General features: G+C 69.0%; 55 protein-coding genes and 1 pseudogene (1 of these 56 cut by a window edge). 21 read left to right on the forward strand and 35 right to left on the reverse strand.

Translation table 11 applies throughout. The features are described from left to right. Positions 1–26 precede the first annotated feature (26 nt). From MVF96_RS16470 to MVF96_RS16505, 8 genes are all read right to left on the reverse strand, one after another. Complete coding sequence (locus MVF96_RS16470) at positions 27–425, reverse strand: DivIVA domain-containing protein (protein WP_137809031.1); 399 nt, start codon at positions 423–425, stop codon at positions 27–29. A 138-nt stretch (positions 426–563) separates the two neighbouring features. Beyond that, complete coding sequence (locus MVF96_RS16475; RefSeq protein ID WP_247449717.1) at positions 564–1,592, reverse strand: glucosyl-3-phosphoglycerate synthase; 1,029 nt, start codon at positions 1,590–1,592, stop codon at positions 564–566. Then, on the reverse strand, positions 1,589–2,413 hold the full coding sequence (gene folP, locus MVF96_RS16480; protein ID WP_247452126.1) for a dihydropteroate synthase: 825 nt from the start codon (positions 2,411–2,413) through the stop codon (positions 1,589–1,591). Before folP ends, MVF96_RS16475 begins: the two co-directional genes overlap by 4 nt. A gap of 71 nt (positions 2,414–2,484) precedes the next feature. Beyond that, a complete protein-coding gene (locus MVF96_RS16485) occupies positions 2,485–4,290 on the reverse strand; it encodes a long-chain-acyl-CoA synthetase (RefSeq protein ID WP_205334086.1) in 1,806 nt (601 codons plus the stop codon). 55 nt (positions 4,291–4,345) lie between these two features. Further along, a complete protein-coding gene (locus tag MVF96_RS16490; protein ID WP_137809034.1) occupies positions 4,346–4,903 on the reverse strand; it encodes an LOG family protein in 558 nt (185 codons plus the stop codon). A gap of 43 nt (positions 4,904–4,946) precedes the next feature. Next, the gene (locus MVF96_RS16495) at positions 4,947–5,726 is read right to left on the reverse strand and encodes an LOG family protein (RefSeq protein ID WP_058252572.1); all 780 of its coding nucleotides are present in this window, start codon (positions 5,724–5,726) and stop codon (positions 4,947–4,949) included. A gap of 46 nt (positions 5,727–5,772) precedes the next feature. Continuing rightward, positions 5,773–6,870, reverse strand: coding sequence for a succinyl-diaminopimelate desuccinylase (gene dapE / locus MVF96_RS16500; RefSeq protein WP_137809036.1), 1,098 nt, complete (start codon positions 6,868–6,870; stop codon positions 5,773–5,775). 4 nt (positions 6,871–6,874) lie between these two features. After that, positions 6,875–7,390 (reverse strand): DM13 domain-containing protein, encoded by a 516-nt coding sequence (locus MVF96_RS16505; protein WP_137809066.1) that lies wholly within the window; start codon positions 7,388–7,390, stop codon positions 6,875–6,877. Between the two features lie 178 nt (positions 7,391–7,568). Between MVF96_RS16505 and dapD the strand changes: the two genes are divergently transcribed. Then, entirely contained in the window at positions 7,569–8,534 is a 966-nt protein-coding gene (dapD, locus tag MVF96_RS16510) for a 2,3,4,5-tetrahydropyridine-2,6-dicarboxylate N-succinyltransferase (protein ID WP_247449718.1), read from the forward strand. A 48-nt stretch (positions 8,535–8,582) separates the two neighbouring features. Continuing rightward, positions 8,583–8,825, forward strand: coding sequence for a DUF3072 domain-containing protein (locus MVF96_RS16515; protein ID WP_137809038.1), 243 nt, complete (start codon positions 8,583–8,585; stop codon positions 8,823–8,825). Positions 8,826–8,837: 12 nt separating this feature from the next. Here the strand turns inward: MVF96_RS16515 and dapC are convergent, their stop codons facing one another. Beyond that, the gene (dapC, locus tag MVF96_RS16520) at positions 8,838–9,980 is read right to left on the reverse strand and encodes a succinyldiaminopimelate transaminase (RefSeq protein WP_247449720.1); all 1,143 of its coding nucleotides are present in this window, start codon (positions 9,978–9,980) and stop codon (positions 8,838–8,840) included. A gap of 10 nt (positions 9,981–9,990) precedes the next feature. Next, positions 9,991–10,320, reverse strand: a complete 330-nt coding sequence (fdxA, locus tag MVF96_RS16525) for a ferredoxin (protein WP_058252527.1) — start codon at positions 10,318–10,320, stop codon at positions 9,991–9,993. Between the two features lie 441 nt (positions 10,321–10,761). Between fdxA and MVF96_RS16530 the strand changes: the two genes are divergently transcribed. After that, complete coding sequence (locus MVF96_RS16530) at positions 10,762–11,415, forward strand: cysteine dioxygenase (protein ID WP_247449722.1); 654 nt, start codon at positions 10,762–10,764, stop codon at positions 11,413–11,415. Beyond that, positions 11,412–11,786: a rhodanese-like domain-containing protein gene (locus tag MVF96_RS16535; RefSeq protein WP_247449723.1), complete on the forward strand. Its 375-nt coding sequence runs from the start codon at positions 11,412–11,414 to the stop codon at positions 11,784–11,786. The genes MVF96_RS16530 and MVF96_RS16535 overlap by 4 nt, the downstream gene beginning before the upstream one ends. Before the next feature lie 30 nt (positions 11,787–11,816). Here the strand turns inward: MVF96_RS16535 and cofG are convergent, their stop codons facing one another. The 7 genes from cofG to typA form a co-directional block, all read right to left on the reverse strand. Then, positions 11,817–13,064, reverse strand: a complete 1,248-nt coding sequence (gene cofG, locus MVF96_RS16540; protein ID WP_068970765.1) for a 7,8-didemethyl-8-hydroxy-5-deazariboflavin synthase CofG — start codon at positions 13,062–13,064, stop codon at positions 11,817–11,819. Positions 13,065–13,067: 3 nt separating this feature from the next. Beyond that, complete coding sequence (locus MVF96_RS16545; RefSeq protein ID WP_247452127.1) at positions 13,068–14,564, reverse strand: flavin-containing monooxygenase; 1,497 nt, start codon at positions 14,562–14,564, stop codon at positions 13,068–13,070. Positions 14,565–14,617: 53 nt separating this feature from the next. Continuing rightward, positions 14,618–15,757 (reverse strand): FO synthase, encoded by a 1,140-nt coding sequence (locus tag MVF96_RS16550; RefSeq protein ID WP_247449724.1) that lies wholly within the window; start codon positions 15,755–15,757, stop codon positions 14,618–14,620. Positions 15,758–15,817: 60 nt separating this feature from the next. Next, positions 15,818–16,207: a facilitated glucose transporter gene (locus MVF96_RS16555; RefSeq protein ID WP_137809044.1), complete on the reverse strand. Its 390-nt coding sequence runs from the start codon at positions 16,205–16,207 to the stop codon at positions 15,818–15,820. Positions 16,208–16,219: 12 nt separating this feature from the next. Next, positions 16,220–17,104, reverse strand: a complete 885-nt coding sequence (gene mshB / locus MVF96_RS16560) for an N-acetyl-1-D-myo-inositol-2-amino-2-deoxy-alpha-D-glucopyranoside deacetylase (protein WP_137809045.1) — start codon at positions 17,102–17,104, stop codon at positions 16,220–16,222. After that, positions 17,101–19,074: an ABC transporter family substrate-binding protein gene (locus MVF96_RS16565; RefSeq protein WP_247449725.1), complete on the reverse strand. Its 1,974-nt coding sequence runs from the start codon at positions 19,072–19,074 to the stop codon at positions 17,101–17,103. Before MVF96_RS16565 ends, mshB begins: the two co-directional genes overlap by 4 nt. Before the next feature lie 69 nt (positions 19,075–19,143). Beyond that, positions 19,144–21,054 (reverse strand): translational GTPase TypA, encoded by a 1,911-nt coding sequence (gene typA / locus MVF96_RS16570; protein WP_058252521.1) that lies wholly within the window; start codon positions 21,052–21,054, stop codon positions 19,144–19,146. Positions 21,055–21,262: 208 nt separating this feature from the next. On the opposite strand from typA, the gene MVF96_RS16575 reads away from it, so the two are divergent. Continuing rightward, on the forward strand, positions 21,263–21,439 hold the full coding sequence (locus MVF96_RS16575) for a hypothetical protein (protein WP_091344396.1): 177 nt from the start codon (positions 21,263–21,265) through the stop codon (positions 21,437–21,439). Between the two features lie 7 nt (positions 21,440–21,446). Here the strand turns inward: MVF96_RS16575 and MVF96_RS16580 are convergent, their stop codons facing one another. The 4 genes from MVF96_RS16580 to MVF96_RS16595 form a co-directional block, all read right to left on the reverse strand. Continuing rightward, on the reverse strand, positions 21,447–22,295 hold the full coding sequence (locus MVF96_RS16580; RefSeq protein ID WP_247452128.1) for an EamA family transporter: 849 nt from the start codon (positions 22,293–22,295) through the stop codon (positions 21,447–21,449). 70 nt (positions 22,296–22,365) lie between these two features. Then, positions 22,366–23,409, reverse strand: a complete 1,044-nt coding sequence (locus MVF96_RS16585) for an ABC transporter ATP-binding protein (protein WP_247449726.1) — start codon at positions 23,407–23,409, stop codon at positions 22,366–22,368. Beyond that, positions 23,406–25,061: an ABC transporter permease gene (locus MVF96_RS16590; protein WP_247449727.1), complete on the reverse strand. Its 1,656-nt coding sequence runs from the start codon at positions 25,059–25,061 to the stop codon at positions 23,406–23,408. The genes MVF96_RS16585 and MVF96_RS16590 overlap by 4 nt, the downstream gene beginning before the upstream one ends. A 7-nt stretch (positions 25,062–25,068) precedes the next feature. Next, positions 25,069–26,136, reverse strand: a complete 1,068-nt coding sequence (locus MVF96_RS16595) for a thiamine ABC transporter substrate-binding protein (protein WP_247449729.1) — start codon at positions 26,134–26,136, stop codon at positions 25,069–25,071. A 299-nt stretch (positions 26,137–26,435) separates the two neighbouring features. On the opposite strand from MVF96_RS16595, the gene MVF96_RS16600 reads away from it, so the two are divergent. The 5 genes from MVF96_RS16600 to MVF96_RS16620 all read left to right on the forward strand — a co-directional run bounded on the left by MVF96_RS16600 (position 26,436) and on the right by MVF96_RS16620 (position 31,191). Further along, positions 26,436–27,266 carry an Rv1157c family protein gene (locus MVF96_RS16600; RefSeq protein WP_247449730.1) on the forward strand — a complete coding sequence of 277 codons (831 nt, stop codon included), beginning with the start codon at positions 26,436–26,438 and terminating at the stop codon, positions 27,264–27,266. Positions 27,267–27,402: 136 nt separating this feature from the next. After that, entirely contained in the window at positions 27,403–28,059 is a 657-nt protein-coding gene (locus MVF96_RS16605) for a GAP family protein (protein ID WP_247449731.1), read from the forward strand. Between the two features lie 234 nt (positions 28,060–28,293). Continuing rightward, positions 28,294–29,196, forward strand: coding sequence for a hypothetical protein (locus MVF96_RS16610; protein ID WP_247449732.1), 903 nt, complete (start codon positions 28,294–28,296; stop codon positions 29,194–29,196). Positions 29,197–29,248: 52 nt separating this feature from the next. Then, a complete protein-coding gene (locus MVF96_RS16615) occupies positions 29,249–30,532 on the forward strand; it encodes an alpha/beta hydrolase family protein (protein ID WP_247449734.1) in 1,284 nt (427 codons plus the stop codon). Beyond that, on the forward strand, positions 30,529–31,191 hold the full coding sequence (locus MVF96_RS16620; RefSeq protein WP_065632625.1) for a lysoplasmalogenase family protein: 663 nt from the start codon (positions 30,529–30,531) through the stop codon (positions 31,189–31,191). Before MVF96_RS16615 ends, MVF96_RS16620 begins: the two co-directional genes overlap by 4 nt. Position 31,192: 1 nt before the next feature. Here the strand turns inward: MVF96_RS16620 and MVF96_RS16625 are convergent, their stop codons facing one another. Continuing rightward, positions 31,193–31,738 carry a hypothetical protein gene (locus MVF96_RS16625; RefSeq protein ID WP_159371193.1) on the reverse strand — a complete coding sequence of 182 codons (546 nt, stop codon included), beginning with the start codon at positions 31,736–31,738 and terminating at the stop codon, positions 31,193–31,195. Positions 31,739–31,787: 49 nt separating this feature from the next. On the opposite strand from MVF96_RS16625, the gene MVF96_RS16630 reads away from it, so the two are divergent. Next, the gene (locus MVF96_RS16630; RefSeq protein WP_247449735.1) at positions 31,788–32,375 is read left to right on the forward strand and encodes an HhH-GPD-type base excision DNA repair protein; all 588 of its coding nucleotides are present in this window, start codon (positions 31,788–31,790) and stop codon (positions 32,373–32,375) included. A 69-nt stretch (positions 32,376–32,444) separates the two neighbouring features. Beyond that, on the forward strand, positions 32,445–33,398 hold the full coding sequence (locus tag MVF96_RS16635) for a hypothetical protein (RefSeq protein WP_247449737.1): 954 nt from the start codon (positions 32,445–32,447) through the stop codon (positions 33,396–33,398). Between the two features lie 27 nt (positions 33,399–33,425). Here the strand turns inward: MVF96_RS16635 and MVF96_RS16640 are convergent, their stop codons facing one another. The 3 genes from MVF96_RS16640 to MVF96_RS16650 all read right to left on the reverse strand — a co-directional run bounded on the left by MVF96_RS16640 (position 33,426) and on the right by MVF96_RS16650 (position 38,217). Further along, positions 33,426–35,219 carry an HNH endonuclease signature motif containing protein gene (locus MVF96_RS16640; RefSeq protein WP_247449738.1) on the reverse strand — a complete coding sequence of 598 codons (1,794 nt, stop codon included), beginning with the start codon at positions 35,217–35,219 and terminating at the stop codon, positions 33,426–33,428. A gap of 434 nt (positions 35,220–35,653) precedes the next feature. Next, the gene (locus MVF96_RS16645; RefSeq protein ID WP_247449739.1) at positions 35,654–36,949 is read right to left on the reverse strand and encodes a WS/DGAT domain-containing protein; all 1,296 of its coding nucleotides are present in this window, start codon (positions 36,947–36,949) and stop codon (positions 35,654–35,656) included. Positions 36,950–36,975: 26 nt separating this feature from the next. Then, complete coding sequence (locus MVF96_RS16650; protein WP_247449741.1) at positions 36,976–38,217, reverse strand: acyl-CoA dehydrogenase family protein; 1,242 nt, start codon at positions 38,215–38,217, stop codon at positions 36,976–36,978. A 175-nt stretch (positions 38,218–38,392) separates the two neighbouring features. Between MVF96_RS16650 and MVF96_RS16655 the strand changes: the two genes are divergently transcribed. From MVF96_RS16655 to MVF96_RS16670, 4 genes are all read left to right on the forward strand, one after another. Next, the gene (locus tag MVF96_RS16655) at positions 38,393–40,798 is read left to right on the forward strand and encodes an acetyl-CoA acetyltransferase (RefSeq protein WP_418930393.1); all 2,406 of its coding nucleotides are present in this window, start codon (positions 38,393–38,395) and stop codon (positions 40,796–40,798) included. 143 nt (positions 40,799–40,941) lie between these two features. Further along, positions 40,942–42,183, forward strand: coding sequence for an AI-2E family transporter (locus MVF96_RS16660; RefSeq protein ID WP_078113664.1), 1,242 nt, complete (start codon positions 40,942–40,944; stop codon positions 42,181–42,183). Between the two features lie 90 nt (positions 42,184–42,273). Then, on the forward strand, positions 42,274–43,506 hold the full coding sequence (locus MVF96_RS16665; RefSeq protein WP_065631040.1) for an acyl-CoA dehydrogenase family protein: 1,233 nt from the start codon (positions 42,274–42,276) through the stop codon (positions 43,504–43,506). 20 nt (positions 43,507–43,526) lie between these two features. Then, positions 43,527–44,678 (forward strand): acyl-CoA dehydrogenase family protein, encoded by a 1,152-nt coding sequence (locus tag MVF96_RS16670; protein WP_058252504.1) that lies wholly within the window; start codon positions 43,527–43,529, stop codon positions 44,676–44,678. A 61-nt stretch (positions 44,679–44,739) separates the two neighbouring features. Here the strand turns inward: MVF96_RS16670 and MVF96_RS16675 are convergent, their stop codons facing one another. Then, complete coding sequence (locus tag MVF96_RS16675) at positions 44,740–45,531, reverse strand: enoyl-CoA hydratase (RefSeq protein ID WP_078113665.1); 792 nt, start codon at positions 45,529–45,531, stop codon at positions 44,740–44,742. A gap of 59 nt (positions 45,532–45,590) precedes the next feature. Here MVF96_RS16675 and MVF96_RS16680 point away from each other — a divergent pair, with 59 nt between their 5' ends. After that, the gene (locus MVF96_RS16680; protein ID WP_078113666.1) at positions 45,591–46,676 is read left to right on the forward strand and encodes an NADH:flavin oxidoreductase/NADH oxidase; all 1,086 of its coding nucleotides are present in this window, start codon (positions 45,591–45,593) and stop codon (positions 46,674–46,676) included. Between the two features lie 61 nt (positions 46,677–46,737). Here MVF96_RS16680 and MVF96_RS16685 read toward each other — a convergent pair whose 3' ends face one another. Further along, entirely contained in the window at positions 46,738–47,415 is a 678-nt protein-coding gene (locus tag MVF96_RS16685) for a TetR/AcrR family transcriptional regulator (RefSeq protein WP_078113667.1), read from the reverse strand. Positions 47,416–47,498: 83 nt separating this feature from the next. On the opposite strand from MVF96_RS16685, the gene MVF96_RS16690 reads away from it, so the two are divergent. Both MVF96_RS16690 and MVF96_RS16695 read left to right on the forward strand, forming a co-directional pair. Further along, on the forward strand, positions 47,499–48,806 hold the full coding sequence (locus MVF96_RS16690) for a cytochrome P450 (protein WP_078113668.1): 1,308 nt from the start codon (positions 47,499–47,501) through the stop codon (positions 48,804–48,806). 277 nt (positions 48,807–49,083) lie between these two features. Next, positions 49,084–49,419 (forward strand): transglycosylase family protein, encoded by a 336-nt coding sequence (locus tag MVF96_RS16695; protein WP_058252500.1) that lies wholly within the window; start codon positions 49,084–49,086, stop codon positions 49,417–49,419. A 105-nt stretch (positions 49,420–49,524) separates the two neighbouring features. Here the strand turns inward: MVF96_RS16695 and MVF96_RS16700 are convergent, their stop codons facing one another. After that, on the reverse strand, positions 49,525–49,944 hold the full coding sequence (locus MVF96_RS16700) for a hypothetical protein (protein ID WP_078113669.1): 420 nt from the start codon (positions 49,942–49,944) through the stop codon (positions 49,525–49,527). A 105-nt stretch (positions 49,945–50,049) separates the two neighbouring features. Then, positions 50,050–50,229: a hypothetical protein gene (locus tag MVF96_RS16705; protein ID WP_058252498.1), complete on the reverse strand. Its 180-nt coding sequence runs from the start codon at positions 50,227–50,229 to the stop codon at positions 50,050–50,052. Positions 50,230–50,287: 58 nt separating this feature from the next. Between MVF96_RS16705 and MVF96_RS16710 the strand changes: the two genes are divergently transcribed. Next, a complete protein-coding gene (locus tag MVF96_RS16710) occupies positions 50,288–51,028 on the forward strand; it encodes a hypothetical protein (protein WP_058252497.1) in 741 nt (246 codons plus the stop codon). A 110-nt stretch (positions 51,029–51,138) separates the two neighbouring features. On the opposite strand, the pseudogene MVF96_RS24490 reads toward MVF96_RS16710, so the two are convergent. Beyond that, positions 51,139–51,507, reverse strand: a pseudogene (locus MVF96_RS24490) (TetR-like C-terminal domain-containing protein); the annotation flags it as partial. A gap of 45 nt (positions 51,508–51,552) precedes the next feature. On the opposite strand from MVF96_RS24490, the gene MVF96_RS16720 reads away from it, so the two are divergent. Beyond that, complete coding sequence (locus MVF96_RS16720) at positions 51,553–52,170, forward strand: SDR family NAD(P)-dependent oxidoreductase (RefSeq protein ID WP_078113671.1); 618 nt, start codon at positions 51,553–51,555, stop codon at positions 52,168–52,170. 18 nt (positions 52,171–52,188) lie between these two features. Here the strand turns inward: MVF96_RS16720 and urtE are convergent, their stop codons facing one another. The 5 genes from urtE to urtA form a co-directional block, all read right to left on the reverse strand. After that, on the reverse strand, positions 52,189–52,881 hold the full coding sequence (gene urtE, locus MVF96_RS16725; protein WP_068970915.1) for an urea ABC transporter ATP-binding subunit UrtE: 693 nt from the start codon (positions 52,879–52,881) through the stop codon (positions 52,189–52,191). Between the two features lie 3 nt (positions 52,882–52,884). Beyond that, positions 52,885–53,781 carry an urea ABC transporter ATP-binding protein UrtD gene (urtD, locus tag MVF96_RS16730; protein WP_247449742.1) on the reverse strand — a complete coding sequence of 299 codons (897 nt, stop codon included), beginning with the start codon at positions 53,779–53,781 and terminating at the stop codon, positions 52,885–52,887. After that, on the reverse strand, positions 53,778–54,890 hold the full coding sequence (gene urtC, locus MVF96_RS16735; RefSeq protein WP_068970914.1) for an urea ABC transporter permease subunit UrtC: 1,113 nt from the start codon (positions 54,888–54,890) through the stop codon (positions 53,778–53,780). The genes urtD and urtC overlap by 4 nt, the downstream gene beginning before the upstream one ends. Then, positions 54,887–55,774 (reverse strand): urea ABC transporter permease subunit UrtB, encoded by an 888-nt coding sequence (gene urtB / locus MVF96_RS16740; RefSeq protein ID WP_058252491.1) that lies wholly within the window; start codon positions 55,772–55,774, stop codon positions 54,887–54,889. The genes urtC and urtB overlap by 4 nt, the downstream gene beginning before the upstream one ends. A gap of 102 nt (positions 55,775–55,876) precedes the next feature. Continuing rightward, positions 55,877–56,927, reverse strand: the 3' portion of a protein-coding gene (urtA, locus tag MVF96_RS16745) for an urea ABC transporter substrate-binding protein (protein ID WP_091344393.1). It continues 263 nt past the right edge of the window; 1,051 of the gene's 1,314 nt are visible here — the last part of the coding sequence; its start codon lies off the right edge, out of view — the gene reads right to left on this strand; its stop codon occupies positions 55,877–55,879.

Consider the following 56,927-nt stretch of genomic DNA (forward strand, 5'->3'; position numbering starts at 1 on the left):
CGCCGCGCGGTCTCGACGTACGGCCCCTACTGGGGGGTGCTCGGCGGGCCGGACCGCCCGGCGTCCACGCCGCCGTTCCCGGCGACGTCGACGTCCGGATCGTCCGCCGATCCGACCGCTTCCGCCCCGGGCACCGACTCCCGTTCGCGCAGACGCGTGATCACCGACCGCAGGTCGTCGACCTCACGCGCGAGACGTGCCAGCGCCCAGTCGACTTCGGCCTGCTTGTAACCACGCGGGGTCTGGGCGAAGCGCAACGCACGCACGTCCTCGCCGGTGATGCCCACCGACGGCAACCGGGTGAGCGTGGTGTCGGGCTCGACCGGCGGCAGATCTTCTCCGCGTCCGAACACGAACCAGACGACAGCGAACACGATCGCGACGACGAGTCCCATGATCAGCAGGTACAGCAGCAGCGTCTGCATGCGTTCCATCCTGGCAGAAGCGCCCGGACGACGGCCCGGCACAGCACCGACCCGGCGACGGCCACCCGCGTCAGGGCGGGCGGCGTCGCCGGGTCGGGGCCGGGTTCATCAGGTCTGGCCCATCAGGTCCGGAGCCGCCTAGGAGGCCATCTCCTCGGCCTTGGGAGCCAGGGCGCGCACGGTGTTCATCGGCGGACGATCCTCGAGATAGACCTCGGTGGTGTGCGGCGTGAAGGAGCCGTCGGGTTCGGCGGTGAACTGGGTGAGCCCGACGCCCGAGTCCTCGATGCCGCAGCGGCGCATCAGGGTTCCGACGATCTGGCGGCTCATGACCCCCAATTCCACCAGCGGGCGGTTGCGATGGGTTCGGACCCCGAGGTTGACCTGACCGATCCCGGCCAGGCCGTACCGGTCATAGGTGTCGATGAGAAGGCCGATCTCGACCCCGTAGCCCGGCGCGAACGGAACCGACGAGAGCAACTCGCGGGTGCCGGCGTACTCGCCGCCGAGTGGCTGGAGGACCGCGGTGAGATCCGGCTTCTGGGATGCCAGGAGGGGGCGTGCCACGAGCTCGGTCACGCGTCCGCCACCGTTCGCGTCGTGCGTACCGCCCGTGCGCAGCGGGCGCCTGTAGTAGCCCTTGACCAGCTGGATCTCGGGGTTCAGCAGGAGCGGACCGAGCATCTTGGGCACGAACATCGGGTCCGGGTCGATGAGATCGGAGTCGACGAATGCGATGATGTCGCCGGTCGCCACGGCGACCGAACGCCACAGCACCTCGCCCTTGCCCTTGACCGGGTCCAGCTCGGGTACTGCCTCCTCGCGGGAGATCACCTGCGCACCGGCGGCGAGCGCGCGCTCGGCGGTGGCATCGGTGGAACCGGAGTCCAGCACGATGATCTCGTCGACCAGGGTGCCGTACAGCGGCATGATCGTGGCGATGACGTCAGCGACGGTCTCTTCCTCGTTCAGCGCGGGCAGCACCACCGAGATGGTCCGGCCGTTCTTCGCGTCGACGAGGTCGTCGATCGTCCAGTCCGGCTGCTCCCAGGTGTGGGTTGCCGACCAGCGCTGCTCGGTCCCCGGGGCCTGGGCGACCGTCGGCCACATGGCGGCCTTGTCCCGGCTGACGGTGCTGGGCTTACGTCGCTTCTGCTGCTTGGTCATGCGAGTCCCCTGACTGTTCGGGCGGGTGGTTTCGCTGCCGCGATGGCAGCGACCATGCCGACCACGCGACGAGTGGCAGCGACTTCGTGGACGCGGAAGATCCGGGCGCCTTGGGCGGCGGCCAGACTTGTCGCGGCCAGAGTCCCTTCCAATCGGTGCGTTAGGTCTGTACCCAGAGTCTCCCCTACGAAATCCTTGTTGCTCAGCGCCATCAGGACCGGCCAGCCCGTGTTTACAAGATCTTTCACGCCGCGTAACAGAGCCAGCCCGTGGTGAGTGTTCTTGCCGAAATCGTGCGTCGGATCGATAACGATCGAGTCTCGACGCACCCCGGCAGCGAGCGCCCGGTCGGCCGCGGAGGTCACCTCCCGGATCACGTCGGCCACCACCGCGTCGACCGAATCCCCGTATGCGACGCGGTGCGGCCGGGTCCGCACCCGCGCGCCACCCGTGTGCGAGCAGACGATCCCGGCCCCGCGTTCGGCGGCGACGTCGACGACGTCGGGGTCGAATCCCGCCCAGGTGTCGTTGATGAGATCCGCGCCGGCGGCGCAGGCCTGGTCGGCGACCTCGCTGCGCCAGGTGTCGACGCTGATCAGCACGTCCGGATGCCGGTCACGGATCCAGGCGATCATGCCGACGACCCGGGCGGCCTCGGTCGCGGCGTCGACCTCGCGTCCGGGTCCGGCCTTGACCCCACCGACGTCGATGATGTCGGCACCCTCGGCGACGACCCGGTCGACGTGCGCCTGGGCGGCGGCGTCGTCGAAGCTCGCACCTCGGTCGTAGAACGAATCAGGGGTGCGGTTGACGATCGCCATCACCAACGCGCGGTCGGTCGGCACCCGCCGCCCGCACAGCGTGTCCGATGCCGACGTTTCCGGGTCGGAACTCACCCCTTGGGCACCTTGGCGGCGGCGACGTCGTCGGGGTAGTCGTCGTAGAACTCGGTGTAGCCCTTCTCCTTGCCGAGCAACACGTAGAGCCGTTCGGCCTCGGCGTCGGTGTACCCCTCCTTGCGCAGCTCGACCTTGCGGTTCTTGAAGGTCGAGGTCTGCTCGAAATCGTCGACGATCCGAACGAACAGCGGCACCGCGTACGACGGCAGCGCGTCGTAGAGATGGCGGGCGAACGCGCCCGGGTCGAGGTCGGCGCCCTCGCGCAGCTTGATCGCGATCATCCCGGCGCGACCGTCGGTGCCGGGGACCTCGACGCCGTACGCCACCGACTGGGCGACGGCCTGATAGGAGTCGACCGCCCCCTCGACCTGGGTCGTGGCGACGTTCTCGCCCTTCCAGCGGAAGGTGTCGCCGAGCCGGTCGACGAAGGCGATGTGCGCGAACCCCTGATCGCGGACCAGGTCACCGGAGTTGAAGTAGGAGTCACCGTCCTTGAAGGCGTCGCGGATGATCTTCTTCTCGGTCTCCTCGGAGTCGGTGTAGCCGTCGACGGGCACCCGGTCACTGATCTGGGCGAGCAGCAGGCCGGTACCGCCCCGGCCGACCTTCACGAGCCGGCCGTCGTCGCCGCGCTTGGGGTTACCCTCCTCGTCGTATTCCACGATCTTGTACGGGAGCGGGCAGAAGCCGGCGGTCTTGTCGACGCTGAACGCGTTGACGAATGCGAGGTTGAGTTCGCTGGCCCCGTAGAACTCGACGACGCGGTCGACCCCGAAACGCTCGCGGAACTCGTCCCAGATGTCCGGGCGCATACCGTTGCCGACCACGGTGTGCACGGAATGCTGGCGATCCGTGGGCTTCTCGGGCTGCGCGAGGAGGTAGCGGCAGAGCTCGCCGATGTAGCAGAACGCCGTCGCACGGTTGAGGATCACGTCGTCCCAGAACTTCGACGCCGAGAACGAGCGTCCGATGGCGATGCACGCACCCGAGGCGAGGACCGAGGACAGTGACACCGACAGCGCGTTGTTGTGGTAGAGCGGCAGCGGGACGTACATGGTGTCGCTGTGGCGCAACCGCACCGCGAGACCGCCGATGCCGGACAGGCTCGCCAGCCACCGGTTGTGGCTCATCACGCTGGCCTTCGGCATCCCCGTGGTGCCGGAGGTGAAGATGTAGAACGCCTTGGTCGATGCGGGCAGCTGCTCGGTGACCTCGGGATCGGCTTCCGAGAGTCCCTCGGCCGCGGCGTCGAACGCGGCGAAATCGTAGACGTGTTCGGGCAGGACCGATTCCGGGATCGACTCGAAGGCCTCCGCGCACTCGGGATCGTGGATGAGGACCTTGGCCTCGAGGAGGCCGACGCTGTGCTCGAGCACCTCACCGCGCTGGTTGTAGTTCAGCATCCCGGCGATCGCGCCGAGTTTGACGGTGGCGAGCATCAGCAGCAGGTCGGTCGTGCAGTTCTTGGAGAGCAGCGCCACCACGTCGCCCTTGCCGACGCCGTCTGCGGAAAGTGCTGCGGCGTAACGGTTCACGCGGCGGTTGGCCTCGCCGTAGGTGGTCGTGCGGCCCTCGAACCGGACGAACGGCCGGTCGGGGTGCTCGGCCGCGTGCTTCTGGAAGACCGAACCGATGGTCCGCTTGGCCTCCGGTGGGCGTCGGATGAGCCCCGGCGCGTGCTTGATCATCCCGGTCGCATGTGGCGCCATCTTCACCACGCCGCGAAGGATGTCGGGGATACCGACGGTCTTCTTCACACTCTGCTGCCGACTGTCCTGCTGCTCGACCCCTTGGGACATCTGCCCTCCGCTCTCCCGCTGGCGTTTCGAGTGCCCCGCGCACTCAGGCGCTACCTTACCGGCCGGTAGCAAGGCCTTCCCGTGCCGTCGCCAACTCCACCGCGTCGGCGACCGACCGCGTGACGAGCAGCCGGTCGAGCGATCGTCGGGCGACGAACCCGGTTGTCGACAACTCTCGCAGCCAGTCGAGCAACGGCGCGTAGAAATCGACAGGATCGAGCAGGACGACCGGTTTGTCGTGCATCCCGAGGTAGCCCCCGGTCCAGGTCTCGAAGAGCTCCTCGAGCGTCCCGATCCCGCCCGGGAGGGTGATGAACCCGTCGGCACGCTCGTCCATGAGGCGTTTGCGTTCGCGCATGGTCTCGGTGACCACGAGTTCGCCCGATCCGAGGTCGGCGACCTCGTGCTTCATCAGTGCGCGCGGGATGATGCCGACCGTGTGGCCACCGGCCTCGCGAGCGGCGTTGACCAGCGCGCCCATCATGGAGATGTTCCCGCCACCGGAGACGACCACATGCCCCTGTTCGGCGAGCGTCCGACCCACTTCGGCGGCGAGATCGAGGTAGGGCTGGTCGACGGGACCGGAGGCGCAATAGACGCAGACAGCACTCACCGGGCAATCGTGCCATCGTCTGCCGGGAAGGTCATATCGACCCTCAGGGTGTCGCGGCCTCGATCGCGGCGACCACGTCGTCGGGATCGTCGACGACGGTGAGCAGGTCCAGATCCTCGGGCGAGATCATCCCGCGCGCGGCGAGGACGTCGCGCATCCAGTCCAGCAGGCCGCCCCAGAAGTCGCTGCCCACCAGCACGATCGGGAACCGGACCACCTTCTTGGTCTGCACCAGGGTCAGCGCCTCGAAGAGTTCGTCGAGGGTGCCCATCCCGCCAGGGAGACAAACGAACGCCTGCGCGTACTTCACGAACATCGTCTTGCGCACGAAGAAGTATCGAAAGTTCATGCCGAGATCGACCCAAGGGTTGAGACCCTGCTCGAAGGGCAGCTCGATGTTGAGTCCGATCGACTGCGCCCCGGCCTGATGGGCCCCCTGGTTCGCAGCCTCCATCGCACCGGGTCCGCCACCGGTGATGACCGCGTAACCGGCCTCGCCCAGCGCTCGGCCCACGCGGACACCGAGCGCGTATTCCGGCGACTCCGGATGCAGTCGCGCCGAGCCGAAGACGGTCACGGCCTCGGCGACCTCGCTCATCGCATCGAACCCGGCGACGAACTCGGACTGGATGCGCAGGACCCGCCAGGAGTCGCGCATGGTCCGTTCGGAACGACGCGTGGCGTCGCGCGGGTCGACCCATTCCAGCAGGCGGCGGTCCGTGGTCTTGCCGCGCTGGTCTCGCCGGATCCGGATCGGGCCGACGTAGCAGGTGTCGGGGTTCGTTCCGTCTTCGACGGGTTCCGGTTCGGGCGTGGTCGACATGGCGGTCACGCTAGCAGCGCCGTCCGACTCCGCCGGTCCTGCGAGGTCAGGACAGGTAGGTGCGCAGCAGGTCGGTCACCGCGCGGATCTGCTCCACCGGCACCCGTTCGTCGACGCGATGCGCGAGATTGGGATCGCCGGGGCCCAGGTTCACCGCGGGGATTCCCAGCGCCGAGAACCGCGACACATCGGTCCAGCCGTACTTCGCGCGGAAGCGTCCGCCCGCGGCCGCCACGAGCGCCGCGGCCGCCGGGTGCCCCAGCCCCGGCAGGGCGCCGGCCGCGGAATCGGTGACCTCCAGCCCGATCCTGCCGTCGGCCAGGTCGGCGGCGAACACCTCGCGCACGTGGTCGAGCGCCTGGTCGATCGAACGGTCCGGGGCGAAGCGGAAGTTGACATCGACGTGCGCGGCGTCGGGGATCACGTTGCCGGCCACCCCGCCGCCGACCGCGACCGCCGACAGACCCTCGCGGTACTCGCAGCCGTCGATGTCGACCCGACGGGCCTCGTAGCCCGCCAGCGTGGTCAGGACACCGCCGAGCTTGTGAATGGCGTTGTCGCCCATCCACGACCGGGCCGAGTGCGCTCGGGTTCCCGTCGTCGACAACCGGACCCGCAGCGTCCCCTGGCATCCGGCTTCGATGAGCCCCGCGGTCGGCTCGCCGAGGATCGCCACGTCACCGGCGAGCCACTCGGGGAGTTCGCGTTCGATGTCGTTCAGGCCGTTGAACTCCGCGGCAATCTCCTCGCAGTCGTAGAAGATCAGCGTCAGATCCGAGGCCGGCTCCGGCAGCGTCGCCGCGAGGTGGAGGAACACCGCGTCACCGGACTTCATGTCGACGGTGCCGCATCCGTGCAGCACGTCGCCCTCCTCCGAATCCGTCTCGCGGCGGTGCGGGAGGTTGCCGGCGACCGGCACGGTGTCGAGGTGCCCGGCGAGGATGACGCGCTGGGCGTGCCCCCGGTCGGTCCGTGCGAGGACACGGTTGCCATGGCGGAGGATCTCGAATCCGCTCGTCTGCGCGCGCAGGGCGGCCTCGACCGCGTCGGCGATGGCCGACTCGTTGCGCGACTCGCTCTCGATGTCGACGAGCGCGGCGGTCAGTTCGACGGGGTCGGCGGTCAGGTCGAGGTCGGTGCTCACTCCCTCACCGTAGTGAGCCCATCTCCGCGGCGCCGAAGGAGACGCTGAACTTCACGCACCAGAGGAACACCGACGGATAGTCGCCCAGCTCGACGTCGGCGGGGATCTCGTAGACCTGGTTGCCCTTGTTCCCCTTGATCATGCCGAGGTCGACGTGCGGGACGCCCGCGGCCGTACGCCACCCGGCGAACCCCTCGAGCACGTCCCCTTGCGACAGCCACACGTGGACGTCGGGCCCGGTCGTCGTGTCCAGGTCCTCGATCGCCAGCACGCGTGAGCCGTCGGGCTGTTCGATGATCGAGACCGTTCCCGATGTCGAGTGCTCGTGGCTGATCAGGCTGCCGCGCGAGATGACCACCGGCCCGGCGGGCGGCGGCTGCCCCGGCGCCGACGTCGTGGGGGTGACCGCGACCGGGATCGCGTCGTCGACCTCGGTGTCGACGAAGATTAGCCACGGCTGGAAGACGACGGCACCGACCGCCAGCGCCGCCACGAGCACGACGCCGAGCCCGCCCACCACCCACGGCCAGCGGCGTCGGCGGCGCCGGGGCGGTACAGGTGGCGGCGGATGACCGGTCATGCTGGCGACCCTACGAGCGGCGCACAGCGCGTGACCAGGTCTTTGGGCCGAATGGATGACGCCGGGGCACCGGTGGCGGGGCGGGGGCGCCGGGGTCGATCACCTAGACTCACCTGTCGTGACATCTACTGGCGCACACGCAACTGGCATCGCGACCGTGATCGACGGGGGTTCGACTCCCGGCGTCGTCCTCGACGTCTGGTTCCCCGAACCCGAACTCGACGGGGTCGAGACCGCGGAGACCGTGATCCTCGACGACGAGTCGACACCGGCCCACCTTCGTGAGCTGGTGGGCGTTGACGAGGCCCGCGGGGTCAAGACCGTCGCGGTCCGCACCGGGATCGCCGACATCACCGCCGCCCCCATCGACGCCTACGACGTCTACCTCCGACTCCACCTGCTGTCGCATCGCCTCATCACCCCGCACGGCGCCAACCTCGAGGGCATCTTCGGGATGCTCACCAACGTGGTCTGGACCAATCACGGCCCGTGTGCGGTCGACAACTTCGAGTCGGTACGGGCGAAGCTGCGCGCCCGCGGACCGGTCACCGTCTACTCGATCGACAAGTTCCCGCGCATGGTCGACTACGTGGTGCCGGGCGGCGTACGGATCGGCGACGCCGACCGCATCCGCCTAGGTGCACACCTCGCGGCCGGCACCACCGTGATGCACGAGGGCTTCGTCAACTTCAACGCCGGCACCCTCGGGTCGTCGATGGTGGAGGGTCGCATCTCCGCGGGCGTCGTCGTCGGCGACGGCTCCGACATCGGCGGCGGCGCCTCGACGATGGGCACCCTGTCGGGCGGCGGCAAGGAGATCATCGCGCTGGGCAAGCGCTGCCTCCTCGGCGCGAACTCCGGCTGCGGCATCCCGCTGGGTGACGACTGCGTCATCGAGGCCGGCCTCTATGTCACCGCCGGCACCAAGGTCACCGGACCCGACGGCACGCAGATCAAGGCGCGCGACCTGTCCGGCCAGTCCAACCTGCTGTTCCGTCGCAACAGCCTGACCGGCGCGGTCGAGGTCGTGCCGTGGAAGGGCGACGGCATCGCCCTCAACGAGGCGCTGCACAAGAACGACTGACGCCCTGGCTCACTGGCCGGATCTCCCATCCCGACGTATGGTGAGCACATGAACACATCGAACAATCGTTCGACGAACGATACCGACGACGTCCTCGGCGCGGGCGCCGGAAACTCCACCGAGAAGGACCCGGACGACTGGGTGACCGGCGACGAGCCGATGACCGGCGCGCAGCGGAGCTATCTCGACACCCTCGCACGGGAGGCCGGCGAGACCCTCTCGGCCGACCTCACGAAAGCCGAGGCGTCCGAGGAGATCGACCGCCTGCAACAGAAGAGCGGTCGCGGCTGAGCAGGGCCGGTGTCAGGCCGTCAGACGAGCGACGGCCGCATTGATCCGCTCATCGGTGGCGGTGAGCGCCATACGAACGTGGCGCTCACCCGCCGGACCGTAGAAATCGCCTGGAGCACAGAGGATTCCGCGGTCGGCGAGCCAGGCGACGGTCTCCCGGCACGGTTCGTCCCGGGTGGCCCAGAGGTACAGGCCCGCCTCGGAGTGGTCGACCCGGAAGCCCGCACCCTCGACAGCCGCTTTGAGCAGCCGACGCCGCGCGGCATAGCGCTCGCGCTGCTCATCGACGTGTGCGTCGTCGGCCAGTGCGGCGGTCATCGCTCCCTGGACGGGGAACGGCACGATGAGTCCGGCATGCTTGCGGACTGCGAGCAATTCGGCGATCAGATCGGTGTCGCCGGCGAAGAATCCGGCGCGATACGACGCCAGGTTCGAGATCTTGGACAGTGAGTGGACCGCGAGCAGTCCGGTGTGGTCGCCGTCGCAGACCCTCGGGTCGAGGATCGACAGCGGCTCGCCCTCCCAACTCAGACCGAGATAACACTCGTCGGACACGACGACGGTCCCCCGCTCGCGCGCCCATCCCACGACTTTGCGGAGATGATCGAGGCCGAGGACCTTGCCGGTCGGATTCGACGGCGAGTTGATGAACATCAGCGCCGGGTTCATCGGTCCCAGCGCGACGGTCGAATCCGCCCGCACCGCCCGCGCACCGGCGAGCAGGGCGCTCACCTCATAGGTCGGGTAGGCGACCTCGGGGATGACCACGTCGTCGCCGGGTCCGAGCCCGAAGGTCGAGGCCAGGCCGGCGATCGCCTCCTTGGTACCGATGACCGGCAGGATTCCCGTCTCGTCGAGCGACGTGACCCCGTGGCGTCGGATCAGCGACTCCGCGGCCGCCTCCCGCAACTCGCGGGTCCCGATCGTCGTCGGGTAGCCCGGGAACGCCGAGTTCTCGGCGAGTGCGTCGCGGATGAGTGCGGGCACCGGGTCGACGGGCGTCCCGACCGACAGGTCGACGATGCCGTCGGCGTGGGCCTGAGCCGTCGCCTTCGCATCGGCGATCGTGTCCCACGGGAAGTCGGGCAGACGCCCGCTGACGCGGGTCGAGGAGACGCGCAGGGGCGCAGCCGTACGGGAGACAGGACTGCTCATGCGGAGGCGGTCAGTCCTCTTCGTTCATCGGCGGGAGACCCTTGATGAACGCCGGATCGGCCTCGGTCTTGCCGACCTTGCTGGCGCCGCCCGGGGAGCCGAGGTCGTCGAAGAAGTCGGCGTTCGCGCTGACGTAGGGCTCCCATTCGTCGGGAACATCATCCTCGTAGAAGATCGCCTCGACCGGGCACACCGGCTCACACGCACCACAGTCGACGCACTCATCCGGCTGGATGTAGAGCATGCGTCCACCCTCGTAGATGCAGTCGACGGGGCACTCCTCCACGCAAGCCTTGTCCAACACGTCGACGCAAGGCTCCGCGATGATGTAGGTCACCACTCACTCCTTCGCTAGGGAAGATCCGGGTCGGCGCGACGAGAAACGCAGTTCGGCGTCGAACGGCACTCCGGCGTCGGCGCCGGTGCGGCCCGAGGGCTGGTCGAACCGCACCCCACAGTATCCGCCCCGGGAGACGCTGCGACGAAATCGACCCCCGTCCAGCGGCGCCCGAATCCGGGTTTGAGTAACGAGGATCACATCACCGACCGCGAGATGCCGCTCCGGGTTTCGTTCAGCGTGCCGCCAAACCTCGACGCCGCGACGATCCGCGTGCAGAGTCGGGCGCATGATCGTCGTCGACGAATCCGTCCTCACCGGACACCGACCCGCGGGCGCGTGTGCCCGGGTGCCGCACCGACCCACCGCGCGGTCGATGTCGATGTGCTGTTGCTGAACCGATCGGCCTCACCACATCCTCTTCGACCCTCGCAAGGATTCGCCATGACCTCCACCCTCGCCCGCACCGAACGGGCGCCTCAGTCCGCCATATCGTCTCTTTCCTCCGCCCGGAATCGTGCTCGGACGTCGTCGCCGCTGCGTGAGCGTCCGGGTACCGCCGCCCCGCGCGCCCTTGGTCACCTGCCGACGCGGCTCCGGCCCGCCGACCTGCTCCGCATCACCGACCAGGGCGTCGCAGACGTCCTCGACGGTCGCCACGACGACCTGCTCCCGGAGGTCTGGGACGAACGTCATCGCTGGTCGACGCGCCTGCACGCCGACGACGACGTCGACGTGTGGCTGATCAGCTGGACGCCGGGCGAGGCCACCGAACTCCACGACCACGCCGGTTCGCTCGGAGCCCTGACGGTGTTGTCGGGCAGCTTGCGCGAGTACCACTGGACGGGAGACGATCTGGCGGTGCGCATCCTCGACGCCGGCGACCAGGCCGCCTTCCCTCTCGGGTGGGTGCACGACGTCGTGCGGAACCCGGTCGTCGCCGCCCCGGAGATCGGTGCGGAGACCAGCCCGCAGGTGACCCCGACGCTCAGCGTGCACGCCTACTCACCGCCGCTGACCGCGATGTCGTACTACGACATCTCCGAGGGCGGCCACCTGCGCCGCAACCGGACCGTCCTCACCGACCAGCCCGAATGAGCGCTCCCCGCACCATCGACGACGTACTCGCCGACGCACGGTCGCGGATCGCGCGGGTCGAGGCCGCGGACGTCCCCGCCGAGCTGGCCGGCGGGGCGGTGCTGGTCGACATCCGTCCCGCGGCGCAGCGCGCGGAGGAGGGCGAGGCACCCGGAGCCCTCGTCATCGAACGGAATGTCCTCGAATGGCGGTGCGACCCGGCGAGCGACGCACGCATCGACCAGGCCGTCGACCACGACGTCCGCTGGATCATCCTGTGCTCCCAGGGTTATACGTCGAGCCTGGCCGCCGCGGCCCTGCAGGACCTCGGGTTGCACCGCGCCACCGACGTCGTCGGCGGATACGAAGCGCTCGCACCCGTTCTCGGCTGACTGCCACGCACCCGACGACAGGCGCTTCCCTCAGGCAACCGCCGGCCAGGGACGCGGGGCCGGGCGGGTGTCGACGGCGAGGCCGGTCACCGGGTCGGCGAGCGCGGCGACGTGCTGGGTCAGTGCCGGGTCGATCCAGTCGGCACCGTTCAGCACATACGGCGGCTGCGCGGTGATGCGTTCGGTGAGAACGAAATCCGACTCCGCGGTGCGGGCGGCCAGGGCGTCGAGGTGAGGCCACGGGCGTTCCGGGTTGACGTGATCGGGAGTCAGCGGCGACACCCCACCCCAGTCGTCGACGCCGGAGGCGATCAGCGCGGCACATTCGGCGGGCGACACCAGGTTCGGGGGCGCCTGGATCCGCATGTGTGGGCCGAGGACGACCCGGGCGACCGCGACGGCGGCGAGGAACTCGGTCATCTCCGCGTCGGGGGTGGAGCGCATCGCGGTGTCCGGCTTCGCCCGGAAGTTCTGCACGATCACCTCCTGGATGTGCCCGCCTCGGGCGTGCACATCCGCGAGAGCCAGCAGCGATTCGGCCCGCTCGGTGAGTGATTCGCCGATCCCGACCAGAATCCCGGTGGTGAACGGGACACGAGCGGTGCCCGCGTCACGCAGCACCTGCATGCGGACCAGCGGGTCCTTGTCGGGACTTCCGTAGTGTGCCTGGCCTTTCTCGGTGAACAGGCGACGCGACGTCGTCTCCAGCATCATGCCCATCGACGGTGCGACCGGGCGCAGACGGAGCAGTTCCTCGAGGCTCATCACCCCGGGGTTGAGGTGCGGCAGCAGACCTGTCTCCGACAACACGGCGACCGCGGCGGCACGAACGTAGTCCAGCGTCGAGGAGTAACCCCGTTCGGCCAGCCATTCGCCGGCCTGCGGCCACCTGTCCTCGGGGCGGTCACCCAGCGTGAAAAGCGCCTCCTTGCAGCCGAGTTCGGCACCGCGGCGCGCGAGGTCGACGACCTCGTCGAGTTCCAGATAGAGCCCCTCCCCCGCGCGGGCGAGTTTTCCGGGGACCGTGACGAAGGTGCAGTAGTGGCACCGGTCGCGGCACAGGCGCGTCAGCGGGATGAACACCTTGCGGGAGTAGGTGATCTGCCGGGACCGGCCGACCGCGGCCAGCCCCTCGTCTCGGAGCGCCCCGGCGATCGATTGCAGTTCGACCAGGTCGTCTCCTGCGCAGGACAGGAGCGTCACGGCCTCGTCGAGACCGATCGGCGCCCGGTCGCGCGCGGCGTCCAGGGCCGCGCGGACGGTCAACTTCTCGGTCATTCCTCACCCCTCCTCAGGTGTTCCGGTGCCGGCGTCGGGACGGGGTTCGTACGGTTCGGGGTCGAAGGTGCCGTTGCGTTCGCGGAACGACGCCGCAGTGCCCGGCCACAACAGGGTCAGGCGACCGCTGTCGGGGTCGACATACCAACTCTCACAACCGGTCAGCCACACCGTCGACTCGCTGCGAGCGTCGATCTCCCGCGTGTATTCGTCTTCGGCGGCAGGCGAGACCGCCAGCGTCGTGATCCCGTTGCCGGCCATGTACTCCAGCGCGCCCATGACGTAGTCGAGTTGCGTCTCGATCATGTAGATCGCCGAGTTGTGGCCGAGCGCCGCGTTGGGCCCGTCGAGGACGAACATGTTCGGGAATCCGCTGACCACGGTCGAGGCATAGGACGTCATGCCCGCCGACCAGTGGTCGGCCAGCCGCCGACCGGCACGACCGGTGATGCGCGCTGCGGCGGGCGGGCGTGCGGATTCGAAACCGGTTGCCATCACCAGGACGTCGAGATCGTAGGTGTGACCACTGTGCGCGGTGGCCTTGGTCTCGGCGACCGACGTCAGAGCACTCGACTCGAACACCACGTTGGAGCGTTGTAGCGCCGGATAGAAGTCGTCGCTGAGCAGGATTCTCTTGCAACCGATCTCGTAGTCGGGGGTCAGCTGTTCACGGAGGTCGGCATCGGCCACCTGCCCGTGGAGGTGATCCCGCGCACGGGAACGGATCTCGTCGATGTCCGGATGCAACCCGAGCCGCTGCCGGAACGCCGCATCGGCTTCGGTGAGCAGTCGGTCGCGCACCTCCGCCGCGACGACGGGGTCGAGCATGGCGGCCCGCTCGTCGTCGGTGTAGAGCCGGTCCGCGCGCGGCACGACATACGGTGGCGTGCGGCAGAACACGACGAGATCGTCCGCGGCGTCGGCGAGATGCGGGATGAGCTGCACCGCCGACGCACCGGTTCCGACGACCCCGACCCGCGCACCCGCAACGTTGACGTCGTCGTGCCAGGCGGCCGTGTGGACGACCTGTCCCGGGAAGGTGTCGAGTCCGTCGATGTCGGGGATGCGCGCCTCCGACAACCGTCCGACCGCCAGCACCAGCGAGCGAGCGCGGAAGGTGACGGCCCGGCCGTCCGGCGCCGCCGCCGTGATCACCCAGTGCGCCCCCTGCTCGTCCCAGACCGCTTCGCGGAGTTCGCGATTGAGCTCGATGCGGTCGGCGAGTCGTTCGTCGACGACGATCTGTTCGAGATAGCTGCGGATCTCGGCGCCACGAGGGAACCGCGCCGACCAGTCGGCCGGCGGCCGGAACGAGAACGAGTACAGATGGGCGGGGATGTCGCAGGCGATGCCGGGATAGGTGTTGTCGCGCCACGTGCCCCCCACGCCGTCGGCGCGTTCGAGCACGACGAAGGACTCCCGCCCGCGGCGCGCGAGCTGCGTCGCCATCCCGAGCCCGGCGAAGCCCGCGCCGATGATGGCGACATCCACGTCGTCCATCGTCAGGGCGCGCTGCTGCGCTCCGGCCGCCCGCCCGGAAGACATGCTCCGGCTCACGCGGACACCTGTGGCAGCGGGAGTTGCCGGTCGGGCTCCGGCACCCCGTAGCGAGTGGTGCGCTGGCGCGGCCTGCGTCCGGCTCGCGCCGCGACGTCGACGACAGCCGCGGCGTCGAGGACACGACCTGACTCCGGTCCCGCGCCCGGCATCAGGGTGCCGTCGAGCAACAGCCCACCCAGATCATCTGCCCCGCCGCGCAACACCAGATCGACGGTGGCCGCGGGCAGTTTGGTCCACGCCACCTGCAGATGGTCGAGGAGGCCTGCGGTCATGAGGCGGGCGACGGCGTGCAACGCGCGGGTCTCCCGCTCCGACGCGGTCCGCGAGGCGGTGTCCGCCAGGTGGGGCGGCACGTTCTCGGGAAGCAGTGGCATCAGGATGAGTTCGCTGAAACCGCCCGTGCGACGCTGGATCTCGAGTAGCAGTCGAAGATGGGCGATCTGGTGTGCGGGCGTCTCGACGTGCCCGTAGAGCATCGTCGCGGTGGAGAAGAGACCCACGCGGTGGGCGGTCTCGATGACGTCGACCCAGCTGCCGACCGGCGGCGCCGTGCCGGTGGGTGAGAGTGTCGCGCGAACGGTGTCGTCGAGGATCTGGGCGGCGGTCCCCGGCACCGACCCCAGGCCCGCCGACCGCAGCCGCTCGAGGTGTTCGACGATCGTGATCCCGGCACGCTCGGCGCCGTCGACGATCTCCGGGGCCCGATAGGCGTGCAGGTGGAGCCCGTCGGCGGCACCCGTGATGTCCTCCACGAGCCGGACGTAGTCGTCGGCCGGCAGTTCGGCGGGCAGGAGCCCCTGCATGCAGATCTCGGTCGCGCCGAGTGCGACCGCCTCGGCGACCAGTTCGTCGAGACCCGGGTCGTCGGGTCCGAGTCGGCTGACGATCCCGGTGTCGAGGTTGCGGTTGACCACGAAGGTCAACACCTCCGGGTCGGTCACCTGCCGACGCACGGTGTCGGCCAGATCGCACAATTCGTCGAGCTGCGCACCCGAGGCACCCAGGAGGGCGACCCAGCCGTCATCGTCGAGGGCGTCGGCCCCGAGAGTCGGGTCGTCACGGACACGGCTCAGTGCGGCCGTGACGCGCTCGATCGGGGCCATGATGTCTTCGGCCCACGCGCGCAGAAGCATGTCTCTCACTCTAACGCCGCCCGTCGCGGCACAACGCAGAGCGCCCCAGCGGAGCGGTGGTCAGTCGGGTTCGGGCAGCCGCCCCGTCCAGCCCAGCGCGGCGCACGGCCCGACACCGAGGACGACGAGCAACAAGGTCTGTACGAGGTAACCACTGCTGATCGAGAGCACGACGTCCCCGCCCGGGCCGGGGAGCCCGCCGGCGATCACGACGACGAGCCCCCACGCGGCAAGTGGCCCGTACCGCCACGGGGTCGCGGTGAGGCCGGCCGCGAGCCAGAGCAGGGCCGCATTGACCACGCCGGCGGCAAGTGCCGCGACGGGCAGCGCGACGCCGCCGAAGCGCTGATACGTGAACGCAACACTCACGAGCCCGATCGCGAACCCGTCGACGACGAGGAATCCCAGGAGCAGTCGGTCGAGGACGGAGCCCAATACGGGCCGAACCATGCGGGCCACGGCTCAGTCGACCCCGGCGAACAGGTCCGACTCACGCTTCCCGTCCGGGGACCCGTGACGCTCCGGCTCGACCAGAATGTAATGCTCCGCACCGGCGATCGGCTGCACGATGTTGTTCGACAGTGCGTACTCCGTCCCGGACGCCGCGACGGTCACCTGTGTGGCGTGGGCGGCCAGGGCGGCCACCTTTCGTGGGAGGTACGCGCTGATGTCGATCTCGGTGGTGATGTCGGCGTCGGGATAGCTCGGCAGCTCACCGTCGCGGGGCATCCGCCAGCCGTCGGGTACCGCGGCGACACCGGCGAGCCCGGAGTCCAGTGCGCTGCGTTCGGTCACCGATTCGTAGATCTTGTCCGGGCCCGGACCGACTTCCCGGGCGCGGGCGACCGCGGCCGTCGTGACCTCGTGCACCAGTTTGTGATCGGGATGGCCGTACGTACCCGAGGCGTCGTAACTGACGACCACCTGGGGTGCGAAGTCGGTGAGCACGTCGACCAACGCCTCGACGGGCTCGTCGAACGGTGCCCGCACGAGTGCGCGCGGGTGGTTCGCGGACGGGGCGCCGGCCATCCCGGAGTCCCGCCATCGGCCCGCACCGCCGAGGAATCGCGGCCGCAACGCGGGACGGCCAGCGGGACTGAGCTCGGCCAGTGCCCGCGTGAGTTCGAGTACCCGGAACCCGCCGAGCTGGTCGGCGCCGCCGTCGGCGACCAGCTGGGCCCACTCGTCGCCGATCACCTCGCCCTCCTCCCCGAGCGTGAAGGTCAGCACCCGCACGTCGACGCCCTCGGCGAGGTACCGGGCGATGGTGCCGCCGGTCATGATCGTCTCGTCGTCGGGATGAGCGTGGACGAGCAGCAGCCGGCGATCCGCCGGGACACCGGTCACGTCAGCTCCCAATTGACCGCGGTCCCGAAGATCGAGACCTGGATGGGTCCGGTGAGCGGGACGTCGCGCACCGCGGACGTGGTGCCCACGACCATCGAGTCCTGGTACAGCGGCCGGTAGATCGCCTGCGCGGCGAGGAGCGGCTCGGCCTCGTTCAGCGTCGGGATCGGGTCGTCCTCGGAGAGTGCGGTGCGCGCGAGCTCGATGAGCCGCGGGTCACACAACCCGGACACGTTGCTGGCATAGCTGTCCCCGGGATCGCCACCGCTCGGCGCGATGCTGGTGGGCGTCGGCGGCGTCGCGGGCGACGGTTCGGTACCGGGCTTGGGCTGGTTGCAGTCGACCTGCGACGCGAGCGACGACGCCGGCGGCACGCCGAGCCCCGACCACCCGACGACCAGGTCGACGCGCTGGTTGGTGAGCGCCGACCCGTACAGCTCGCTGTTGGGCAGCGTCACGACCTGAGCGCGCACCCCTGCACCTCGGAGCTGGTCGACGATGCTCGACGCGGCCGACGTGGTCCGCGGATCGCCGGCGACCGCACCGACACGGACGATGAGGTCCTGCCCGTCGCGCTGGAACGGCAGGATTCCCTCGGGTAGTTCAGGTACCTCGACCAGACCCTCGTTCGGGGTCTCGCTCACCCCGGGCGTCGCCGACCCGCCGGCGGACGGCGCCTCGGACGCGGGCGTGGACCCGGACGGGGACGACGGCGACACCGAGGAGGGCTCCGACGACGACGCCGACGGCACCGGGGATGCCGAGCCGACGGGCTCGGGCGCGGCGCGGCGGTAACCGGCGGCGCCGAGCAGGGCGTCGACCTCGGCCGGTCCGAGGCGCGGGCGGTCGACCGGCGAATAGCCCGGATCCGACGGCGCGAAGACGGTGTTCGCGAACGGTTCGACGACCCAGTCGCCGGCACCGGCGAAGGTGGTCAGTCGCGGATCGACCAACCCGAGGATCGCGCGCCGGACCTCCACCGAGCTCATCGCGTCGGTGCGGGCGTTCACGCTCACACCGAGTGACCGCGACGTCAGGCTGCGGGCGGTCTCGAGACCGGGCAGCGCGGTCAGTTCCGCGTCGGTGGCCGGCGAGGCGCCGAGGGCCACGATGGCCGAGTCGCCGGATCGTACGGAGTCGAGCATCTGGGCCGACGTGCCGGCGCGGCGGAGGACGATCTGATCCAACCGGGGCGGGGTGACCCAGTACCGGTCGTTGCGGGCGAGGCGGACCTCGTCGCGGGTCTTGTCGATCCCCACGATCGCGTAGGGCCCGGCCGAGACCGGCTTGCCGGTGTCCATCCCGGTCTGGAAGCCCGCCGGCGCACCCTTGAGCACGTGACTGGGCAGCAATCCGGTGAACAGCTCTCGCCACGCGGGGTACGGCGACTCGAAACGCACCTCGACGACCTTGCCGCCCTCCCGGGACTGCACCGAGTCGATGAGCCGGTAGCCGGCCGGTGCCACGACGTTGGGCTGCCGGGACATCTGCTGCCACAGGAAGTTGAAGTCGTCGCCCGTCACCGGCAGGCCGTCGGACCACTGGGCGTCGGTGTGGATGCGGTAGGTCACGGTGAACGGCGCCCGCGACGTCACCTCCGCGGAGGTGACGAACGAGCGCTGCAGTTCCCACACCGTCCCGCCCGGGGTCTGGACCGGCGCGAACGCGCTGGGCAGCGTCATCGCCGCGACCGCCGTCGTCACCGGGTTCTGGTCGGCGGCGATGTGCGGGTTGAAGCCCGATCCGACCGAGTCGGTGGCGATGTAGATCGTCTTCTCCACCGGGTACTCGGTCGGGGTCGGCGGTGGCCCGGTGTCGCGGACCGGGGGCGGCGGATCCGACATGCAGGCGGTGAGCACCACGAGCAGGGCGACGCTGCACGAGAGGATGCCGAGCAACCGCCCACGGACCCGGTTCGCGGCCTCGCGGCCCGGTCGTGGTCTCGCGCGATTCACCTCGGATACCCCCATGACGAAGAAGCTTCTCGGTCCGTCGGACGCGCCCGCCACCGTAATGCGGCGCCGGAGCGCCATCGACACTCAGCTGACGGCGGCATCCCGGGACTTGGCCCGCGAGCGCTCACGGGCGCGCGTCGTCGAGTCGAGGTGCACCTTACGCACTCGCACGACCTCCGGGGTGACCTCGACACACTCGTCCGCGGCGCAGAATTCCATGGCGCCCTCGAGGTCGAGTTGCATCGGCTTGGCGAGGGTCTCCATCACGTCGGCCGAGGACTGACGCATGTTGGTCAGCTTCTTCTCGCGGGTGACGTTGATGTCGAGATCCTCCTGGCGCGGGTTGATCCCCACGACGTGGCCCTCGTACGAGTCGTCGCCCGGGTTGACGAAGAACGTGCCGCGGTCGGCGAGCTGGATCATCGCGAACGGGGTGACCGTTCCCGACCGGTCGCTGACGAGCGAACCCGTGTGGCGGGCCCGGATCTCGCCCGCCCAGGCGTCGTAACCCTGGAACACCGCGTTGGCGATGCCGGTGCCGCGGGTCTCGGTGAGGAAGTCGGTACGGAACCCGATGAGGCCGCGCGAGGGCACGATGAACTCCATCCGGACCCAGCCGGTGCCGTGGTTGTTCATCTGCTCCATGCGGCCCTTGCGGGCGGCGAGCAACTGGGTGACCGCGCCGAGGTACTCCTCGGGCACGTCGACGGTCAGATGCTCGAACGGCTCCTGGACCTTGCCGTCCACCTTGCGGGTGACGACCTGCGGCTTGCCGACGGTCAGCTCGAAGCCCTCACGACGCATCTGCTCGACGAGGATGGCCAGGGCGAGCTCGCCACGTCCCTGCACCTCCCAGGCGTCGGGCCGGCCGATGTCGAGCACGCGCAGCGACACGTTGCCGATCAGCTCGGTGTCCAGACGCTGCTTGACCATGCGGGCGGTCAGTTTGTGGCCCGACACCCGGCCCGCCAGCGGCGACGAGTTGGTGCCGATGGTGACCGAGATCGCCGGCTCGTCGACGGTGATGCGCGGCAGCGGCTGCGGGTTCTCCAGGTCGGCGAGGGTGTCGCCGATCATGATCTCCGGCATACCGGCGACGGCCACGATGTCACCGGCCGATGCGGACTCGGCGGGCGCCCGGTCGACTCCGACGGTGGCGAGGAGCTCGGTGATCTTGGCGCGCTCGACGACGGCTTCACCGTCGACCTCGCGGCACCAGGACACCTGCTGGCCCTTGCGGAGGGTTCCGTTGTGGATGCGGACGAGCGCGAGACGGCCGAGGAAGGCCGACGCGTCGAGGTTGGTGACGTGTGCCTGCAGCGGCGCGTCCGGGTCACCCTTGGGCGCCGGGACGTGTTCGAGCAGGACGTCGAAGAAGGAGTCGAGGTTCTCCCCCGCCGGGATCTCGCCGTCGGCCGGCTGCTCGGTGCTGCAGACACCGGCGCGGCCCGAGGCGTAGAGCACGGGGAGCTCGAGGACGAGTTCGGCGGCCTTCGCGGCCTCCTCGTCCAGGTCGGAGGCGAGGTCGAGGAGCAGATCCTGCGTCTCGTCGACGACCTCCTGGATGCGGGCGTCGGGACGGTCGGTCTTGTTGACGACGACGATCACCGGCAGCTCGGCGGCCAGCGCCTTGCGGAGCACGAAGCGCGTCTGCGGCAGCGGGCCCTCGGAGGCGTCGACGAGCAGGACCACGCCGTCGACCATCGACAGGCCGCGCTCGACCTCACCGCCGAAGTCGGCGTGGCCGGGGGTGTCGATGACGTTGATGACGACCTCGGTGCCGTCCGGCTGGCGCCGGTGGACCGCGGTGTTCTTGGCGAGGATGGTGATGCCCTTTTCACGTTCGAGGTCACCGGAGTCCATCACCCGGTCGACGACCTCGGCGCGCTCGCCGAAGACGCCGGACTGGCGCAGCATGGCGTCGACGAGTGTGGTCTTTCCGTGGTCGACGTGCGCGACGATCGCGACGTTGCGGAAGGTGGGGACAGCGCTCACTGGCTCTCTTTCGTGTGGTTGGGACCGGCAGCGGCGGCCGGCGTCCGGGTCACTGCCGAACGTCTGGAACGTTCGCAGCCGAACGGCTCTGACCGGCGCGGGGAGCAGATCACCTAGGGATTCAACGTCACAGACTATCGGCTCGGGCGGTGAGACCGCGATCACAGCACCCACAAGAGTTGTAGTTAGGGTCTGCTAACCTCGCCGTATGGGCAAGGTCGACCCGACCAAGGTGGGCTCTCTGAAGCCCAAGAAGAAGTGTTGCAAGAGTTCGACGCGCTGTGTTCGCTGCCCGGTGGTCATTCACCGGATGCGCAAGCTCGACACCTCCGACATGTCGAAGAAAGAGCTGCACAAAGCACTGAAGAAGGCGCGCGCCGCCTGATTCGCGGTCACCCCGGCGGCATCTCCGCCTCGCGATCGTCGGACCGGCTGTCGTCGTCGACCGATCGCACGGCCACCGCCACCGCGACGAGCGCGATCCCGACCGCTTCGAGGGGCCGCGGCACCTGCGCCAGCGCGAGCAACCCGATCACCGACGCCGTCACCGGCAGCAGCGCGAGCAGGATCGCGAACCTTGCCTGGCCGACCCGCCGCAGCACGATCTGGTCGAGTGCGTAGGGCACCGCGGTCGACGCGATGCCGAGCAGCAACCCTTGGGCCAGGACCACCGGCAGCGCGGCCCCCGCGCGTACCGCGTCGGCCACCCACCACGCGAGCGGCGCGGTGAGCAACGCGGCCACCGCGAAGCCGGTCGCCAGATCCTCGACGCCCGTGCCTCGCGCCGCGACCCGTTTGCCCAGGACGATGTACCCCGCCCAGCAGGCGGCCGCGGTCAGCGCCAGGACGACGCCGATCGCCGTTCCCGACCATCGGACATCGGCGATCAGGACCACGCCGACAGCCGCCAGGACGAGTGCGGCGACGTCGCGACGCGTCGCAGAACCCAAGGCGGCCACCACGATCGGGCCCAGGAACTCCAGGGCGACGGTCGTGCCCAGGGGCAGATGCGCGAGCGCCTCGTAGAAGGAGATGTTCATCCCGGCGGTGATCAGCCCGAAGCATCCGGCGAGGCGCAATCGCTCCCAACGCCAGGCCGTCCGGGCCGGTTGCACCCACAGGAGCAACACCAGCGCGGCCCCGGCGATCCGCAACCACGCGACGGCGGCCGGGGAGATGACGTCGAACAGGCCGACGGCGACGGCCGCGCCGAGATACATGGAGGTCGCTCCGACGACCATCAGTCCCGGCGGGACCAGCACGTCCCGCCGTGTCACCGGCACGACGACCGCCTCGCCGGCCCACGCGGCGTCACGACCCGATCACCGCGACCCGTTCCGGCACCAGACGCACCCGCATCCGGTCGCCGATCGCGACGAAGGCGTCGGTGACCGCATCGATCTCGCCGACCGGGGTGTCGATGCGCACGCGCGGCCCGGCCGGGAGTTCGGCGACGAGCACGACGGTCGCCGTCGTTCCCGGCCTCTCCGGCGCATCGGACGGCGTAGGTCCGATCGCCACCGACTCGGGCCGCAGGCCGAGCCGGCACGAACCGTCGGGACGATCCAGCGGCATCTCACCGAGGACGGTCTGCGCGACGCCCGAGCGGACCTGGGCGTCGACGACGGTCGTGGCGCCGAGGAAACGCGCGGTCCACTCGTCGACCGGGTGTCGCCACAGCGCCGCCGGAACGTCGGTCTGGATCATCACCCCGTCCCGCATGACCGCGATCTCGTCGGCCATGGTGGCCGCCTCGGCGTGGTCGTGGGTCACCACCATCGTCGGCACGCCGGCCGCTCGCACGATCTCCGAGATCTCCACGGCCAATTCGTCTCTCAACCGCCGGTCGAGCGCGGCGAGCGGCTCGTCGAGCAACAGCAGACGCGGACGCGGGGCCATGGCACGCGCGAGCGCGACCCGTTGGGCCTGGCCGCCCGACAGGGTTTCCACGAGACGCTTGTCGTAGCCGGTGAGTCCGACGACGTCGAGCATCTCGGCGACGCGATCGGCGATGGCGCGACGCGACCAGCGCCGCACCTTCAGCCCGTACGCGACGTTCGACGCGACACTGCGCCCGCCGAAAAGTTGCCCGTCCTGGAAGACGACCCCGAAGTCCCGCCGATGGACCTCGACGCCGGCGAGGTCGACTCCGCCGAACCGCACCGTTCCACCGACCGGCGACTCGAGTCCGGCGATCGTCCGGATCAGGGTCGACTTGCCGCACCCCGACGGGCCCAGGATCGCGGTCACCAGTGACGCTTCTCCCCCGAGCCGCCACGACAGACCGTCGATGACGGTCTCGCCGCCGTACGCGACCGTGAGGTCGGAGATCTCCAATGAACTCTGTGTGGTCACAGCAGCGGCACCTCCGAGCGGGGCCGGAACGCCTCGACCACGACGACTGCGACGACCGTCGCGATGACGAGGACCACCGAGGCCGCCATGGCGGTGGCCAGGTTCTCGGCGCCCGGGCGGTTCAGAGCGGACCCGATGAGTACCGGAAGGGTGGTCGTGTCCGCGCGGGCAAGGAAGCTCGTCGCGCCGAACTCGCCCAGGGCCATGACGAAGGCGAACCCACCGGCAGCCCCCATCGACCTTCCGACGATCGGCAGGTCGACGGTCGCGAAGACGCGAAACGGCGTGGCTCCCAACGTCGCCGCGGCATGCCGCAACCGGACCGGTACCGACTCGAGTGCGGGCATCATGATGCGGATGACCACCGGAATCGCGATGAGGGCCTGGACCAGTGGGATGACCGCGGGCGATGCGGCGATCTCGTACGGCAACGACGCCAGCACGATGAGGTAGCCGAATCCGAGTGTGACAGCACTGATCCCGAGCGGGATGAGCGAGACGGCCGAGCCGATCGCCCCGACGACTCCGTGCGCGCGATGCAGCGCGACGGCGGCGAGCGTCCCGACCACCAGGGCGATGGCGGTCGCCGCGGTCGCGGTCACCAGCGAATAGCGCAGGCTCTCCAGGGGTGTCACCCCGTTGACGGGTTCGGCCAGTGCGCGGTAGCCGGCGAGGGTCCAGTCGCCGTGGGCGACCGGCCGGACCGACCGCACCATCAGCACCAGGACCGGTCCGACGAGGAGGACTGCTGTCCACGCCCCCACCACCCAGACCGCCGGCCGCGTCCAGCGGCCGCCGGCGACCCTGCGGTTCCGTTCGGCCCGCCGGGCGCCGCCACCCGATCCGCGGCTCGCCGGATCGGCGAACACCCGCGTCAGCAGCAGCGCCGCCATGACCACCACGATCTGCAGCATCGACAGCGCGACCGCCTCGGGAATCCGGAAGTATCCGATGGCCTGCGTGTAGATCTCGGTCTCCAGGGTCCGCAGCTCCCCGGCGCCGAGAATGATCACGACACCGAAACTGGTGGAACAGAACAAGAAGATCAGCGCGGCCGCCGACGCCGTGGCGGGCACCAGGCGCGGCACGACCACGGTCATGGTCGCCCGAATCCGGCCCGCCCCGAGCGACCGTGCCGCCTCGAGCAGTCGCGGGTCGAGGTTGCGCCAGGCCGCCCCGACGACGCGGACGACGACGGCGATGTTGATGAACATGTGCGCCGCGAGCACGGCCGGCAGCCCGGATTCGATGTGCAGGAACGCCAATGGGCCGGACAGCAGAGAACGGAAGGCGACACCGACAACGACCGTCGGCAGCACGAATGGCACGGTCACCACGACGGCGAGCACGACCGCGGTGGTCCCGCGGACCCGGGCGAACAACCACGCGATGGGTGCGGCCGCGGCGAGCGCCAGGACCGTCGAGGCGGCCGCCTGGCCCAGGGTGACGCCCAGAAGCCCCAGGGCGTCGGTACGGTCGAGCAGTTCGATCAGGCCCACCCCGGAGTCACGGGCGATCGTGACGGCGCGCCGGACGAGCGCGATCACCGGCCAGGCGAACAGCACCACGACGAACAGCGCCGGGACCACCCACAGCGCAGCCGGTCCGGCGGCCCGGGCCACCCGGGTCACCACTGTCCCGGCCGGGGTCACCGAGTCGTCACCTGCCGACCGCGGCACGCCACTGGTCGAGCCACATCTCGCGGTTCTCCGCGATCGTGGCGGGCGGCAACGACGACATCCAGGTGGGCACCTCCGCGCGCGCCGGCCATCCCTCGGGCAGCGGGGTGTCGCGCTGCACCGGGTAGACGTACATCGAGTTCGGGAGTTCTTTCTGCACAGTGGGACTCAGCATGAAATCGACGAGCCTGCGGGCGCCGGTCGAGTTCCGGGTGCCCTTCAGGATGCCGATGTACTCCACCTGCGGGAAGCAGCTGTCGAGCAGCGCGCTCGTCCCGGGCGTCGCCGCCGGCGACGAGGCGTAGGACAGCACGACGGGTTTGTCGCCACGGCCCTCTCCGGCGGTGAAAAGCTGGTTGTAGGCGACCTCCCAGCCCGAGACGATGGTCGCGCCGCCGCCGACGACCTGCTTCCAGTAGTCCTGCCAGCCGTTTCCGAGCGCACCGACGGTGGTGAGCAGGAACGCCGTGCCCGGCGAGGAGGTCGCCGGGTCGGTCACCGCGGTGAGCGAGGCGAATTCCGGGCGGGTCAGGTCGCGGAAGCTCGCCGGCGGGGTCAGAGACCTGGATTCGAACCAGCCGTCGTCGATGTTGAGGCACACATCCCCGCGGTCGACGGCCGTGAGCTGCCCCTCCGCGCCGGGCACCGCGAAATCGGCGGCACCGTCGGCCGCGGCGGGTGACTCATAGGACTCCAGGGCGCCGGCGTCGATCGGACGCGAGGCGAAGGTGTTGTCGATGCCGAAGACCGCGTCTCCCTTGGGCGCACCCGGGGTCAGTGACACCGTCGACGCCAATTGTCCGGCGTCCCCGGACTTCACGATCTTCAGGGTCAGCCCGGTCTCTCGGCGGAACCCGTCGATGACCGACTCCGGCAGTTCGAAGGAATCGTGGGTGAGCAGCGTGACCTCGCCGCCCGACGACGAGTCGTCGGCACACGCACTGGCCGTCGTCGCTGCCATCACGACCGCGACGGCACCGACCACCAGGCGCGTCAGTCGCGACCTCCCGCATGGGCGACCCGACGTCTCAGCGCGCAGCTCTGTCACTTCAGACTCCTGTTCGACCGTCCCCGATCCCCGATTCTCCTCATCCAACCAGGTTGCCGCCTGTCCGTACGATCCAACCGCCCCGACGTCACTTCGATAACAATTGCATCAATTACCACAACAACCCCATCCGCAACAGGCCGGCGGTCTGGACAGTGGAACCCGCGGGGGGCTTAGAATGACCCGCGACGACCCGGGTGAGAGGATTGGCTGTCCGCTACCCGACACCCGGGCGGATGACACGACCCGCGAGGCGCTGATCGACTGATCGTCGGCGCCACGACCGTTAGGACACACCAGTGCGTTTCTCCCGGCCACTGAGGTTGCGATCCGGCCATGCCCCGCATCGACTCCGGACCCGTCGACTCCTCGTCGCCGTGTCGGCGCTCGCGGCGGCGACCTCACTCGCGATGCCGATGGCCGCGCAGGCCGCCCCGGCCCCGAAGGTCGACCAGCGCGTGCTGGACTCGCTCGGCGCGTTCGCTCCCGCGATCATCGGCTCCGTGGCGACACCCGGACCCGACGGCAAGGTCTCGGTCGACCTGCTCCGCCAGGCCCAGTCGTTCGCCGACACCCCCGGCATGCCGGCTGAGGTGAGCAAGATCTGGCGCTCTATCGCCGACTTCCTCGGCGAACCCGGCCGCAAGCAGGCCGCGCGTCAGCTCGCCGCCGAGCCCAAGCCCGGCGATCCCGAGATCCCGCAGGGCCCGAACGCCCCGAAGATCCAGGAATTCCTCTACCCGACCTTCGGCCTCGGCTGCATCCCCGGCGGCGGTTCGCTCGGTCGCGCCCTGGTCACCGCCGGACCGCAGGAAGCACCCGCCCCCGGCCCCAAGCGCGGCGAGAGCGGATACGTCTACACCTCGCTCGGCACGGGTCCGGCGATCGACAACAAGGCCGCGCCGCTCACGGTCAGCTGGTTCAACGTCGACACCGGTCGCACGGGCACCACGACGCTCAAGCGCAACCCGAAGATCAACGTGAAGGAAGGCCCCGGCACTTTCACCGGTATCTCGCGAACCGGCAAGGGCCGCGTCATCTCGGCGATCCACGGCAACGTCACCACGAAGACGAAGGGCAAGGTCGTCTCCTGCACCATCGTCCCGGTGATCGGGCTCGCGATCATCTGATCTCTTTCTCCTCTCACGACGAAGGCACCCCGACTCATCGCGGGGTGCCTTCGTTCGTTACCGGTCGAGAGTTCCTCACGGGATGCGACCATGGCGTACGACGACACGGTCGGCACCACTTCGTCAGGAGTTCTCGATGGGACCCGTGCTCGGTGAGTTGTTACCCCTTGTGGTCGGTGTCGCGGTGTCGCCGATTCCGATCATCGCGGCGATCCTCATGCTCCTGGGACGCCATGCGCGCACGACGAGTATCGGTTTCGCGATCGGCTGGCTTGTCGGCATCGTCGTCGCGGTGGCCGTCTTCGTGGCCCTCGGAAGCGCCGTCGACCTCGACGGATCGTCGTCGAGCACCGGTTGGGTGAAGATCGCGCTCGGTGTCGTCCTGCTCGCCGTGGGGTTGCGTCAGTGGCGTTCCCGGCACGCGGAGTCAGCGACGCCGAAATGGATGTCGGCCATCGACGAGATGCGTCCGGTGACCGCCATGGGTATCGCGTTCGCGCTGGCGGCGATCAATCCGAAGAATCTCGTTCTCTGCGCGGCGGCGGGTGTCTCGATCGCCTCGGGTGCGCTGTCGATGCCGCAGGACGTGATCGCGGTGGCGGTCTTCGCACTCCTGGCCTCGACCTCGGTCGTGGTCCCGGTCGTGGGCTACCAGCTCGCCGCGGCCCGCCTGCGCGAACCACTCGACCGCCTCAAGTCGTGGCTGCAGGCGAACAACGCGACGGTGATGGCGGTGCTGATCCTGGTCATCGGAGTCGTGTTGGTCGGCAAGGGAATCGGCGGCGCGAGCTGAGCGTGCCGGCGGTGGTCGGCCTCTGTGCGGCGGTCCGAGGCCGTGCTCAAGGGCACTGAACCCGCAGTTCGCCGCGGTTTCGGTCTCTCGCGGATCGCGCCCATGTCACAGGTCGGACTCGCGACTTGCCGGGTTCCGAGTCTTCGTGGTCTCTTGTAACTCGAGTCCCATCTGTCACACCCGCCACACGTGGCGGGTGCTCGGCCGTCACAGCCGGTTGCCCCAAGGAGAGCCATGTCCCTCACGTCTCGGTTCACGCGTTCCGACGCTCCGCGTCGCGTCACTCGCAGCCGCGCGATCCAGCGCTGCGGCGCCGGTCTCATGGGTGTGGCGATCGCGGCGGCCACCCTCACCGCCACCTCGGCACCGGCGGCGGCCGAGCCACTCATCCCCGCCAACCTGCTCGGCGCGCGGTCGATCCCGTTCGACGCCGAGCTGGCCGGGGCGGTCCGGCTGCTCAAGGCCGCGGGTGTCGACCAGATCGCCGTGCAGGCCGCCCAGACGATCATGGGGAGCGCCGGACAACTCTCGGTCGAGGACATCGCCGGCCGTGCGGGAGCTCTCCCGCTCCCCGCGGCCGCCGAAGGCGCACCCGCGTCGGCCGCCACTCCGGTCGCGGCCCCGACCGACCCCATCGCCCTGTTGCGCACGCTCGGCATCCAGACGCTCACCCCGTCGGTGTCGCCGTTCTGCACCGCCCCCACCGCCGACAACCCGCTCGGACTCGTCACCGCCGGGGCGGGGGCCGTGGCGGGTCCTTGGCCCATGAAGACCGACCCGCTGACCCAGCTCAAGCCGCTGCTCGACATGATCCCCGGCGTGAAGCTGCCCGAGAAGCTCAACCTCGTCGAGAAGGGCGAGACCGCATACGCTTTCGTGCCCGCCTCGCCGACGGCCGGTAGCGGCGGCACAATGCAGGTCGCCTGGTTCAACACCAGCACGCTCCAGGGCGGCTTCGCCGATCTCGACCCGATCACCGACCGCACCGCGCTGACGGCGCTGCCCCTGCTGTCCGGGGTCCGGCTGGCACCGGTGAAGACCGGCAGCGGCACCATCCTGTCGGCAGTCTTCGGCAACGCCAGCAACGGTACCCAGAACTGCTGGTTCCTACCTGCCGTCGGCATCGTCAATGCTTGACGCACAACGCCTTTCGCATCCGGTCACGCCTCACAGAACGAACTGACGACACATGAACCCCCACGGCAACACTTCGAAACCACGGAGTGCCCACCTCGCACGCGCCCTCGCGGCCGCAGTCGCGCTCACGATCGTCGTGGCCCCGGCCGCCTTCGGCATGACGGCGACGGCCGCGGCCGAACCTACTCCGGGAACATCGACGCCAGGCGTGGCCGAGCCGTCGGCAGAACCGTCGTCGACGGACAACAGCGCGCCCGCCGACGACAATGCGGGCACCGTCGACACGCGAGGTCCGGGACAGACGCCGGGCGCCGTCTACGCCAATCGCGAACTCCCCCGGGCACGTACGGTCGCGGGCGCCGGGTCCGGAAACGACTTCACGTACTGGAGCACCGGCGCCGACGGCAAGGCCCATCTGTCCTCGGGCGTGTTGATGGTGCCGGCCGGGCGGGCGCCGGCCGGCGGTTGGCCGATCGTCGCCTGGGCCCACGGTTCGCGCGGCATCGCCGACCGGTGCGCACCGTCGTCGCGGCCCACCGCCGAGGACACCGATGAGCTCAAGCGATGGCTCGGTCGTGGATATGCCGTCGTCAGTACCGATTACGCGGGTGTCGGGACCCCCGGCACGCCGCAGTACTACGATCTCGAGGCCACTGCTCGCAACATCGTCGACGCGGTGCGCGCCTCTCGGGACATCGCCGACAACCTGTCGCGCTCGTGGGCAGTGGTCGGCGAGGGCCAGGGAGCCGCGGCCGCGATCACGCTGGCCCGACTGGCCCCGACCATCCAGGGCGGCAAGCTCGACTTCCAGGGTGCCGCAGCGAGTTCGATTCCCGCCCAGTTCGGTTCGCTCGTGGCCAATCTCGGGCCGTCGTCCGCGGCGATGCCGTCCGGGCTGGCCGCCGACGCGCTGTACACGCTGAGCGCGATCCGCAACGCGCACTCCGACCTCGATCTCGACGCCTACCTCACCGACACCGGCAAGAAATGGCTGACCAAGGCCGCCGCGTCGTGTGTCACCGAGTTCGTGCGTGAGGTGGACGGTCTCGCCATCGGTTCGCTGTTCACCAAACCGCTGTCGGGGAACACCGAACTCACCGCCCTGCTGACCAAGGCGACCGAGCTGCCCACTCGCGGCTTCGAGCGTCCGGTCCTGATGACGCAGACCCTGCAGGACACCTCCGTCGTCGTACCGCTCACCCTCAAGTACCTCAACGACGCCCGGGTCGGCGACAGCAAGGTGTCGGCGCGTACCTATCTGACGCTCGACGGTGCCCAGTCGAAGCGGTTCTCCGACACCGACATCCGCGCGTTCGTCGCCCGCGTCCTGCGGTGAACCGAACGTTCCGGATCGCCTATGCGGCCACTGCCGCGGCAGCGACGATCGCCGGGTCGGCCGGTGATCGACGCAGCGCCGCGATCACCAAACCGCTGCCGATCGCGCTTCTCGCGGCGCGGGTGGCCGCCGGAGCACGACGCCGCCCGGTCGCCGACACCGTCGCCCTGGCGTCCGTCGTCGGGTTCTCCGCGCTCGGCGACCGGTTCATGTTGCAGGAGGAATTCGAACACGACGACCCGGCCACGAAGGATCGTTTTCTCCGCAGGGGTGCAACGTCTTTCGCGGGCGCACAGTTGAGCTACGCGGTCGCGATGTGGCGTGCCGGCGCACGACCGACGGTTCGGTCCGTCGCGCCGCGGGTGGGCGTTCTCGCCGAGTCGGCGACGGTGCTGAGCCGACACCGCCCTGCCCTGCTGCCGGTTCTGGGGACGTACGGCAACACGCTCGCGACGATGTCGGCGCTGGCGGCGGACGTGCCGACGCCGCAACCGCGCTTGCGGGCGGGCGGGTGGTTCTTCCTGCTCTCCGACCTCGCGATCATCAATCGACGACACCTGGTCACCGACCCTCGACTCCGGGTGGCAGGCGAGGCCTGGGTGCTCGCAAGCTATTTCACCGCGCAGTACCTGCTGATCGGCGGACTCGCCGACCGGTGAGTCAGGCGACCGCGCGGCCCGAGCAGGTCGAGTACTTCGGATTGGTCATCGGGAAGAAGGCCAGCGCACCGATCTTCTGGCGGATCGTGAAGGCGACGGGACCGCTGCCCGGATGGATGTCGACCTGCCATTTGATGGTGTACCCGCGGCCCGGAACAGTGGTGACGCCGGTACGTCCGGTCCGCAGGTTCCGCCACGACACCGACACCTCGTAGGTGTATTCGAGGGCCACTGCTCGGGCACGGTCGGTGCCGATGAGCGCGATGACGGGTCCGGGTAGTCCGTCCGCGGGGTGCCGGATCTGGTTGAACACGTCCACGCGGACCTTGACCGTGCCTGCCGGCCACGGGTTGACGCTGTCGCACCGCAGGGTGGTGACGTAGTTCGCCCCGTCGTCTGCCGGTGCGGCCCCGGCGGCGCCAGTACCGAACAGCGACACGGCCAGCGCCAGCACGGCGCCGGCCACCGTCGCGACCGTTCCCACTCCGACGCGCCCCCGCCGACGTCTGCCGTTCTCGAAGCCGACCGTGTTCTCCCCGCTCATCATGGGGGCAGTCTAGAGCCGCACGCGGGTGCCGTCTGCCAGAATCGACCCCATGCCGAAGATCCAGATCGCGCAGGAACCCGCGGCCGACGAACTCCTGTCGAACGATTCGTTCGCCCTCCTCACGGGAATGCTCCTCGACCAGCAGTTCCCGATGGAACGGGCCTTCGCCGGGCCGGCCAAGATCCGTGACCGGTTCGGCACGATGGATCCGGTCGAGATCGCCGACGCCGACCCCGAGGCGTTCGCCGACCTGTGTGCCACTCCCCCGGCAATCCACCGCTACGGTCGGTCGATGGCCGGCCGGGTCCAGACGCTCGCGAAAGTCGTCGCCGAGGAGTACGGCGGCGACGCCGCGCGCATCTGGACCGAGGCCGCCGACGGCGCGGACCTGATGAAGCGATTGCGCGCCCTGCCCGGGTTCGGCGACCAGAAGGCCAAGATCTTCGTCGCGCTCGTCGCCAAGCAGCTCGACGTCAAGCCGTCGGGCTGGACCAAGGTCGCCGGCGACTACAGCAAGAAGGGGTTCCGGTCGGTGGCCGACGTGACCGGCCCGGAGTCGCTGCAGAAGGTCCGCGACTTCAAGAAGGCGGCGAAGGCCGCCAAGGCGGCAGAGGCACCGGCGACCGGTGCGCGGTAGCGACACCGCCCTTCGGAATCACCGAACCCTCGCCCCGAACGCCGGTCGGTTGGCCTAGGGTCGGAAAGCATGGAGTCCCTTCCGGATCGGCCGCTACCCGACCGTCGCCGCGCCGACCGTAGACCGGTGGCCACGGCTGACGCAGGCAGTGCGCTCGTCGAGATGCCGTTCCGACTCGGTTTCGCGGTCACCGGGGTGGTGCTCAGTGCAGCCGAGTCCGCAGTCGCCATCGCCCGCATCACGGCCGGGAGCGTGCAGAACGAGATCGCACTGGCAGTGGGCGTCGACGCGGACGAGCTCGGATCACTCCGGACTCCGCTCGCCCTCCTCAACCAGCTGTCCGAACTACTCGGTCCCGAGCGGCCGTTCGGCAGGATCCTGGCCAACGGCGGTCCGCTGGAGCGACTGCTCGATCCCGGGGGTGTCGTCGACCGGCTCACCGCTCCGAACGGTCCGCTCGACAAGCTCACCGCCGAGGGCGGACTCCTCGACCAGGTCGCCGAGGAACGAGGCATCCTGGTGCGCCTCACCGCGAAGGGTGGACCGCTGGACCGGCTGACCCGGCCGGGTGGTGTGGTCGACCAGTTCACCGAGAACGAGGGCATCCTCGAGCGCCTCACCTCCGAGGGCGGGATCGTCGACAAGTTGACCGCGCCCGACGGTGTGCTCGAGAAGGTGACCGCCGCGGGAGGCATCCTGGACCGGCTCGCCGAGGACGACGGCCTGCTCGATCAGCTCCTGGGCGAGAACGGCGCGGTCGAGCGTGCGATCGCACCGGGCGGGCCGCTGGACCGGATCTCCGAGCTCACCGAGGTCATCGGGCAGCTCGGACCCAACCTGCTCGCCATGCAGGAAACGGTCCACGAGCTCGCCGAGACCGTCGACCTGCTGAACCAGACGGTCGCACCGCTCGGCGGTCTCGCCGAGCGGCTTCCCAAACGCCTCACCCGTCCGCCGAAGGGGTCGGGCGGCAATGGACACGGAGACGCTCCGGCGGACACGAACGGGTACCCGCGGGGTTAGCCGCCACAGGCCACGCCGAGCGCCGGGTCAGAATGGCGGGGGCTCGTCGTCGTGGGTTGTCGCTTGATGGTGGGCTGCCTCGGTCCGGGCGCGCCGGTTCGCTTCGCGTTGTGCCTTGTTGCGGGCGCGTTCTTCTCGCCGCTTCGCGTGTTTGGCGGCGGTGCGTTCGGTGATCGTGCGCGGTTGTCGGCCTTGTTGTTGTCTGCCTTGCCGTTCGGGCACGATGATCCGCGGTGTCGGTGGGGCTTTCGCGGCTTGTTCGAACCGGATGCGACGCAGGTTGGGGAAGAGGTCTTCGAGGGTTTCGGCCTCGCCGGGGATCACAAAGCCCTCGGGCGTGACGTATTCGGTGACCAGGCGGCCCTCGTCGTCGCGGTACTGCACATCGGTCCAGTCACCGTGGGTCTTGTGGAGATGACCGGGACGGCATTTGGCGTTGAGGTTCTCACTCGAGGTCGCACCCCCGCGTGCCGGTCGGGCGTGGTCGTACTCGGCGACGTGATCGACATCGGCGGTGAATGCCGAACGCGTGCAACCCGGCTCGGTGCAGTAGCCGTCGCGCACCCGCACGAACTCCGCACATGCACTCGTCGGACGATACGGGTCACCAGGCAGGGCAGCCGGGTAGACCACCACCATCTCCGACGACGGCGGCTCCGTCGACGGTGTGGCCGAAGTCGGGGGTGCCGACGCGTCACCCGCGCCGCCGGCATCGGCGTTGGTGTCGGCGTCATCTGTAGCCTGCTGTGGCGCGGCGATGTTCGCCGTCCGCGTGGGCTCGTCGTCGTATCCGCCCTCGCCGGCGACGACATGCGACGGTGGTGTGCGGACCGGGGTGACCGGTCTGATGGTCGCGTCGGGCCGGGCGGCGAGGTCGCGCACATGCTCGTCGGAAATCACCCCGTGCCCGTCGACCCAGCCGGGTCCGGACCCGCCGGCCAGGGTGTCGGCGTCGGTCACCACGTGAATCACGATCTCGGTACCCGCGGTGGCGCCGGCAGGATCGGGCGGTGTTGCGGTGCAGTCGGACTGACCGCACGCACACGTGAACGCTGTTCGGGTGAGCAACGCGTACATCGCGTCGGACTTGCGTTCCCCGAGGGTGCGGCCATCCCGGTCGCACACTGATGCGGCCAACTCCCGTACCGAGGCGTTGGAAGCCCGGATGTTCTCGGCGGCCATGACCGCGGTGATCTCACCGGTCCCGTCACCGTGGTTCTCGGTCCACACCCCGCGTTTGTCGAGCGCTTCGCGGCGCCGTTCCCGGACGGCGTCGGCGTCGTGACCGAAGACCAGGCGGTCGATCATGTCGCGCAAACCCGACGTCGACCACGACCCGGACCGAGAGCGCAGCAGGTCGGCGATCGATTCGTCGAGCACCTCGATGATCCGGCGGCTGTCGGGGTCGTCGGGGTCGAGAAGGTGATCATCGGACACCAAATGCGTGCGGCCGATGATCTCCCGGATCTGGTGCGGCCCGATGATGCCGTCGCGCAACGTCTCCAACACCCGCGGCAACCGGTCACGCAGACACAACGCCTCGTCAACCAGCATCCCCGCCCGGTAGCGGGTGATCCCGGCCTCGCGCGAGACCCGGGCGACGATGTCACCGAAACCGTCGGACACGTAACTGTTGCCGACAGTGGTCAACAGCCGATCGCAGAGCACCAGGATCGTCTGGTAGCGGCACCACGCCAGATACGACTCGCCCGCGCGGATCGACCCCAGACGCTGCATATGGGTGGCGGTGTCGGCATCGGCCGGACAGGCAGGATCGACCCCGGCGAGGAACTCGCCCGGCAGATCCGTCCATGCCCCCACAGTGACTCCCCCCGAAGTCGTTGCCATCCCGCCTGGTTGACCGGTCCAACTGATACATCCAAGGTAGACCCGACCACCGACAAGAATGCTCGGTCGACGAGCAGTCCTCGACATCTGGCTATGGTCGGCGGCGCAGATCACGTCGAATTCGCTGGGAGCGGGGACATTTGGTCGCCAGGCCCTTCGTGACGCGGCCCGGCCGCCGTCGTGGATCACGAAAGAACCGTTGTGCGCAGAGCGAGCCCTTCTACTGTTCTCTGAGGAGCGAGCTTGCGAGCGTCACGAAGGGTCATGGTGAGTCGGGTTGCGAAGACCTTCGTGACGCGCCCTCCGCAAGCTCCGGGCGCTCCTCAGGGAGCAGGAGTAGACGCGCCCTCCGCAACTGGGTCTGGGGTTCTTTCGGTGTAGAGCGGAGGGGCCGCCGCGGCGCGCAGTCAGCCACCCAGCGCTCGCGCGAGCAGTTCCACGTACCGGTCCACATCGTTCACGACATCCGGGCTCGTGGTCACCGAGATCGCGACCCGGTCGCCGATCCCGTGTACGCCGTGAGTCAATCCCTGAGCCGGCGACAGCGCGGGAAACCCTGTGGTGAAGAGGATCTCGCCTCCATCCAGGTCGAGATCGGCGGCCCCGCGGTTCACCGACGAGACCACCGTGACGCCGGTGACCGCCGCCGGCGGGGTGTCGAGATCGAAGGATCGGATCCCCCATCGGGTCAGGATCGCCGGTGTCGACTCCGACGCCCGACGCTGCGCGGCCCGCAGCGGGTCGGCCTCGGCCGCGCGTGCGGCGGCGATCTCGGCGCCGATGAGTCGTGCGCGCTCGCCCAGATCGTCGATGTCGATGTGCAAGTCAATCCCCGCGTTGCGAAAGTGATTGCGCGCTCGACGTTCTCCGCCGCGCCCGACCGTCAGCTCCGCGCCGTATCGTCGATCCCGGTCACCCAGGTATTCCGGGAGCGCCACCGAGATCGCGGTGAGAACCGCGACCGTGACCGGCACTCCGGGTCCGCTGAGTTGGTCACGCTCGACGACCAGCACACGCAGGGTCCGTCGCGGTCCGGGAGGGACGTTCAACCGAGTCGGCGCATATCCCGCGGTTCCCGGCACGGATGCCGAGGCGAGACGCGCCGCGCGAACCCCACGCCACGCTGTCGCGACGAACTCGCCGGGAAATCGGAGCACTCCGCCGAGCACCGTACCGGCGTCGAGCAGCATCTCGTGGTTGGGCGAACGCACCTCGGACACCGGTCGTCGTGGAGTGGCGGGAGCCGTGAACCAGTCGCGCGCGATCCGCGACATCCGACGCCCGTCACCCAGGGCATGACAGACCTGGAGCACGACGACGACAACCGGACCCGTCGCCGCCGGGACGTCGACGACCGGACCGAAGAGGTGCGCCCGCCACGCCTCCCGCGTGGGATCGAGCGGTTGGGCGATGAGCCCGGCGATCTCCGTCAGACACGACGACCACGTGCGGCTCGACGGGGCCACGCGGACCTGGTCGTCGGCGGGCCGGACGGATTCCCAGTACGGGCGGTCGGCCGTGCCCGGGACATCTCGTATCCGGAGGCACAGATCGTCGACATGCGCCGCCCGCAGCCGGAGTCGCGCCGCGCAGTCCTCGATCGAACTGCGCGGGACGGCAAAGCAATACACCAGGAACTCGTCGTTCGGGATGCGCTGCGACATCCAGTACGACACCGCGTCCGCCGCGGCCATCCGGTGCATGGCCGCCAGCGTAGCGGCGCGGCGTGCTATTTCTGCCCGGCGCTCCAGGCGTACGGCAGGTCGGTGCCGTTGAGCACGTGGTCGCCGACCGCCTGCAGCTTGAAGATCAGCGGGTTGTGCACCGAGATCACCCGGGCGTTGCGCCAGTGGCGATCCAGGCGCAGACGCTCGGAGGTGATCGACGCGCCGCCGACCTCGAAGAGCTGCGTGGTCGCGTCGAGCACGGCGGGGATGACGGCGGCCTGGGCACGGGCGACATCGAACTCGACGCGGTCGAGGAGCGCGGCGTCCTCCCAGCCGGCGAGGGCGAGCTCGTCGAGCTCGTCGGCGATGTCGAGGACCAGCGTGCGCGCGGTGTAGGCAGCCGCCGACAACCGGCCGATCACCTGCTGCACCAACGGATCATGACGCGGCAGGTCGGCGGTCGAGTGCGTGAAGGTGCGCGTGCGGTTGCGCACCCACTCCACGACGTCGTCGGTGGCACGTGCCGCGATACCCGCGAGCACCGAGAGCTGCACGAGCTGCAGGTACGACGTCGCGTAGGTGCGCCCCTCCCCGCCGTAACCCGGGCCGAGCACCCGATCGGCCGGCACCTCGACGTCGGCGAATTCGGTGGTGCCACTGGCGGTCAGGCGCTGGCCGAAGCCGTCCCAGTCGTCGTGCTGGGTGACGCCGTCGGCGTCGGCGTCGACGAGTACCGAGACCCGCTCACCGTCTTGGTCGGCGGCGACGAGGATGTGGTCGGAGTAGAGGCTGCCGGTGCTGTAGTACTTGGTGCCGTCGAGCCGGAACCCGCTGCCGTCGGTACTCGCCGGATCCGGGGTGAGGCGCGTCTGGTACCGGTCGATGGCGCCGACGCCGGGCTCGGTGATCGCGTTGCCGACCAGCGTCCCCTCGCCGACCTTGCGCAACCACTGCTGCGCAGCCTCGTCCGGGAGGGCGGCGAGCTGGTCCTCGACGAACGACCAGTGCACCCGCAGGGCCTGCGGGAGATTGGACTCCGCGGCGGCCAGGTCGATGAGCAACCGGAACAGCTGACGGATCGACGCGCCATAACCGCCGAATTCCACCGGCACGCGCAACGCGCCGAACTTCGCCTCCCGTAGCCACGCGACCTCGTCGTATGCAAGCCTGCGGTCGTCCTCGCGCTGCACGGCGCCTTCGGCGATCCGGGCGAAGATCGGTGCGAACACCTCGTCGAGACGCTCGTCCGTCGTTCCGGTGGCGGGCCGGTTGGTTTGCTCGGTGGACGGCACAGTGGACGTCATCGGGGGTCCTTTCGATCGCAGACTGGTCGGCGACAGTCTGGTCGGCTCGGCACCGGCCGACCACGGTTGCAACCGCGCTGACCGCAACGCTGACGTTCTGGGCGCGTGCACCGCACACTGGCGCTCCGACGCTCGTCCGCCACCTCCGATGAGACCCCGGTCACGCCATGTGTCAATGTTTGGTATGCCAACAACGCTCGTTGATATCGATCCGACCACCCCCGTCGTCGTCGGCGTGGGCCAGGCATCGGAACGCCTGACCGATCCCGGATACGAGGCGCTCGGCGAGGCCGACCTCGCCGCCCGGGCGGTGACCGCCGCATTCGCCGACTCCGGAGGCGACGTCGCCGGGTCGATCGACACGATCGCCGCGATCCGCTCGTTCGAGATCTCGAGCCCGTTGTCGTCGTCACCGCTGGGCCGACCGGACAACATGCCGCGCGCGGTCGGCAGCCGGATCGGGGTGGACCCACGCCGCGCCGTGCAGGCCGTGACCGGCGGCCAGACCCCGCAGACGATGCTCACCGAACTCGCGGCGGCCATCGCCGCCGGCGACTCCGAGGGGGCCGTGGTGTTCGGCGCCGAGGTGATGTCGACGGTCCGCCACCTCATGTCACAGCCGGAGGATCAGCGCCCGAACTTCGCCGAGGAGGTCGGCGGGCAACTCGAGGACCGCGGTTTCGGGCTCAAGGGCATCATCTCGGTCGCCGAGATGCGGCACGGCCTCGCGTCGGTGTTGCCGCAGTACGCCCTGCTGGAGAACGCCCGCCGGCACGCCTCCGGCCTGGGCCGCGACCCCTACATCGCCACGATGGGTGAGTTGTTCGCACCGTTCACCGAGGTCGCCGCCGCCAACCCGCACTCGGCCGCCCCGACGGCGCGCACCGCCGACGAACTCGTCACCGTCACCCCCGAGAACCGGATCGTGTCCGATCCGTTCACTCGGTACATCGTGGCGCGCGATCAGGTCAACCAGGCCGCAGCCGTGGTCGTGATGTCGGTGCGGGCCGCGCAGGCCGCCGGCATCGACCCCGCGAAATGGGTGTTCCTGCACGGTCATTCGTCGACGGTGGAACGCCCGGTCCTGGCTCGCCCCGAATTGTCCTCCGCTCCTGCGGCTCCCGCGGCGGTGCGGCATGCGCTGCAGGTCGCCGGGATCGGGCTCGACGACATCTCCGTGGTCGACATCTACAGCTGCTTCCCGATCGCGGTGTTCAACGTCCTCGACGGGATCGGCATGTCGCCCGACGATCCGCGCGGGCTGACCGTGACGGGTGGCCTGCCGTTCTTCGGCGGGCCGGGCAACAACTACTCGCTCCACGCGATCGCCGAAGTCGTCACCCGCGTCCGGCGATCGCCGGGTGACTACGGTCTCGTCGTCGCCAACGGCGGTGTGCTGAGCAAGCATGCCGCGGGTGTCTATTCGACGACGCCGGCACCGTGGCGTCCGGACACCAGCGGTCCGGTCCAGGCCGAGCTCGACGCGGTACCGACCGTTCCCACGATCGCCGACGCCGACGGTGCCGCGGTCGTCGAGACCTACACGGTCATCCCGCAGAAGAACGGCCGCCGCACCGGTGTGGTGATCGGCCGGCTGGTCGATCCGACCGTTCCGGAGGGACTCGGCGCCCGCTTCGTGGCCAATCTCGATTCCGACGACGACGAACTCTTCGACCTCCTCCTCACCGCCGAGGACCCCGTCGGCACGCCGATCGTCGTGCGGTCTTTCGACAAAGGCAATCGGGTGGCCCTGACCTCCGCGGCCATGAACTCCCGGCATCCGGTCGTCGCGCCGGCGTTCCGCGACTCCTACGAGCACGTCGAGATCCGTCGCGACGGTCGGCTGCTCGAGGTGACCATCAACCGGCCCGACGCGCGCAACGCGTTGAACCCCGCCGCGAACGCCGAACTCGACTCGATCTTCGAGGCCTACTTCGCCGATCCCGACCTGTGGGTGGCGATCTTGACGGGCAAGGGCGACAAGGCCTTCTCGGCGGGCAACGATCTCGCGGCGACCGCGGGGCCCGCCGCCCTGTCGGTGCCGAAGAACGGGTTCGCCGGACTCACCTCGCGGCGCAGCCTGCCCAAACCGGTGATCGCGGCGGTCAACGGCTTCGCGCTCGGCGGCGGCTGCGAGATCGCGATGGCCTGTCACATCGTCGTGGCCGACGAGGACGCATCGTTCGGACTGCCCGAGGTGAAGGTGGGTTTGGCGGCCGCCGCGGGCGGTCTGGTCCGCCTGCCGCGGATGGTCCCGCCCGCGCTCGCACGCGACATGATCCTGACCGGGCGTCGGATCTCCGCCGCCGAAGCCGCGGCCGCCGGACTGGTGAGCCGGATCGCCCCCGCCGGAAAGGTTCTCGGGACCGCACGCGGCGTGGCCGAGGAGATCCTGGCCGCCTCTCCGACGTCGGTACGGGCGTCGATCGCCACCATGGAACAGTCCGACGCCATCACCGACACGGTCGACGCCGTCCACGCCAGCACCTCGGTGCTCGACTCGCTCGTGATCAGCGGCGACACCCTCGAAGGGATCATGGCGTTCGTGATGAAGCGGACGCCGAACTGGAAGGGTCACTGAGAACCAACCGGAGACGTAAGCACGCCGAACGCGCGCGGATGGTCGTCGAATGCTGAACACTTGACGGCGGCCACTCCGCGCGCTCCGGCGTGTGGGTGGCCGCTGTTTCGACGTAACAGTCGTGTCCAGAAAGGCGGCACACCATGTCCGGTAGCAGTGAGGCACGCGGAACCAAGTCCTCCAAACGCACACCCCCACCACCGTCGTACCGGGTCGATCCCCCCGACTGGACACTGCCGCGGGGCACCATCGTGCTCCTCACGATCGCCGGCCTCGTCGTCGCCATCGGCGGCATCAAATCGGTGGCGTCGCTGGTCGGTCCGGTCTTTCTCGCGCTGATGCTCACCGTCGCCGTCCAACCGGTCCCGAACTGGTTGCGCAAGAAGGGCTTCCCGCGGTGGGCCGCCTTCGTGACGACGGTGCTCCTCGTCTACGGAATCCTCATCGGGCTGTTCGCGGCGCTGGTGTTCTCCGTCGCGCGCCTGGCATCGATCCTGCCGCAGTACGACGACAAGTTCGACGACCTCGTCACCGGCTTCCAGAACTTCCTCACCAGCCACGGCGTCAGCCACGACACGGTGCAGGACATGATCTCCCATGTCGACACCAGCAAGGTCGTAGGTGCCGTGACCGACGTGCTGAGCAGCACGTTCAGCGTGGCCTCGGCGCTCGTGCTCGTCCTCGCCCTGCTGCTGTTCATGGCCGCGGACTCGGTCGGCTTCGACGACCGGATGAACATCCTGGACCGGATGCGCCCCGACATCGCATCGGCCTTCCGTTCGTTCTCGGAGGGGACGCGCAGCTATCTGTGGGTGTCGACGGTCTTCGGCCTGATCGTCGCCGTGCTCGACAGCGTGGCCCTCGCGTTGCTGTCCATCCCGCTCCCCATCCTCTGGGGCCTGCTGTCGTTCATCACCAACTACATCCCGAACGTCGGCTTCATCATCGGTCTGGTCCCACCCGCGCTGCTCGGACTGCTCGTCGGGGGGCCCACGAAGATGATCGTCGTCATCGTCGTCTACAGCGCGATCAACGTCATCATCCAGTCGGTCATCCAACCGAAGTTCGTGGGCGACGCGGTCGGATTGTCGACCACCCTGACCTTCCTGTCCCTGCTCTTCTGGGCCTGGGCGATCGGGCCGCTGGGCGCGATCCTCGCGGTGCCGCTGACCCTGCTCGCCAAGGCCTTGCTCATCGACATCGACCCCGCCACCCGCTGGGCAGACGTGCTGCTGTCGTCGGGCGGGCAGCCGAAGAGCCCGGACCCGACCGAGGCGGGGACATCCGACGACGACACGAGAGAACCCGCGAAGACCCCGGGCGCGAAGGGTGAGGATCCGCCACCCGGATCGGCCCCGGGCGTCACACTGGAACCGGAAACGTGAGGCGGGCTACGCAGCGCGCCGATCATTGGGTAGATTCCCTTTCGACCCCAATCTGACCACAACCGTTTACAGATAGGTTGCGCACCGCTCATGGACATGAACTGGTCTCCGGACGACGCTGCGTTTCGCGACGAGGTCCGCGCGTTCCTCGACGAGAAACTGACCCCCGACCTACGCGCGGCGGGCACGCTGCGCACCAGCGTCTACTCCGACCACGAGGCCTCGATGAAGTGGCAGGCGATCCTGCACGAGCGTGGCTGGGCCGCTCCCGCGTGGCCGGTGCAGTACGGCGGATGCGACTGGTCGCAATCCCAGCATTACATCTTCAGCCGTGAGTCGATCCTCGCCGGCGCGCCGTCGCTGTCGCCGATGGGCATCCGCATGGTGTCGCACGCGATCATGGCGTTCGGCACCGACGAGCAGAAGAACTTCTTCCTGCCGGGCATCCTCGACGGCAGCGTCTTCTTCTGCCAGGGCTACTCCGAGCCCGAGTCCGGCTCCGACCTCGCGTCGCTGTCGATGGCCGCGGTCGACGACGGCGACGACCTCGTCGTCACCGGTTCCAAGATCTGGACCACCCACGCCTCCGAGGCGAACTGGATCTTCTGCCTCGTGCGGACCTCGCGCCAGGAACGCAAGCAGCAGGGCATCACGTTCGTGCTCATCGACATGAACTCGCCGGGCATCGAGGTGCAGAACCTCGTGTTCGCGTCCGGCGAGCAGGTGCAGGCGCAGGTCTTCTTCGACGGCGTGCGCGTGCCCAAGAAGAACGTCCTCGGCAAGATCGACGAGGGGTGGACCGTCGCGAAGTACCTGCTCGTCTTCGAGCGTGGCGGCGGCGCGGCCGCCCCGGCGCTGCAGGTCATGGCCGAGCAGCTCGGCCGGGACGCGGCGTCGGTGACGGCGCCGAACGGCGGCCCGCTGTCGGAGGATCCGGCCTTCGCGGCCAAGCTCACCGACCTGCAGGTGCGCGCGAAGATCCTCGAGGTCCTCGAGTACCGCGCGCTCGCCGCGATGAGTTCGGGCAAGGACCCCGGTTCCATCGCGTCGATGCTGAAGATCCTCGGTACCGAACTGAGCCAGGAGATCACGACCCTCAGCCTGGAGGCCGCGGGCCCGCACGGACGCGTCTTCCAGCCGCACGCCACCAAGCCGGGCGGACCCATCTTCCAGTACACCCCGCCCACCGACGGCTACGTCAGCGGCGAACCGTGGCAGGCCGTCGCGCCGCTGCACTACTTCAACGACCGCGCGGGCTCGATCTACGCCGGCAGCAACGAAATTCAACGAAACATCCTCGCCAAAGCGGCTCTGGGTCTCTGACGGGTCACAGGAGATAACCAATGGACTTCACACTCACACCCGAACAGCAACTGCTGTCCGACGGTCTCGACAAGTTCCTCGACGCGCGGTACGACCTGCAGGTCAGCCGCGACGCCGCGAAGGTCGGCGAGGGCTGGCAGCCGAAGATCTGGAAGGCCTTCGTCGAGGACCTCGGGGTCGTCGGCGCCTGTCTGCCGGAGGACATCGGCGGATTCGGCGGCGGCCCCGAAGAGCTGATGGTCGTCACCGAAGCACTCGGGCACGCCCTCGTGGTCGAGCCGTTCGTCGACACGGTCGTGCTCGGTGCGGGCCTGCTGCACGCGACCGGTAACCCCGTCGCCCTCGAGGCCGCCGGTCGCATTGCCGAGGGCGAGGCGCTCAGCGCACTCGCCGCGCTCGAAGACGGCTCGGGCGGGGTCCTCTCCCGCATCGAGACCTCCGCCGACCGGGACGGCGACGAGTGGGTGCTCAACGGCACCAAGGCCGTCGTCACCACGGCGCCGCTCGCCGACTACCTGATCGTCAGTGCCCGCACCGCAGGCGAACCCCACGATCCCGCCGGCGTCTCGCTGTTCCTGATCGATCTCGCCGACGGCGGGCCGACGGGGCTCGAGCTGCACAAGCTGCGCACCATCGACGACCGCCAGGCCGCCGACATCACGTTCACCGACGTGCGCCTGCCCGGCGACGCGCTCATCGCCGACGAGAACGCCATCGAGATCCTCGAGAAGGCGTGGGACACCGCGACCGCCGCGGTCGTCTCCGAGGCCGTCGGCCTGATGCGCAAGGTGTTCACCGACACCGTCGAGTACTCCAAGCAGCGCGAGCAGTTCGGGGTCCCGATCGGCAGCTTCCAGGTGCTGCAGCACCGCATGGTCGACATGCATCTCGAGCTCGAACAGTCGGTCGCCGCACAGTATTTCGCGATCCTGTCCCTCGAGGGCTCGCCGGCGGAACGGGCGGCGGCGGTCTCGGCCGCCAAGGCCACCGTCAGTCGCGCCGCCCGGTTCATCGGACAGAACGCGGTGCAGTTGCACGGCGGCATGGGGATGACCGAGGAGTTGGCCATCGGCCATTACTTCAAGCGTCTCACCGCGATCGAGTACGAATTCGGCACCGCGGACGCCCATCTCGCGCGTTTCGCGACCGCCACCGCGCAGATCGACGCCTGACCGCATCGCCGAATCGCCACCTCCCGGTTCCGGAGGTGGCGATTCGGCGTTCGGGCCTGACTCAGCTGTCGGTCCAGACCGGCTTCCGCTTCTGCAGGAACGCCGACATACCCTCCTGCGCATCGCAGGTCATCGCATTGGTCGCCATCGTCTCACCCATCTCGTCATACGCCGCCGACTCGTCGAGCTCGACCTGCCGGTAGAACGCCTGCTTGCCGATGGAGACGGTCCGCGCACTCGACCCGGCGATGTGGAGAGCCAGCTCCCGCACCGAGTTCGAGAGCTCGTCGTCGTCGACGACGCCGCTGAGCAGCCCCCAGTCCGCGGCGGTCCCGGCGTCGATGGGTTCGCCGGTGAGCAGCATGTGCATGGCGCGCTTGCGTCCGATCGCGCGGGACAGCGCGACCATCGGAGTCGAGCAGAACAACCCGATGCGGACGCCCGGCGTGCTGAACCGCGCGCTGCGACCCGCCACCGCCAGATCACATGTCGCGACCAGTTGGCACCCCGCCGCGAAGGCCATGCCGGCGACTTCGGCGATGACGGGCTGGCGCACCTCGTGGACCGTCCGCATCAGTTCCGTGCACGTCGCGAAGACGGCCCGCTCGTCGTCGTCGAGGGTCCGGTCGACGAGTTCACCGAGGTCGTGCCCGGCGGAGAACGCGGGTCCGAGCGCCCGGATCACGATGACCCGCACGCGCGGATCGTCGTCGAAGTCCCGAAGCGCGACGATGATGGCGCGCATCGTGCTCGTGGACAACGGGTTACGACGCCGCGCGTCCCCCAGCGTGATCACCCCGAGTGGTTCGGCGATCTCCGTCGACACCGCCTCGTGCAGGATTTGTTCGGTCATGCCCCGACACTATGCAGTGCCGCGGGAATACGACGTCGGATCGATCGTTGTGTCTCGTCGTGACCAGTACCGCGCTCTTCGAACCGATCACCCTCCGCGATGTCGCGATCCCCAACCGGATCTGGCTCGCCCCGATGTGCCAGTACAGCTGCTTCGCCGGCGACGGGGTGCCCACCGACTGGCACCTGACGCATCTCGGTTCCCGAGCTGCCGGCGGCTTCGGACTGATCCTCACCGAGGCGGCGGCCGTGGTGCCCGAAGGTCGGATCAGCGCACACGACGCCGGTCTGTGGAACGACGACCAGGCCGCGGCCTGGGGACGCATCGTCGACTTCGTCCACTCGCAGGGCTCGGTCATCGGCACCCAGCTCGCCCACGCCGGCCGCAAGGCCTCCACCTACGCACCGTTCGACGACCGCTCCGGCGCCATTCCGCTCGACGACGGCGGCTGGACGACATTCGGCCCGTCCGACGTCGCCTTCGAGGGACTGCCCGCCCCCACCGCCATGACGACCGAGCAGATCGCCGAGGTCGTGGACGCGTTCGCACAGGCCGCCCGTCGCGCCGACGACGCCGGGTTCGACGTCGTCGAGATCCACGCGGCGCACGGCTACCTGCTGCATCAGTTCCTCTCCCCGTTCTCGAACCGGCGCACCGACGCCTACGGTGGCGACTTCGAGGGACGCACGAGGCTGACCCTCGAGGTCGTGGACGCGGTCCGCGCGGTGTGGCCGTCGTCGAAGCCGCTGTTCATCCGGGTGTCCGGCACCGAATGGACCGAGGGCGGGTGGGATGTGGACGACTCCGCCCGTCTCGCCGCCCTCCTCGCCGGCCGCGGCGTCGACCTCGTGGACGTCTCCTCGGGTGGCAACGTCCTCGCCGACATCCCCGTCGGACCCGGCTACCAGGTCGACCTCGCCCGGTCGATCCACCGCCAGTCGGGTGTGCCCACCGCCGCCGTCGGCCTCATCACCGAACCCGATCAGGCCGAGAAGGTCGCCGGCGACGACGACATCACCGCCGTCTTCTTCGGACGCGTCGCGCTGCGGGAGCCGTCCTGGCCGCTGCGCGCCGCACACGAGTTGGGCATCGACAAGCGCGAGGCGCCGTATCCGCCGCAATATCAACGCGGTTCATGGCACTGAGCCCGGTCCCCGCTCCCTGAGGAGGCCCGGAGCTTGCGGAGGGCCGTCACGAAGGGTCTCGTCACACCGGCCGCGGCGTCACCAGCGCGAGGGACGCCGCGGTTGCCGGCTCGATGATCGATGCGAGCGGGGCGCCGGATTCGACGGCACCGGCGGTCAGCTCCCGGAAGCCACCCCACAGGAAGATCGCGCGCTGACGGTCCATCGGCACCACCCCCGCCGCGGCCATCGTCGGGGTCGAGGTGAGGCCGACGAAGAGTTCGATCCACGCTTCCAGGGCCTCGTCCTTGACCGCCTGGGCGGCGCTGCCGAGCGCGGGCAACTCGCGGATCCAGCTCAGCGTCAGACCCGGATACCGCTCGCTCGCTGCAACATATGACGACACCGCTTGTCGCACCTGCTCCTCGATGGAGGCTTCCGCATCCACGCGCCGCGCGATCTCGGCGATCATGAACTCGTTGGTCACCGTCAGCAGCGCGAAAAAGCATGACTGCTTGTCGGCGAACTCTTGGTAGAACGACCGCCTCGAGGTCCGCGCGACCCGCACGATGTCGGCGACCGTGGTGTCGCGGTAACCCGCTTCGACGATGCACTCGAGCATCGCCGCGAGCAGCCGGTCCCGGCTCGATGCGCCCGCCGACGAGGTCAGCCAGGGCGCCGGGAGCGAAGCGAGCGGGCCCGATGTCGCAGGCGCCGGGAGCGAAGCGCGCGGGCCCGATCCAGTCACGCCTTCGAGCATAGGCCCTTGTCTCGCCCGGTACGTGAGCGTACCGTCGGGTGGTACGTAGACGTACCACCCGCTGCGGCGAGAGGACCCCACTGGTGAACACCCCGACCCTGAGCGGTGAGGCGGTTCTGCCGCCCACCACGTCGATCCCGTCCACCATCCAGGGGCTCGGCGCGGTCGTGTCGCGGCGACACTTCTTTCGATATCTCCACGACCGTCACGGCTCGGCCTTCACCGTGAACCTGCCCGTCTTCGGCCCTTCCGTCGTCATCTCCGATGCCGCGATGGCGCGCGAGCTGTTCACCGCCGGCGACCAGGTCGAGAACGTCCAGCCCAACCTCGGCCGCATACTCGGCACCGGATCGATGTTCGCGCTGGAGGGCGCCCGACACCGCGCCCGGCGCAAACTGCTCACCCCGCCGTTGCACGGCAAGCCGATTCGGTCGTACGAACAGATGGTGGTCGACGAGGTTCGCGCCGAATCAGCGTCCTGGCCCACCGGGGTCGAGTTCGCCTCCATCGAACCGATGATGCGCATCACCCTGAACGTCATCCTCCGCGCGGTTTTCGGCGCCGAGGGCAGCGAGCTGGACCGACTCCGCGACATGATCCCACCGATGGTGACCGTCGGTTCGCGCGCCGCGACGGTACCCCCACTCCCACGCCTTTTCCGGCCGATCGACCCCAATCACCGGTACGCGCGACGCAATGCCGAATACCGAGATTACGTCGGCGGGCTGATCACGAAGGCGCGCAACGATTCTCGCCTGGATGAGCGCACCGACATCCTTGCGATCATGCTGCGCAGCACCTTCGACGACGGCAGTCCGATGACCGACGACGAGATCGCCGAGGAACTGGCCACGATGCTCGCCGCCGGACACGAGACCACGGCGACGACCCTTTCGTGGGCGCTCGAGCGGCTGCGCCGGCACCCCGAGGTGGTGCGCGAACTGGTGGCCGAGGTGGACGCCGGTGGCTCCGACTACCGCCACGCCACCATCCTGGAGGTCCAGCGCAGCCGACCCGTCATCGACTTCGCCGGCCGGCATGTCGTCGCCGACCATCTCGACCTCGGCAAGTGGCGGATCCCGAAGGGATACAACGTCCTCGTCTCGATCGCACTCCTCCACGACGACAGCAGCGAATTCGCCCGGCCCGAGGTCTTCGACCCGACCCGTTTCCTGGGCACCAAGCCTCCGGCGGCATGGCTGCCGTTCGGCGGCGGCACGCGGCGGTGCATCGGGGCGGCATTCGCGACCATGGAGATGGACGTGACCCTGCGGACACTGCTGGCGGACTTCGAACTGATGCCGACCAGCGCCAGGTCCGAACGCTGGTTCTCGCGCGGGGTGGCGTATGCCCCGTCCCGCGGTGGTCGTATCGCTGTCGTTCCGCGCTGACCCCAGCTCGACGCCCGGGGGCCGACGTGACGGGCCCCACATTCACGCTGTGACCTTCGTCATCGAACGTGGCCGAACATCGGCGACGGCGAGACCCCGCCGAATAGCGGTATGCGCTGCGAATTCGCCGCAAAGCTAACAGCGTTATCCCGACGTTATCCGAATGGCCCAGGTCACGGGCTCGACGTGACCAAGCCGTTACCCAACCCGTATGGTCGCCCACGGTCCGAGATCAACCGCCCTGCCAACCCCGGGGTGGTGAGGAGGAACGAAGACCATGCGAATGACCAAGACCCACATGACCAAGCTCGTCGCCCGCGCCGCCATCGTCGGCGCACTGACTGCCGCCCCCTTCGGGATGCTGGCGTCCACCGCGCACGCAGCAGGCGGCAACTGGGACGCGGTCGCTCAATGCGAGAGCGGCGGCAACTGGGCCATCAACACCGGCAACGGCTACTACGGTGGCCTCCAGTTCTCGATGAGCACCTGGCAGGCCAACGGCGGAACCGGTAACCCGGCCGACGCCTCGCGCGAGGAGCAGATCCGCGTCGCGGAGAACGTGCTCGCCACCCAGGGCCCCGGCGCCTGGCCGGTGTGCGGCGCCAACCTCTGACGCAGGCACCGGCGCAGCACGTGCCGTGAGGCCGTGCAGTCATTGACACGACGAGGCCGGCGGGTCCTTTTCAGGACTCGCCGGCCTTGTTGCGTCTGCCGCTGTCTACGGCGTGGGCGCGGCGTCGTCGCCGCTGTCGTTGATCGTCGTGTCCAACGCACTCACCGCGATGCCGTACGGCAGGAACCGCACGTTGCGTCGTGGATCGGTGTTGGTCTTGTTGGCGCGCAGGGCCTCGAGTTCGGTGGCGTAGACCTGCTCGACGCGGGCACCGCCGTCGTCGTCGACGACGAACACCGCCCAGACACCCGAGCCGGCCTCACCGGTGGTCTCCTCACGGGGCTTGGTGCGAGTGCGGCCGCGGGCGGCCTCGTCGAAGAACATCGAGAAGGCTGCCGGTCCGGCTTGACCCTCGAAGAGCTTGCCGAACACGTCGCGCAGTCCGTCACCGGCTTCGCGCGCAAATCGGTCGAAGTCCTCGGGGCCGAAATTGAACGGTCCGCCGGAGCCGCTGTTGTCGGTCATGATGTTCCTTCCTCCGGCCACCCTGACGAGCCGCCGGTCAACGCTGTCCAGTGTCCTCAGGAATCAGTGGCTCCGCCACTCCGATCCTCACCGCCACTTCGGCCCTCAGGAATCAGCGGTATCGCCACCCGCATTCTCCGTCTCGTCGAGCCGCTGGTGCAGGCGTGCCCGGACATCGTCGGCCGAATAGGACTTCCGCTGCCGCTGGTCACGCGCGACCATCACCCCGCCGGTGGCCACCCCGACCGCGCCCGCCAATCCCAGCCATTTCCACAGGTTCCTCATGCGGGCAGGATAGGTCGCGCAGGCGTCGTGCGTGCTCCGGACGCATTAGCCTGCTCTCGTGCCCACCAGCAGAATTCTCCTCGGCCGAGACCGCGCCGACGCCGGTATCTCGTTGACCGACGCACTCGACGCCACCCGCACCGGCGACATCTGGCTCTTCCGCGGCCATTCCGGACCGGACCGGGCCATCCGCACCTTGACCAACGCGCCCGTGAACCATGTCGCGATGGCGGTCTGCATCGACGATCTGCCACCGCTGCTGTGGCACGCAGAGCTCGGCGATCGGCTGACCGACGTGTGGACCGGATCGAATCATCGCGGCGTGCAGCTACACGACGCGCGAGAAGCCGTCGAGCAGTGGATGATCCGCTACAAGCAGGCGTGCTGGTTCCGTCAGCTCACCCCGGACGTGACCGCTGATCAGGAGAACGCTCTCCTCAAGGTGATCGCCGAACTCGACGGGACGCCGTTCCCGACCACCGCGCGCCTGGCCGGCCGGTGGTTTCGCGGCCGGGTGCCCAACTCGACCGACCTCGTCCGGGGCATCCCCTACCTCGACCGCAAGGTCCGTCAACGACGCGACGAACGGCAGCAGCGGAAAAATCAGAACACCGAGGGCGTCGGACTCGAAGCCGCCTACTGCGCCGAGGTGGTGGCCATCACCTATCGGGAGATGGGCATCCTCGACGCGTCCAAGGACTCCAACTGGTTCGACCCCGGGCGATTCTGGAGCGGCGACGATCTCCCCCTCCACGCGCCGCACGAACTCACCCCCGAGATCGGGGTCCGGCTGGACTGACGCCGGCGCGGACCGCGCCGACCGTCACCTCCCCCGAACGCCCGGAGCGTCGCCTCGACGAGTGCGTCGGCGTAGGTCTCGGTCAGCGGGCCGCTGCGGTGCAACCACCGCTGGAACAACGGGGCGTAGAGCATCTCCAGAAACAGGTCGAGGTCCGTGTCGGGGGGCAGTTGGCCCGCCCGCTCGGCCATGCGAAGCCGAGCCTTCTTGGCGTCGTCCAACGGTCGCGACAGCTTCTCCCGGTACTCCGCCGCGAGGTCGGCGTCATTCGCGATCTCCGTGTTCACCGCGCGGATCAGGCGATCGAAGGACGGATCGGCGAACTCTGCCACCGTCTCCCGCATGACCTGTTTCAGGTCCGCCTCGAGATCCCCGGTGTCCGGCAACTCGACCGACTGCCCGTCGGCCCCCTCGCTCAGCGCGAGCACCGCTGCGAAGACGACCGCGCTCTTCGACGGCCACCGAGCGAGCTCGGCCATAGTTGTTCCGAGACGGACCGTTCCGTTTACTTAGGAGGAAATTCGATGATCACCTCACGGGTCTGGTTCATCACCGGCGCATCCCGCGGACTCGGACGCGCGTTCACCGAAGCGGCACTTGCCGCCGGCGACGAGGTCGTGGCCGTCGCCCGCAACATCGAACCGCTGGCGTCGCTGGCCACGCGACATCCCGATCAACTCCATCCCCTATCGCTCGACGTCACAGACCGGCAGGCCGTGTTCGACGGCGTCGATGCAGCGGTCACCGCGTTCGGCCGACCGGACATCGTCGTCAACAACGCCGGCGGAATGCTCTACGGAATGGTCGAGGAGGCCACCGAGGCCCAGATCAGGGCGCACCTCGACCTGAATTTCTTCGGTGCCGTCTGGGTCGCGCAAGCCGTCCTGCCCCACCTGCGCGCCGGCGGCGGCGGCCGCCTGCTGCAGGTGACGTCGATGGGCAGCGGCGGAGGAATGGCCACCGTCGGTTTCTACGGAGCGGGCAAGGCCGCGCCGGTCATCCTGGAACTCGTGGCGCTCCCCGACCCGCCTCGGCGCCTGATCGTCGGCAGCCAGTCGTTCGACTATGTGCTCGAGATGGACCGCGCACGTGACCGGGGCTATCACGAGTGGGAGCACCTCAGCCGGCAAGCGCCCGGCTGAGGTGACCCGCGCGTCGTGCTAGATCGTCATCGCCTCGCGCACCGCACTTTCGGCGGCCGTACCGCCCTCACCCGACGACGTCACGCGGCCGCTCTCCAGCACGTAGTACCGCTGCGCCGCCTCGAGGGCGAACCCGATGTGCTGTTCGACGAGGAGCACGCCCAGCCCACCGCGCTGGGTGAGCGTGGTGATGGTCTGCTCGATCTCGGCGACGACCGACGGCTGGATGCCCTCGGTCGGCTCGTCGAGGATGAGCATCCGCGGCTCGGTGATGAGCGCGCGCGCGATCGCCAGCTGCTGACGCTGGCCGCCGGACAACAGGCCGGCGCGTCGTCCCAGCAATTCCTTGAGTGCCGGGAACATGTCCAGCATCTCGGCGACCAGCTCCTTGCCGCGTTTGCGGCCGTCGGCCACCACCTGCAGGTTCTCGGCGGTGGTGAGATGGCCGAAACTCTGCTGCCCCTGGGGCACATAGGCGATGCCGTGCCCGACCCGTACGCTCGGACGCGCCCGGGTGATGTCGACGCCGTCGAACGTGATGGTGCCCTTGGTGGTCTTCACCAACCCGACGGCCGCGCGGAGCAGGGTCGTCTTCCCGGCCCCGTTGTGTCCCATCACCGCGACGACGCCGTCGGTCGGTACCTCGATGTCGACCCCGTGGATCACCTCGGTCCGACCGTAGCCCGCATGGACTCCGGAGATCTTCAGCATGGTTCAGCCCTTCTCCGTGATCGGTTGCGTTGCAGCCGCGCTCGCCGAAGTCGCAGTCGTGTCGGAGTCGACCTCGGCGGCGATCTCCGCGAGTTCTTCACCGCCGGCCGCGGTCCCGAGGTACACCTCCTGGACCTTCGCGTTCGCCTGGACCTCGGCGACCGTGCCCTCGGCGAGCACCCGACCCCGCGCGAGCACGGTGACCGATGTCGCGAAGGACCTCATGAAGTCCATGTCGTGTTCGACGACCACGACGGTGCGCTCACCGCCGATGCGGCGCAACAGGTTCCCGGTCTCCTCACGCTCTTCGTGGCTCATCCCGGCGACCGGCTCGTCCAGCAGCAGCACCGAGGCGTTCTGCACCAGCAGCATCCCGATCTCGAGCCATTGCTTCTGACCATGGGCCAGTACGCCCGCGGGTGTGTCGGCCAGGTCCTGCAGGCCGATGGTTTCGAGCGCCTCGGCGATCGAGTCGGGGATCTGTGTCGGTCGACGCCGCAGCATCGTCCACACCGAACGCCCGGCGCCCGCGGCGATGTCGAGGTTCTGCAGCACACTCAGTTCCTCGAAGACGCTCGCGGTCTGGAAGGTCCGGCCCACCCCGAGCCGCGCGATCTGGTGCACCTTCTTGCCGACCAGTTCGACACCGGACTTCTGGATCGAACCGGTGGACTTCACCAGGCCGGTGATGGCGTCGATGATGGTGGTCTTGCCGGCACCGTTCGGACCGATCAGGAACCGCAGATCACCCTGCAGCAGTGTGAGATCCACGTCGGAGACGGCCTTGAAACCGTCGAACTCCACGCTGAGACCGCGCACCTGGAGGTAGTCGCTGTCCATCCCGGCGTTGCCGCCGGCGACCGGCGGGTGCCCGACGACCGTCGAATCTGCTTCGGTCATGACGACGCTCCTACCTTGCTGCTGGTGTGTTCGTCGATGTCGCCGGTCGGGGACGAATCCGGTGCTCTCTTCCGGCGCCACTTGACCAGTGCTCCCAGGCCGGCCAGCCCGGCCGGGAAGAACCCGACGACCACGATGAACAGGATTCCCTGCGCGTATGTCCAGCCGGACGGGAAGCTCTCCGACAGACTGGTCTGCGCCCAGGCCACCGCGATGGCGCCGAGGACCGGCCCGAGAAGCGTTGTGCGCCCGCCGATGGCGACGCCGATCAGGAAGGCGATCGACGGCACGATCCCGACGTCGGCGGGCGAGATGATGCCGACGATGGGAACGAACATGGCCCCCGCGATGCTCGCGAACAACGCCGCGATGGCGTAGGCGACGACCTTGGTGTTGGCCGGGTCGTAGCCGAGGAACCGGACCCGCTCCTCCTGGTCGCGGACGGCGACCAGCAGTTCGCCGTACCGGCTGTACATCAGCTGACGGGTGATCGCCACGACGGCGAGCAGGATGGCCGCGGTGATGAAGAACAGCAGCTGCCGGTTCACCGGGTCGTTCAGGGCGAGCCCGAAGAAGCTGCGAAAACGGTTGAGTCCGTTGCTGCCACCGGTGGTCTGCTGACCGATGAGCAGGATCGCGAAGGCGGCGGCCAGCGCCTGGGACAGGATGGCGAAGTAGGCACCCTTGACGCGCCGTTTGAACACGCCGAGACCCAGCAGGATCGCCAGCAACGTCGGTACCAGCAGGATGCCCAGGATCGTCACCACCGGTGAGGCGAAGGGCTTCCAGTACCCGGGCAGTTCGCTGATCCCGGCGATCTGCATGAAGTCGGGCACGTCGTCGCCGCGCAGTTCCGCGTCGGAGATCTTGAGGTGCATTGCCATGATGTACGCACCCAGCCCGAAGTACACACCCTGGCCGAGGGTGAGCATGCCACCACGACCCCAGGCCAGGCCGATGCCCACCGCGACGATGCCGAAGCAGAGGAACTTGCCGAGCAGGTTGAGACGGAAGTCCGAGAGGACGGCGGGCGCAACCGCGAACAACAGGATGGCGGCGACGCCGAAGCCCGCCCAGACCTTCCAGGAACTGCTGAAATAGTCCTTCACACAAGACTCCTCGACTGGACCGTGAACAGCCCCTGCGGCCGGATCTGCAGGAAGATCACGATGATGACGAACACGGCGACCTTCGCCACCGACGCGGTCGTGTTGTATTCGATGAACGAGTTCAGGACGCCGAGCGCGATGGCCGCGATGACCGCGCCCTTGATCTGGCCCAGCCCGCCGATGACGACGACCAGGAATGCGTCGATCAGATAGGTCATCCCGGTGTTCGAGCTGGTGGAGCCGATCAACGTCAGTGCGACCCCGGCGATGCCGGCGAGTCCCGAACCGATGAAGAACGTCGTGATGTCGGTTCGGCGGCTGGAGATCCCGCTCGTCTCGGCGAGATCCCGGTGCTGCACGACGGCGCGGATGCGACGACCCATCGGCGTGTACTTCATGGTCACCGCGATCGCGGTGACCGCGACAATGGCCAGCAGCATGATGAACAGGCGCGTCTTCGGGACGACCGCGCCGAGGATGTCGACGCCGCCGGACAACCACGACGGTGCGACGACGTCGACCGCCGGCGCGCCGAAGATGTCGCGGGCGAGCTGCTGGAGGATCAATCCGACACCGAACGTCACCAGGAGTGTGTCCAGTGGGCGGTCGTACATCCGCTTGATCAGGGTGACCTCGAGGAGAACGCCCATCAGGCCGCCGACGAGGAACCCGATGACGAGCGAGACCAGCAGGGACACCCCGGCATTGGAGATCAGGTATTCCTGCACCGTGTACGCGGTGTAGGACCCGGCCATGATGAACGACCCGTGGGCCATGTTGATCACGCCCATCTGACCGAAGGTCAGGGACAGGCCGAGAGCTGCGAGAAGCAGGATCGAACCGAGACTGAGCCCGGTGAAGAGCTGTCCGATAACGGTTTCCACGTGTCTATCCGTTCGTCGTCGGCGAGTGCCGCGTTCGCCGGGAGGGACCGTGCGCGACCCGTCCCGCGTCGCCGGAGGACGCGGGACGGGTCGTCGACGGTGTCAGTTGCTCAGGCCCTCGGCCCACGGGTACGACTTCAGGTAGGGGTCCGGCTCGATCGGCTGACCCGAATCCCACACCGTGTAGATCAGTCCGTCGCCACGGATCTCACCGATGCGCGCGGTCTTGGTGATGTGGTTGTTCTCACCGTCGATCGTGACGAGCCCCTCCGGAGCATCGAAAGTGACTCCGCCGGCCGCCTTCTGAACGTCGGCGACGGCGAACGACTGGGCCTTCTCGACGGTGTTCTTCCACAGGTAGACCGAGACGTAGGCGGCCTCCATCGGGTCGGAGGTCGGCTTGTTGGCACCGTAGGCGGCCTTGTAGTCACGGACGAACGAGGCGTTCACCGGGTTGTCGACGGTCTGGTAGTAGTCCCACGCGACCAGCTGGCCCTCGATGTTGTCCACACCGATACCGCCGACCTCTTCCTCCGCGATGGACACCGAGACGACCGGCATGGCCTGCGGGGTCAGTCCGACGTTCTTGTACTCGCGGAAGAACGCGACGTTGGAATCGCCGTTGAGAGTGTTGAACACGGCGTCGGCGTCGGCGGTACGGACCTTGTTGACGATCGTCGAGAAGTCCGTCGAACCGAGCGGGGTGTAGTCCTCGCCCTTGATCTCGATGCCGTTGGCCTCCGCGTACGCCTTGATGACACGGTTGGCCGTCTGCGGGAAGACATAGTCGCTACCGACGAGGTAGAGCGACTTCACGCCCTCCTCCTTCAGGTACTCCAGGGCCGGCACGATCTGCTGGTTCGTCGTGGCGCCGGTGTAGAAGATGTTCGGCGACGACTCCAGGCCCTCGTACTGCACCGGGTAGTACAACAGCGAGTTGTTGTCCTCGAAGACCGGCAGCATGGCCTTGCGGCTCGACGACGTCCAACCGCCGAACACCGCTGCGACGCAGTCACTCGAGATCAGCTTCTCGGCCTTCTCCGCGAAGATCGTCGGCTCGGAGGCCCCGTCCTCGCCGATGAGCTGAATCTGTTTGCCCAGCACTCCGCCGTTGTCGTTGATCTGATCGACGGCGAGCTTGATCGAGTCACGC

It is taken from the genome of Gordonia hongkongensis, from assembly GCF_023078355.1.
GTDB lineage: Bacteria > Actinomycetota > Actinomycetes > Mycobacteriales > Mycobacteriaceae > Gordonia > Gordonia hongkongensis.

Bases quoted from the DNA above. Each gene is read 5' to 3' on its own strand.
- MVF96_RS16470 (WP_137809031.1), bottom strand. From the start codon at position 425: ATGCAGACGCTGCTGCTGTACCTGCTGATCATGGGACTCGTCGTCGCG.
- MVF96_RS16475 (WP_247449717.1), bottom strand. From the start codon at position 1,592: ATGACCAAGCAGCAGAAGCGACGTAAGCCCAGCACCGTCAGCCGGGAC.
- folP (WP_247452126.1), bottom strand. From the start codon at position 2,413: ATGGCGATCGTCAACCGCACCCCTGATTCGTTCTACGACCGAGGTGCG.
- MVF96_RS16485 (WP_205334086.1), bottom strand. From the start codon at position 4,290: ATGTCCCAAGGGGTCGAGCAGCAGGACAGTCGGCAGCAGAGTGTGAAG.
- MVF96_RS16495 (WP_058252572.1), bottom strand. From the start codon at position 5,726: ATGTCGACCACGCCCGAACCGGAACCCGTCGAAGACGGAACGAACCCC.
- MVF96_RS16515 (WP_137809038.1), top strand. From the start codon at position 8,583: ATGAACACATCGAACAATCGTTCGACGAACGATACCGACGACGTCCTC.
- dapC (WP_247449720.1), bottom strand. From the start codon at position 9,980: ATGAGCAGTCCTGTCTCCCGTACGGCTGCGCCCCTGCGCGTCTCCTCG.
- MVF96_RS16530 (WP_247449722.1), top strand. From the start codon at position 10,762: ATGACCTCCACCCTCGCCCGCACCGAACGGGCGCCTCAGTCCGCCATA.
- MVF96_RS16535 (WP_247449723.1), top strand. From the start codon at position 11,412: ATGAGCGCTCCCCGCACCATCGACGACGTACTCGCCGACGCACGGTCG.
- cofG (WP_068970765.1), bottom strand. From the start codon at position 13,064: ATGACCGAGAAGTTGACCGTCCGCGCGGCCCTGGACGCCGCGCGCGAC.
- MVF96_RS16545 (WP_247452127.1), bottom strand. From the start codon at position 14,564: ATGGACGACGTGGATGTCGCCATCATCGGCGCGGGCTTCGCCGGGCTC.
- MVF96_RS16550 (WP_247449724.1), bottom strand. From the start codon at position 15,757: ATGCTTCTGCGCGCGTGGGCCGAAGACATCATGGCCCCGATCGAGCGC.
- MVF96_RS16555 (WP_137809044.1), bottom strand. From the start codon at position 16,207: ATGGTTCGGCCCGTATTGGGCTCCGTCCTCGACCGACTGCTCCTGGGA.
- MVF96_RS16565 (WP_247449725.1), bottom strand. From the start codon at position 19,074: ATGGGGGTATCCGAGGTGAATCGCGCGAGACCACGACCGGGCCGCGAG.
- MVF96_RS16575 (WP_091344396.1), top strand. From the start codon at position 21,263: ATGGGCAAGGTCGACCCGACCAAGGTGGGCTCTCTGAAGCCCAAGAAG.
- MVF96_RS16580 (WP_247452128.1), bottom strand. From the start codon at position 22,295: ATGGTCGTCGGAGCGACCTCCATGTATCTCGGCGCGGCCGTCGCCGTC.
- MVF96_RS16605 (WP_247449731.1), top strand. From the start codon at position 27,403: ATGGGACCCGTGCTCGGTGAGTTGTTACCCCTTGTGGTCGGTGTCGCG.
- MVF96_RS16610 (WP_247449732.1), top strand. From the start codon at position 28,294: ATGTCCCTCACGTCTCGGTTCACGCGTTCCGACGCTCCGCGTCGCGTC.
- MVF96_RS16615 (WP_247449734.1), top strand. From the start codon at position 29,249: ATGAACCCCCACGGCAACACTTCGAAACCACGGAGTGCCCACCTCGCA.
- MVF96_RS16625 (WP_159371193.1), bottom strand. From the start codon at position 31,738: ATGATGAGCGGGGAGAACACGGTCGGCTTCGAGAACGGCAGACGTCGG.
- MVF96_RS16630 (WP_247449735.1), top strand. From the start codon at position 31,788: ATGCCGAAGATCCAGATCGCGCAGGAACCCGCGGCCGACGAACTCCTG.
- MVF96_RS16635 (WP_247449737.1), top strand. From the start codon at position 32,445: ATGGAGTCCCTTCCGGATCGGCCGCTACCCGACCGTCGCCGCGCCGAC.
- MVF96_RS16645 (WP_247449739.1), bottom strand. From the start codon at position 36,949: ATGCACCGGATGGCCGCGGCGGACGCGGTGTCGTACTGGATGTCGCAG.
- MVF96_RS16650 (WP_247449741.1), bottom strand. From the start codon at position 38,217: ATGACGTCCACTGTGCCGTCCACCGAGCAAACCAACCGGCCCGCCACC.
- MVF96_RS16655 (WP_418930393.1), top strand. From the start codon at position 38,393: ATGTTTGGTATGCCAACAACGCTCGTTGATATCGATCCGACCACCCCC.
- MVF96_RS16660 (WP_078113664.1), top strand. From the start codon at position 40,942: ATGTCCGGTAGCAGTGAGGCACGCGGAACCAAGTCCTCCAAACGCACA.
- MVF96_RS16665 (WP_065631040.1), top strand. From the start codon at position 42,274: ATGGACATGAACTGGTCTCCGGACGACGCTGCGTTTCGCGACGAGGTC.
- MVF96_RS16670 (WP_058252504.1), top strand. From the start codon at position 43,527: ATGGACTTCACACTCACACCCGAACAGCAACTGCTGTCCGACGGTCTC.
- MVF96_RS16675 (WP_078113665.1), bottom strand. From the start codon at position 45,531: ATGACCGAACAAATCCTGCACGAGGCGGTGTCGACGGAGATCGCCGAA.
- MVF96_RS16685 (WP_078113667.1), bottom strand. From the start codon at position 47,415: ATGCTCGAAGGCGTGACTGGATCGGGCCCGCGCGCTTCGCTCCCGGCG.
- MVF96_RS16695 (WP_058252500.1), top strand. From the start codon at position 49,084: ATGCGAATGACCAAGACCCACATGACCAAGCTCGTCGCCCGCGCCGCC.
- MVF96_RS16700 (WP_078113669.1), bottom strand. From the start codon at position 49,944: ATGACCGACAACAGCGGCTCCGGCGGACCGTTCAATTTCGGCCCCGAG.
- MVF96_RS16705 (WP_058252498.1), bottom strand. From the start codon at position 50,229: ATGAGGAACCTGTGGAAATGGCTGGGATTGGCGGGCGCGGTCGGGGTG.
- MVF96_RS16720 (WP_078113671.1), top strand. From the start codon at position 51,553: ATGATCACCTCACGGGTCTGGTTCATCACCGGCGCATCCCGCGGACTC.
- urtE (WP_068970915.1), bottom strand. From the start codon at position 52,881: ATGCTGAAGATCTCCGGAGTCCATGCGGGCTACGGTCGGACCGAGGTG.
- urtD (WP_247449742.1), bottom strand. From the start codon at position 53,781: ATGACCGAAGCAGATTCGACGGTCGTCGGGCACCCGCCGGTCGCCGGC.